Source organism: Klebsiella sp. GG_Kp173 (genome assembly GCF_040062415.1).
Classification (GTDB): domain Bacteria; phylum Pseudomonadota; class Gammaproteobacteria; order Enterobacterales; family Enterobacteriaceae; genus Klebsiella; species Klebsiella quasipneumoniae.
Genome location: NZ_JBEAFZ010000002.1, coordinates 1 through 56,248 on the forward strand (window position 1 = coordinate 1; position 56,248 = coordinate 56,248).

Genomic DNA, 56,248 nt, shown 5'->3' on the forward strand with positions numbered 1-56,248 from the left:
GAGCAGTTGACTTTTAATCAATTGGTCGCAGGTTCGAATCCTGCACGACCCACCAATGTAAAAAGGCGCCCTAAAGGCGCCTTTTTGCTATGCGTTGAACTCAACGATTCGAACCTGCGGCAGGTTCGGGTCTCACGTAGTGAGACAACGGAGCCGCTTGCGGCGACGGCCCGAAGGGCGAGGCGAAGCCGAGTCATCCTGCACGACCCACCAATGTAAAAAGGCGCCCTAAAGGCGCCTTTTTGCTATGCGTTGAACTCAACGATTCGAACCTGCGGCAGGTTCGGGTCTCACGTAGTGAGACAACGGAGCCGCTTGCGGCGACGGCCCGAAGGGCGAGGCGAAGCCGAGTCATCCTGCACGACCCACCAATGTAAAAAGGCGCCCTAAAGGCGCCTTTTTGCTATGCGTCATTCTCCACAATCCTACTTCAGCATGACCCCCTGCCGCCGCTTACCGTGACGCCATAAGGCACGAACCGGTAGCCCGGGAAGATGCGTAGCATCGTCCCCGGGGAATAGGTGCTCATGTACAAAATTCATCACGACTTTTTGCTCGTAATCCGCTATCTTGTTTAGCATATAAAACACCATGACCGTGTTAAGGCGCAGACAGGCCATAGTGACGGTCTTAGAGTTAAGCCAGTAAAACGAGATTGCATGATGAGCGTAATGTTTGATCCTGAAACGGCGATTTATCCCTTCCCACCGAAACCGCAGCCGCTGACCGTCGACGAAAAGCAGTTTTATCGCGAAAAAATCAAGCGCCTGCTGCGCGAGCGCGACGCCGTGATGGTGGCGCATTACTACACCGATCCTGAAATTCAACAACTGGCGGAAGAAACCGGCGGCTGTATCGCCGACTCGCTGGAGATGGCGCGCTTTGGCGCCCGCCATTCGGCCTCCACGCTGCTGGTCGCCGGGGTGCGTTTTATGGGGGAAACCGCCAAAATCCTTAGCCCGGAAAAGACCATTCTGATGCCGACCCTGAACGCCGAGTGTTCGCTGGATCTGGGCTGTCCGATTGAGGAATTCAACGCCTTTTGCGACGCCCATCCTGACCGCACGGTGGTGGTCTATGCCAATACGTCCGCCGCGGTGAAGGCTCGCGCCGACTGGGTGGTGACCTCCAGCATCGCCGTAGAACTCATTGACCATCTGGATAGTCTTGGTCAAAAGATCCTCTGGGCGCCGGACCGCCATCTTGGCCGCTACGTTCAGCGTCAGACCGGCGCAGACGTGCTTTGCTGGCAGGGGGCGTGCATCGTGCACGACGAGTTTAAAACTCAGGCGTTGATGCGGATGAAGGCCCTCTATCCTGAAGCTGCTGTACTGGTCCATCCCGAGTCGCCGCAGGCAATCGTCGAGATGGCCGATGCCGTAGGTTCCACCAGCCAGCTGATTGCGGCGGCGAAAAGCCTGCCCCAGCGCCAGCTGATCGTGGCGACCGATCGCGGTATCTTTTATAAAATGCAGCAGGCGGTGCCGGAGAAAACGCTGCTGGAAGCGCCCACCGCTGGTGAAGGGGCGACCTGCCGCAGCTGCGCGCACTGCCCGTGGATGGCGATGAACGGCCTGAAAGCCATTGCCGAGGGGCTCGAGCAGGGCGGCGCTGAGCATGAAATCCACGTCGACGAAGCGCTGCGGACCGGCGCATTAATTCCCCTTAACCGGATGCTGGATTTTGCGGCTACACTACGGGGATAACCTATTGCCGCGTCATCTGGCGCTGAGAGGATAAAATGGATTTTTTTAGCACGCAGAATATTTTAGTACATATACCCATCGGCGCCGGGGGGTACGATCTCTCCTGGATAGAGGCCGTGGGGACCATCGCCGGGCTGCTGTGTATCTGGCTGGCGAGCCTGGAGAAGATCAGCAACTATGCATTCGGTCTGGTCAACGTCACGCTGTTCGCCATCATCTTCTTTCAGATCCAGCTGTACGCCAGCCTGTTGCTGCAGCTGTTCTTCTTTGCCGCTAACGTTTACGGCTGGTATGCCTGGTCGCGGCAAAGCAGCAATCATGAGGCCGAGCTGCAGATCCGCTGGCTACCACGCAGTAAAGCCCTGGGCTGGCTGGCGGCCTGCGTGGTGGCAATTGGCTTGCTGACCCTGTTTATCAATCCGTTTTTTGCCTTCCTGACGCGAATCGCGGTCAGCCTGATGCAAGCGCTTGGTTTGCAGGTCACGATGCCGGAACTGCAGCCGGATGCCTTCCCGTTCTGGGACTCCTGTATGACGGTGCTGTCGGTAGTGGCGATGATCTTAATGACCCGCAAATACGTTGAGAACTGGCTGCTGTGGGTCATCGTCAACGTCATAAGCGTGGTGATTTTTGCCCGTCAGGGCGTCTATGCTATGTCGCTGGAATATCTCTTGCTGACGTTCATTGCGCTGAACGGCAGCCGAATGTGGATAAACAGCGCGCGTGAGCGAGGTTCTCACGCGTTTTCTGGCTAATGATGGTGGTGATGATCGTGCCCGGCGTGCATCGTGTTGAGATGGCACTCCGGGCCGCTGCAGGGCTGGTATTCCATCTGCACCGTGGCATGCTCAATTTCATATTTATGTTCAAGGAAATGCAGGATACGGTTGAGTAACGCATCATGATCGTGCGGCGGGACAACCTGAACATGGAGCGTCATCACCGGTTTTTCCCCCACCAGCCAGACGTGGACGTGGTGAACATCGCGCACCTCCGGGATAGAGCGGCGGATATCCCGCTGCAGGGCCGCCACATCCAGCGAACGCGGTGCGCCTTCCAGCAGCTCATTCAGACTCTCCTTCAGCAGCCGCCATGCGCTACGTAGCACCAGGCAGGAAACCAGCACGGAAAGGATCGGGTCGACAGGCGTCCAGCCGGTGGTGAGGATCACCACGGCGGCCACAATCGCGCCAACCGAACCCAGCAGATCGCCGAGCACGTGTAGCGCCGCGGCGCGCACGTTGAGATTCCGCTCTTCGCTGCCACGATGCAGGATCCAGAAAGCCAGCACGTTGGCCAGCAGGCCAGCGACCGCAATCACCATCATCGTCACCCCGGCGACCGGCTGCGGATGCTGGAAGCGCTGAATGGCCTCCCAGACAATCAGCATGGTGATCACCACCAGAGCAATGGCATTGAGAAACGCCGCCAGGGTGGTCAAACGCAGCCAGCCAAAAGTATGGCGGGCGTTCGGGGGACGGCTGGCGAAGCGAACCGCCAGCAGCGCAAACAGCAGGGCGGCGGAGTCGGTGAGCATATGGCCGGCATCCGCCAGCAGGGCCAGCGAGCCGGAGATCGCGCCGCCGATGGCTTCTATCAGCATAAAACCGGCGGTGACGATGAACGCCCAAAGCAGCCGGCGGGCGTTGCCGTTATCCGGAGCCTGGGCAGGGGAGTGCGAATGCGAGTGCGCCATGGTGTCGTCCCTTGATAGTTATCATTATCACGCTATGACAGCATAAACAGAGAACGATAACAAACAGAGAAAAGGCGAGCCCAGCTCGCCTTTTCTCTGTTTGCACTCACCGCATCAATTACTGGGTTGTACCGTCGGTTTTGCTGTTGTCATGGTTCATGCTGTCGCCGTTGTCCAGTTTCTTACCGGTATCCGGACAGCGGCCGTCTTTACACATCGAGTTTTTATGTACCTCATCGCTCGACATATTGTCCTGGCTCATCGTCGAGCCGTCAGGATGAAGCATGGTGCCGCCAGAGCCAGAGTTAATTTGGCTATTATCCACGTTATTCGGCGCCACGTTTTCACGGGCATCCGGCGCCACCTGGCCGGCATCAGCGGAAGAGTTGGCCTGGCCATTGTTGGACTGGGCGCCGGTGTCTGCCGCCAGGGCCGCGCCGCTGGCAAGACTTAAGGTGGCGGTGAGCAAAAGGGTCGTCAGTTTTTTCATATTCATCGGATACTCCTGTTGGGTCGGGAAGCGGTAAAAAACGCCTCCAGCGGTAAGTGTGCCAGGGATCTGACTCGCTATGGTTTAAGACTCCGCAGACGATCGCAGTGTCACTATATAATCCTGAAACGTAAGACTTAATTAGCTTTAACAGTTAAATATTGTAGTTCATGAGCCTGCTTTCGCTACTTTATGGCGTATTTTTGCCTATTTCCAGGATTATTCCATCACTACTGTAAAATCACGTTTACACTATTTCAGCGAAGAGATAGATTGGAGGGATTGCATTTCATTGAATAAGTATGGCAACGCTGGAAAGAAGATGAATTATCAGAACGACGATTTACGCATTAAAGAGATCAACGAATTATTACCTCCCGTTGCGCTCCTGGAAAAATTCCCTGCTACCGAAAATGCTGCAAACACCGTTGCACATGCTCGCAAAGCGATCCACCAGATCCTCAAAGGCGATGATGACCGCCTGCTGGTGGTGATTGGGCCTTGTTCTATTCACGACCCGGCGGCGGCGAAAGAGTACGCTTCCCGTCTGCTGACCCTGCGCGAGGCGTTGAAGGGCGAGCTCGAGATCGTCATGCGCGTCTATTTTGAGAAACCGCGCACCACCGTCGGCTGGAAAGGGCTTATCAACGATCCCCATATGGATAACAGCTTCCGCATCAACGACGGGTTGCGCATTGCGCGCAAACTGCTGCTGGACATTAACGACAGCGGTCTGCCGGCGGCGGGGGAATTCCTCGATATGATCACCCCGCAGTATGTCGCCGATCTGATGAGCTGGGGCGCCATTGGGGCGCGTACCACCGAATCTCAGGTTCACCGCGAGCTCGCCTCGGGGCTCTCCTGCCCGGTGGGCTTTAAGAATGGTACCGATGGCACCATCAAGGTGGCTATCGACGCGATTAACGCCGCCGGCGCGCCGCACTGTTTCCTGTCGGTCACCAAGTGGGGCCACTCCGCCATCGTGAATACCAGCGGCAACGGGGACTGCCATATTATTCTGCGCGGCGGCAAAGAGCCGAACTACAGCGCGAAGCACGTGGCGGAAGTGAAAATCGGCCTGGCGAAAGCGGGTCTTCCGGCCCAGGTGATGATCGACTTCAGCCATGCCAACTCCAGCAAGCAGTTCAAGAAGCAGATGGAAGTGGGCGCCGACGTATGCCAGCAGATTGCCGGCGGCGAGCGCGCCATTATGGGCGTGATGATTGAAAGCCATCTGGTGGAAGGCAACCAGAGCCTCGAGAGCGGTGAACCGCTGACCTACGGCAAGAGCGTCACCGACGCCTGCATCGGCTGGGAGGATACCGACACGATCCTGCGTCAGCTGGCGGAAGCAGTGAAAACCCGCCGCGGCTAAGCTACTCTGCGTTAGCGCAGGTCATAAAAAAAGCGTGGAGATTTCCACGCTTTTTTGTTTTGACCGGGGAAATTACTTCGCTTTACCCTGGTTGGCGACGGCAGCCGCTTTCGCCGCGATCTCTTCCGCATTGCCCAGATAGTAATGTTTGATCGGCTTGAAGTTTTCATCGAACTCATACACCAGCGGTACGCCGGTCGGGATGTTCAGTTCGAGGATCTCGTCTTCGCCCATGTTGTCGAGGTATTTCACCAGCGCGCGCAGGGAGTTACCGTGAGCGGCGATGATCACGCGCTCACCGCTTTTCAGGCGCGGCAGAATGGTTTCGTTCCAGTAAGGCACGACGCGGTCGATGGTCAGCGCCAGGCTTTCAGTGGTCGGCAGTTCGGCGTCGGTCAGTTTTGCATAGCGCGGATCGTGGCCCGGGTAGCGCTCGTCGTCTTTGGTCAGCTCCGGCGGAGTGACAGCGAAGCCGCGACGCCACTGTTTAACCTGCTCGTCACCGTATTTCTCAGCGGTTTCCGCTTTGTTCAGGCCCTGCAGCGCGCCGTAATGACGCTCGTTCAGCTTCCAGGATTTCTCAACCGGCAGCCAGGCCTGATCCAGTTCGTCCAGCACGTTCCACAGGGTGTGGATGGCACGTTTCAGCACGGAGGTATAAGCAAAATCAAAGCTGAAGCCTTCAGCCTTCAGCAGTTTACCTGCCGCTTTCGCTTCGCTAACGCCTTTCTCGGACAGATCAACGTCGTACCAACCGGTGAAGCGGTTTTCGTTGTTCCACTGGCTTTCGCCATGACGAACCAGTACCAGCTTAGTTACAGCCATTCTCTTACTCCTCTCTACACGCCATCCCTCGCGCCGCGAACGGTGCGCTGAATATGTTGGTGTATGTGTTATTGATTGATAACTATTCTCATTATATTGCCGTGATTTGGCTCACGGCAATGCTTATCCCTAACCATAGCGAAAATAGTGGCTCAGTGTAAGGTGCTTGTAAAACACAGGTTATTTTTTTGCCCTTTGGTGACGGAAAATAGAGCAGGTTGCTGAAAAAAGAGGCGCCAGAGAGGAGGGCGGGGACGAAAAGCAGCGCCCCCGGCGGAGGGCGCTGGCGATTATCGGGCGATAAACTGATATTCCGTCAGGCTGACGTACTCCTGGCCCGGACGTAACACACAGTCCGGCTGCGGCCATTCCGGATGATTCGGCGAATCCGGGAGGAATTCGCTTTCCAGCGCCAGCCCCTGCCAGTCGGCGTAGGGCTCTGTCGTCTGCGACGGGGTGCCGCCGAGATAGTTGCCGGAGTAAAACTGCAGCGCCGGAGCGGAGGTATAGACCGTCATCTGCAGCTTACCGTCCTGCGACCAGACCTGCGCCGCAGGCTGGCTGGCGTCGCCTCCGGCGTCCAGCAGGAAGGCATGATCGTATCCCTTCACCTTTTGCTGATCGGCGTCGGCGAGGAAGTCGGCGGCGATGGTTTTCGGCTGGCGGAAATCAAAGCTGGTGTTAGCAACATCTTTGAGTTCACCACCCGGGATACCGTCGCTTTCCACCGGCAGATACCTCTGGGCGAGGATCTGCAGCTGGTGCTGGCGCACGTCGCGCTGTTCACCGTCGAGGTTGAAATAGACGTGATTGGTCATGTTCACCGGGCAGGGTTTATCCACGGTGGCGCGATAGGTAATCGCGATGCGGTTATCGTCGGTCAGACGATAGTGCGCGGTAGCCTGCAGCGTGCCGGGAAAGCCTTGATCGCCATCTGGCGAGGTCAGGGCGAAGAGCACTTCCTGCTCGTCGGCGCGGACGATGCGCCAGCGACGTTTATCAAACCCTTCGGGGCCGCCGTGGAGCTGGTGGCCCGCGTCGTTTGAAGGCGTAACGTTGACGAGCTGGCCGTCAAGCGGGAAGCGGCTATTGCCGATGCGGTTGGCGTAGCGGCCTACCGAGGCGCCAAGAAACGCGGCCTGGCGGGTATAGTCTTCCAGCCTGGCGCAGCCCAGCAGCGGGCGGCGCAGGTTGCCATCGGCCAGCGGCACCTCGGCGCTGAGCAGCGTCGCGCCCCAGTCCGCCACGGTGACGGTCATCCCCGCCTTATTGCGCAGGGTTACCTGCTGCCATGGCTGGCCGTCCGGCGCCAGCGCGGTGGTTTGCGTTACCATTGGCCAGCCCCCTGTGACGGTTTGCAGACATAGAATGTCTCTTTAATACCGGTTTTCGCTTCATACGTTTTAGCAACGGCCTGCTGAACGGTATCGACCAGATCTTCCGGGACCAGCGCTACCACGCAGCCGCCAAAGCCGCCGCCGGTCATGCGTACGCCGCCTTTATCACCGATCGCGGCCTTAACGATCTCCACCAGAGTGTCGATCTGCGGGACGGTAATCTCGAAATCATCGCGCATCGAGGCATGGGATTCGGCCATCAGCTCACCCATCCGCTTCAGGTCGCCTTTTTCGAGGGCGCTGGCGGCTTCCACGGTGCGGGCATTCTCCGTCAGCACATGGCGTACCCGCTTCGCGACCACCGGATCCAGCTCATGGGCGACGGCGTTGAATTGCTCAAGGGTGACATCGCGCAGAGCGGGCTGCTGGAAGAAGCGCGCGCCGGTCTCGCACTGTTCACGACGGGTGTTGTACTCGCTGCCGACGAGGGTGCGCTTAAAGTTGCTGTTGATGATCACCACCGCCACGCCTTTCGGCATCGAGACGGCTTTGGTGCCCAGAGAACGGCAGTCGATCAGCAGCGCATGGTCTTTTTTGCCCAGCGCCGAAATCAGCTGATCCATGATGCCGCAGTTGCAGCCGACGAACTGGTTTTCCGCTTCCTGGCCGTTGAGGGCGATTTGCGCGCCATCCAGCGGCAGATGATAGAGCTGCTGGAACACAGTGCCGACGGCGACTTCCAGCGAGGCTGAGGAGCTTAACCCCGCGCCCTGCGGCACATTGCCGCTGATCACCAGATCCGCGCCGCCGAAGTGGCTGTTCCGCTGCTGCAGATGCTTCACCACGCCGCGGACATAGTTCGACCACTGCTGGGTGTCGTGGCTGATAATCGGCGCGTCGAGAGAGAATTCATCGCTCTGATTGTCGTAATCGGCGGCAATCACCCGCACGGTACGATCGTCGCGCGGCGCACAGCTGATCACCGTCTGGTAGTCGATAGCGCAGGGCAGCACAAAGCCGTCGTTGTAATCGGTATGCTCGCCGATCAGGTTGACGCGGCCTGGCGCCTGAATGACATGGCTGGCCGGGTAACCGAAGGCCTCAGCAAACAGGGTTTGGGTTTTCTCTTTCAGACTCATCATTACACTCCGGATTCACGAAAATGGACGTCGCTGACGGCGCGCAGTCGTTCGGCAGCTTGCTCGGCGGTCAGATCGCGCTGGGTTTCGGCCAGCATTTCGTAGCCAACCATAAACTTGCGGACCGTCGCGGATCGCAGCAGCGGCGGATAAAAGTGGGCGTGGAGCTGCCAGTGGTTATGGTTTTCATCGTTAAACGGCGCGCCGTGCCAGCCCATGGAGTAGGGGAATGAGCACTGGAACAGGTTGTCGTAACGGCTGGTCAGCTTTTTCAACGCCAGCGCCAGATCGCTGCGCTGGGCGTCGGTTAAATCGGTAATACGCTGCACGGGCGCTTTCGGCAGCAGCAGCGTTTCAAACGGCCACGCGGCCCAGTAGGGCACGACCGCCAGCCAGTGCTCGGTGTCGACCACGGTGCGGCTGCCGTCGGCCAGTTCGCGCCGGGCATAGTCCAGCAGCATTGGCTGGCCCTGGCTGGCGTAATATTCTTTCTGCAGACGGTCTTCCCGTTCCGCTTCATTGGGCAGGAAGCTGTTGGCCCACACCTGACCGTGCGGGTGCGGGTTGGAGCAGCCCATCGCTGCCCCTTTATTTTCAAAGACCTGTACCCACGGATAGCTTTTTCCAAGGTCCGCGGTCTGTTCCTGCCACGCTTTAACCACGCCTTCCAGCGCTTCAAGGCTCAGCTCCGGCAGCGTTTTGCTGTGGTCTGGCGAGAAGCAGATCACCCGACTGGTGCCGCGCGCGCTCTGGCAGCGCATCAGCGGATCGTCACTCTCCGGGGCGTCCGGGGTGTCGGTCATCAGGGCCGCAAAGTCGTTGGTAAACACGTAGGTACCGGTGTAATTCGGGTTGGTGTCGCCAGTGACCCGGGTGTTGCCCGGGCACAGGAAACAGTCCGGATCGTGGGCCGGCAAGGTCTGTTTTGCCGGCGTTTCCTGCGCCCCCTGCCAGGGGCGCTTGGCGCGATGCGGAGAAACCAGAATCCACTGCCCGGTTAACGGGTTATAACGACGATGCGGATGGTCAACGGGGTTAAATACGCTCATGAAGGTTCCTTAGTCTGGATAACCCTGCGGATGGCGGGACTGCCAGTGCCAGGTGTCCTGCGCCATTTCGTCCAGGTTGCGCGTCACGCGCCAGTTCAGCTCGCGGTCGGCCTTGGCGGCATCCGCCCAGTAGGCCGGGAGGTCGCCATCGCGGCGCGGCGCGAAATGGTAGTTAATCGGTTTGCCGCAGGCCTTGCTGAAAGCATTGACCACGTCGAGCACGCTGCTGCCGACGCCGGCGCCAAGGTTGTAGATATGGACCCCGGCTTTGTCAGCCAGTTTTTCCATGGCCGCGACGTGACCGTCAGCGAGGTCCATCACGTGGATATAATCGCGCACGCCGGTGCCATCTTCGGTCGGGTAGTCGTTACCAAACACGGCCAGCGATTCACGACGGCCAACGGCGACCTGGGCGATGTAGGGCATCAGGTTATTCGGGATCCCCTGCGGGTCTTCACCCATGTCGCCCGACGGGTGGGCGCCGACCGGGTTGAAGTAGCGCAGCAGGGCAATGCTCCACTCCGGCTGGGCTTTCTGCAGGTCGGTCAGGATCTGCTCCACCATCAGTTTGCTTTTGCCGTAAGGGCTTTGCGGGGTGCCGGTCGGGAAGCTTTCGACATACGGGATTTTCGGCTGGTCGCCGTAGACGGTGGCGGAGGAGCTAAAGATGAAGTTCTTCACGCCCGCGGCGCGCATGGCGGAGACTAATTTCAGTGTGCCGGTGACGTTATTGTCGTAATATTCCAGCGGTTTGGCGACGGACTCCCCGACGGCCTTCAGCCCGGCGAAGTGGATCACCGCTTCAATGGCGTGGTCGTGGAGGATCTCGGTCATCAGCGCTTCATTACGAATATCGCCTTCAATAAAGGTGGCTTTTTTGCCGCCGAGACGCTCAATCACCGGCAGTACGCTGCGCTTGCTGTTGCAGAGATTGTCGAGGATCACCACCTCATGCCCCTGCAGCAGCAGTTGAACGCAGGTATGACTTCCAATGTAACCGCTACCACCTGTAACCAGAACTTTCATGATTCGCTCCATTCGGCTTATCGTGTATGAGGAAGATAGCATATCAAAGAAGTGAAAAGTGTGACACAGAACAAGTTAGTGGAATCGTTTACACTTGAGGGTGAAACGACATCATTTAATTTATTTTGTTTTATATACAATTGGTTATATGAGGTTGGCGCTATTTTTCTGAAAAATACCAGGGATCTTTCGATCCCCGGCAGGAGGCGTCAGGCCACGGGGCCGAGCTGATAAGTGTAACCGTCTCCACTGGGAACGAATGCCAGGCGATGGGTAATACAGTCCGGGGCATCTTCCGCATGGTGCGAGACAAACAGCAGCTGCGTGGCGCCTTCGCCAATCAGGACGTCGACAAAGCGGCGTACCAGCTGGCGATTGAGGGGATCCAGCCCCTGCAGAGGTTCATCGAGGATCAGCAGGGTTGGATGCTTGACCAGCGCGCGAACGATAAGCGCCAGCCGCTGCTGGCCCCACGACAGGCTGTGAAACGGCGCGTCGGCGGTGCGCTTATCGATGCCGAGAATATCCAGCCATTGCTGCACCAGCTTATGCTGTTTATCGGACACCGCCTGATAAATGCCGATCGAGTCAAAATAGCCCGACAGAATAACGTTGCGGACGTTGGTGCTGACCCGGTAGTCCAGATGCAGGCTGCTGCTGACGTAGCCGATATGCTTTTTAATATCCCAGATGGTCTCGCCGCTGCCGCGGCGGCGGCCAAAGATGGTGAGATTGTTGCTGTAGCCCTGCGGATGATCGCCGGTGATAAGGCTCAGCAGCGTGGATTTACCGGCGCCGTTGGGGCCGACGATCTGCCAGTGTTCGCCCGGGCTCACGGTCCATGAGAGATGGTTGATGACCGGACGATCGTTGTAGGAGACCACGCCGTCATTGAGCACGATACGCGGCGCCGAGTCTGCCAGCGCATGACGGGCTGGTGGTACATCTGGCTCAGGCAAGGTGATGCCGTCCAGTTTTTCACTGTGCGCCAGCTGAGCGACCAGCGCCTGCTGCAGAAGAGCGCGCTTCTCGCCGGTCTCGCTGAGGAGGCAATCAGCCAGCACGCCGGCGTATTGCACAAACTCCGGGATCTCATCGAAGCGGTTGAGCACCAGCACCAGGGTGAGGCCGGCGCGATGCAGGTCGGCCAGCAGCGCGGCCAACTGCTGGCGGGAGTTGACGTCGAGGCCGTCGAAAGGCTCGTCGAGGATCAGCAGTTGCGGATCGCTCATCAGGGCCTGGCACAGCAGGGTCTTACGCGTTTCGCCAGTGGACAGATACTTAAAGCGGCGGTCCAACAGGGCGCTGATGGCAAACTGTTCGGCAAGCTGCGCGCAGCGGGCAGGATCTTTCACCTCGTCCTGAATAATCTCCGCAGTGGTGCGGCCGGTATCTTCTTCTCCGGGGCTGAGCAGGTCGGTGTTATTGCGCTGCCACTCGTCGCTGACCAGCTTCTGCAGCTGTTCGAAGGAGAGGCGTGTTACTCGGGAGAAGTGGCTTTCGCGCTGACCGCTGAGCAGGGTCAGGTCGCCGGCCAGGGCTCGCGCGAGGGCGGATTTGCCGCTGCCGTTGCTGCCGACGAACGCCCAGCTTTCACCCGCCGCCACGCTCAGGTGGTCTATTTTTAAGGTTTTTGTATCGCTCAGGCGAAACGTGCCTTGCGAAATTTGCAATGATGACATGATGTATCCCATTTTTTGCAGCGATGTGCATCAGGGATACGACTTCAGGCGCGCAATGTCAATGGGGTCAGCATAACGTAGCGAGAATGATGCGATCGGCGTTGAAGTAAGCGATCGCCTCCGTCCCTTCCGTCAGGCCAGACGTCTGCGCCTGTGGCAGAGTGGCGCACAGGGTCTGACCGTCGGCCAGCGTCATCAGCACTTCGCACTGCCCGGAGCCGCATTCGATATGGCTGATACGACCCGACAGCTGGTTTTCGGCCTGGCGGGCCACCGCCGGGTCGAGGGTGATGCCGACCCAGGGCGCTTTCAACAGAACCAGCACCTCCTGGCCCTCATCGAGCCCCAGCTTTTCAGCGCTCTGGGCGGTAATGGCGACGTTCAGGCGGGTCTGACCGTCGGCCAGCAGCACCTCAACGTGCTGCTGCACCTGCTGGCGATCGCGGCCGGTAATGGTGCCGAACCACTGGTTGCGGGCGCTGGTCTGCAGGGAAAAGCGCGAGATGGCCGCCAACAGGCTGTCCAGTGGCAGGGCGTCGTCATCGCTGAGGACATCAAACGCTTTCTGCTGGATCTGCGCCAGCAGATCGTACAGTTGGATCAGACGCTGCCCGTAGCGGGTCAGCACCGCGCCGCCGCCGCCTTTGCCGCCGGTGGCGCGATCCACCAGCGGCTGTTCGCTGAGCTGGTTCATCTCGTTGATGGCATCCCACGCGCTTTTATAGCTGATGCCCGCGTGCTTCGCCCCCTGGCTTATCGAGCCGGTCTGGTCAATCTGTTTGAGCAGGGCGATCCGCCGGGGGTCGGCAAACAGGCGCTGCTGTAGCTTAAGGGTGAGAAGAATTTCAGCCTGCATAATCGTTTCCTGACAAAAAAGCGTATTGTGACCGATAGTCACCCAGTTGCAAAACCTCTGTGCGCGGTTTTGTCATTACCCACCGCACAAATGGGGCGTGTTTTTTCGGCTGAAACCGTTACAATCAGCAAATCATACTATCTGGAGTGAACCATGTTAGAGCTTTTGAAAAGTCTGGTTTTTGCGGTCATCATGGTACCGGTGGTGATGGCGGTCATCCTGGGATTGATTTACGGTCTTGGCGAAGTGTTCAACCTCTTCTCCGCTGTCGGCCACAAAGATCGCAGCCAGCAAAATCATTGATTTCCCGGCGCCCGGTTTAACCGGGCGCTGTGCTATTTCCCTCCTGTATCATTTCCCTTCGTTTTATTGTCCTGTGTCACTATAAAAATGCTCTGCATATCGTTATATTGTCGAATACATAACGCATTGACAGGAGATTCAGATGACAGGTTCTTGGTTACGCGGGGTTGTCGGGGTATCACTCACGCTGTGCGTCGCGGGTCAGGCGCTGGCGGCCGAGGGGAAAGTGACCGTTTTCGCCGCCGCATCGTTAACCAACGCGATGCAGGATATCGCCCAGGCGTATAAGAAAGAGAAAAACGTCGAGGTCGTCTCGTCGTTTGCCTCGTCGTCGACGCTGGCGCGGCAGATTGAAGCAGGTGCCCCGGCGGATCTGTTTATCTCCGCCGATCAAAAGTGGATGGACTACGCGGCTGACAAAAAGGCCATCGATCCGGCGACCCGCGCCACCCTGCTTGGCAACAGCCTGATGGTGGTGGCGCCGAAAGCCAGCGCGCAGGGTGCGATTACCATTGATGAGAAAACCGACTGGACCAGCCTGCTGAAAGGGGGCCGTCTGGCGGTGGGCGATCCGCAGCACGTTCCGGCAGGGATCTACGCCAAAGAAGCGCTGCAGAAACTGGGCGCCTGGGAGACCCTGTCGCCGAAGCTTGCGCCGGCGGAAGACGTGCGCGGCGCGCTGGCGCTGGTGGAGCGTAGCGAAGCGCCGTTGGGCATCGTCTACGGATCGGATGCCGTGGCCAGCAAAGGGGTGAAAGTGGTGGGCACCTTCCCGGAGGCGTCGCATCAGAAAGTCGAATACCCGCTGGCGATTGTCGATGGCCACCGCAATGCGGCCGTGAGCGCTTTCTATGACTACCTGAAAGGGCCTGAAGCGTCCGCGATTTTCCAACGTTACGGATTTACCACCCGCTGATGTTTCTGAGCGAACCCGAATGGCAGGCGGTGCTGCTGAGCCTGAAAGTCTCCTCCCTGGCGGTGGCCTTGAGCCTGCCCTTTGGCATCTTTTTTTCCTGGCTGCTGGTCAGGCGCACCTTCCCCGGCAAGGCGCTGCTCGACAGCCTTCTCCATCTGCCGCTGGTGCTGCCGCCGGTGGTGGTGGGATATCTGCTGCTGGTGGCCATGGGGCGGCGCGGGTTTATTGGCAGCTGGCTGTATGACTGGTTCGGCATCAGCTTTGCCTTCAGCTGGCGCGGGGCGGTGCTGGCGGCGGCGGTGATGTCTTTCCCGCTGATGGTGCGCGCCATCCGCCTGGCGCTGGAGGGGGTGGACATCAAACTGGAGCAGGCGGCGAGAACCCTCGGGGCCAGCCGCTGGCGGGTATTTTTCACCATTACGCTGCCGCTGACTCTGCCGGGAATTATTGTTGGCACGGTGCTGGCCTTCGCCCGCTCGTTAGGGGAATTTGGCGCGACCATCACCTTCGTCTCCAATATTCCCGGCGAAACGCGTACCCTGCCTTCGGCGATGTACACCCTGATCCAGACTCCGGGCGGGGAGGGGGCGGCGGCTCGTCTGTGCCTCATCGCTATCGGCCTGGCGCTGGTCTCGCTCTTGATATCAGAATGGCTGGCCCGCGTGAGCCGCCAGCGCATAGGAGGATAATGATGCTGGAGCTGGACTTTACCCAGACCCTCGGCAGCCACTGTCTGCAGATCCGTGAAACGCTGCCCAGCAGCGGGATCACCGCCATCTTTGGCGTCTCCGGCGCCGGGAAAACGTCGTTGATCAACGCTATCAGCGGCCTGACCCGGCCGCAGGCGGGGCGGATCGTGCTCAACGGCAGGGTGCTGAACGACACCGCGCAGCGTATCTGCTTGGCGCCGGAGCAGCGGCGGATCGGCTATGTCTTTCAGGATGCGCGCCTGTTTCCCCACTATAAAGTGCGCGGCAATCTACAGTACGGCATGGCGAAATCCATGGTCAGCCAGTTCGATAAGCTGGTGGAGCTGCTGGGGATCGCTCCCTTGCTGGATCGCCTGCCTGGCCGGTTATCCGGCGGCGAAAAGCAGCGTGTAGCCATCGGCCGCGCTTTGCTGACCGCGCCGGAGCTGCTGCTGCTGGACGAGCCGCTGGCCTCGCTGGATATTCCGCGCAAACGCGAACTGTTGCCCTATTTGCAGCGACTGGCGCAGGAGATCCATATTCCGATGCTTTACGTCAGCCACTCGCTGGACGAGATCCAGCATCTGGCCGATCGCGTGCTGGTGCTGGAGGCCGGTAAGGTGAAGGCTTTCGGTCCGCTGGAGGAGGTCTGGAGCAGCAGCGTGATGCACCCCTGGCTGCCGGCGGAACAGCAGAGTACGATCCTCAGCGCCACCATCGCCGCGCAGCATCCGCAGTACGCGATGACCGCGCTGACGCTGGGGGATCAAATGCTGTGGGTCAACCGGCTCGAACGTCCCGCAGGTGATACCGCGCGGATCCGCATTCAGGCGTCGGATGTTTCGCTGGTGCTGGCCCAGCCGTCCGCCACCAGCATCCGCAACATCTTGCGCGCCGAGGTGGTTCAGTGTCTGGAGGTCAACGGACAGATCGAGGTTCAGCTCAGGGTGAGCGGCCATCCTCTGTGGGCTCGAATCAGCCCGTGGGCGCGGGATGACCTGGCGATAGCGCCAGGCCAGCAGGTGTTTGCCCAGATCAAAAGCGTGTCGATCGCCGCCTGATCACAGCAGCTGACGGTAGATAAACTCGGCGATGCTGGCGGACTCATTGTCCCCGATGACCACGTTGGCGCGGGCTTTGACCTCGTCCACCGCATTGCCCATCGCCACCCCGGTGCCTGCTGCTTCCAGCATACTCAGATCGTTGTAGTTATCGCCGAAGGCCACCACATTCTGCATCGACAGCCCCTGGTCTGCGACCCACTGCGCCAGGCGTTTGCCTTTGCTGTTGCCGGCGCGGGCAATATCCACCTGGTCGTGCCACGACCATTCGCACGCCAGGCCCAGCGTCTCGCCGACCTCCTGCGCAAAGCGCTGCAGACGGGGAATGTCATCGTCGGTGAGGGCGAATTTCCATACCGCCTTGACCTCGCGGACCGCCTGCGCCAGCGAGTCGACCTGGCTGAAGACCGGGCGCTGATCCTCCGGTAGCGCCTGCGCCCAGTTGCGGGTGCGGATCACATGCCCGGTGGGCTGTTCGTAAAGCATCGCGTCATCCACATAGGCCAGACCGTGGATCTGCTGTTCGGCGAGCATGGCGGTGAGGCTTACCGCGTGTTCCACCGACATAGGATCGGCCGCCAAAACCTTTTTTGCGTGATAATCATACAAATAAGTGCCATTACAACAAATTGCAGGTGTATCGAGAGCCAGTGCCTGATAAAAAGGATGAATAGCGACGTGATGACGTCCGGTAACGACGATCACCTGGTAGCCCGCCTCTCTGGCGCGAGCCAGCGCTTCCAGCGAAGCGGGCAGGATGGTTTTTTTGCTGGTAAGCAGGGTGCCGTCTAAATCCAGGGCAATCACGCGTGTTGTCATGTGTTATTTCCGGTTGATGTTGAAAAGTACCTGGCCATGATGGTACACCGCCGTGGCGTCAGGACCAATTTTTCCACATCTGCCGTGAATGTCTGTATGCCCTTTGTGCCGCCTTCCGTCGGTAATTCGGTCGGCGATGCGAGTATCATGGGCGGATGTCTTATAATTTTCAGGGTGCTGTTATCCTGAAAATGAAAAATCCACGTGCAGTGAGGGAAGGAGTAGTCATGAAACAAACCGTTTATACCGCCAGCCCGGAAAGCCAACAAATCCACGTCTGGAGTCTTGAAGCGGACGGCAAACTGACGCTGGTGCAGGTGGTTGATGCCCCGGGTCAGGTCCAGCCGATGGTGGTCAGTCCCAATAAGGAGTATCTGTACGTTGGCGTTCGTCCGGAGTTTCGCGTGTTAGCTTATCGCATCACGCCGGATAACGGGGCGTTGACCTTTGCGGGGGAAGCGGCGCTGCCGGGCAGCCCGACCCACATTTCTACCGATCATCATGGCCGCTTTGTCTTCAGCGCCTCCTACAATCAGGGCTGCGTCAGCGTGACCCCGCTGCAGGATGGCCTGCCGGGTGAAACTATCACCGTGGTGGAAGGGCTGGAAGGCTGCCACTCGGCCAATATCTCCCCGGACAACCGTACCCTGTGGGTGCCGGCGCTGAAGCAGGATCGCATCTGCCTGTTTACCCTCAGCGAAGATGGTTTCCTCTCCGCCCAGGAGCCAGCGGAAGTCACCACCGTCGAGGGGGCGGGTCCGCGCCACATGGTGTTCCATCCGAATCAGCAGTATGGTTACTGCGTCAATGAGCTGAACAGCTCAATTGACGTTTGGGAGCTGAAAGACCCGAATGGCAACATCGAATGTGTACAAACTCTGGATATGATGCCGCCTGATTTCACCGGCGTGCGCTGGGCGGCGGATATTCATATCACTCCGGACGGGCGTCATTTGTACGCCTGCGATCGTACCGCCAGCATCATCACGGTGTTCAGCGTGTCGGAAGATGGTAGCGTGCTGGCGGTGGAAGGCTATCAGCCGACCGAGACCCAGCCGCGCGGCTTTAATCTCGATCACAGCGGTAAGTATCTGATTGCCGCCGGGCAGAAGTCGCACCATATCGCGGTGTACGAAATTACCGGCGAGCAGGGGCTGCTGCAGGAGAAAGGCCGCTATGCGGTCGGGCAGGGACCGATGTGGGTGGTGGTCAACGCTCACTGATCCGTCAGGCGGTAAAAGAAAAAACCTCGCGTGAGCGAGGTTTTTTTGATCAGAGCGGACAGGCTCTGTAGGGAAGGTGTTGCCCTGGCGGGCCTGAAGCGTGAAAACCTTAGATATCGTCCATGGTGTAGCCGACGACAATCTCCAGCGTTTTACGGATCACGTCAGCGGTCACCACGTCATCGGTGTTTTCCAGCGCCTGAATCAGCCATAAAATAATGGCCTTATTGTTCAGGTGACCCTCGGACTGGAGAATACTGTTGATGGCCAGCGACATCACGGCGGACTCATCAACCAGCTTATCACCGGCGTTACGGAAATAGTCGGAGAGCGCGGTGTCCTGCAGTCCTGCGTAAATATCGGGTTGCTGATGCATAGTCTGTCTCATCACATTCTCACTCTGTGTTATTCACCATGGTTGGGAGACTCAGTGGATCTTTTTACCTTCCAGCGCCATGGCGCTTTGTGTCGGCGAACCTCGGGTTTCCCAACGGCCATTGATTTTCTTTACCTGCAAAGGCGCTTGCTTGCGCTGACGGGCAAGCTTCGCGCAAATTTCTTCGATCACAGCAGCGATGACCTTTCTTCGCTGTCGGTCTGACTCTGTCGCCTGCATCAACCGAAGTCGAACCAGCAGGGTCGGGGTGGTAATCGGGCGATTCGTTTTCAGAAGCGCGAGCACCGCCTCGCCGATGATCTCATCGGTGATTTCCTCAGTTTCACTGCTATTCATAACCGTCTCTCTGCATGCCACTCTCTCCCTGAACCTGCGAACGGGCATTCAGGTCAGCAGCAGGTTTGTGGATGCGATCGCCCCTCATCTGCTACTGCGGTGCAACAGGCGACGATCGATGACGTTATTCCTGACCGGCAAACAGCAGACCAATTAAGGTCTGATAGTGACTCTCTTCCTCGGGGGCACGGGCGCGGTCGAGGCGGCTCAACAGTTTGGTGCACAGCGCTTTGCGGTTGAGATGACGCCCTTCGTTGAGAATATCCATCACAATCTGACCCAGCGTTTCCTGCTGGGAAGGTAACGATGCTTTGTTGAAATACTGGGCAATTGCGTTCGCTGTATCTGGAATGTAACCATTCTGCTGCATATGTGCTCCTTTCATTTCATTCATCTGTTAACTGTCATTAAACTTATACAATAATTATTAACCTGTACACACAAAGTTGCACAGAAATGATTCAAAAAATGTTAAGATTTTGATTTATAATAAGTTAATTTTTTTTGTGTTTGGCGAGATTCTGGTTTGTAAAGGTAGGGGTTAGCGTTGCATGTTGTACAAGAAAAGAAAAATGCAAAAGCCTTGCACAAAACATGGATTTTTAGTGTATCTTTTTTGTTAAGACAAAACCTAGTTTTACAAGACGATTAGCCTGATAACTGCTACTGTGAATGCTTATCCCTCCCATCTGGAATCACTATGCTAACCACCATCATTTATCGCAGCCATATTTGCGACAATGTCTCATTCAAATCGATCGAGGCCATGGTTGCCAGGGCAAACGAGAGAAATGGGCAGGCGGATGTCACCGGTATTTTACTTTTTAACGGGACGCATTTTTTTCAACTCATTGAGGGGCCTGAAGAAAAGGTTCGGGATATTTATCAGCATATTTGCCGCGATCCCCGCCACTATAACCTGGTGGAGCTTCTGTGCGACTATGCGCCGTCCCGCCGTTTCGGTAATGTCGGCATGGAACTGTTTGATTTACGCGAACATGATCGCGAGGAAGTGCTGCAGACGGTGATGGACCGCGGGACCTCAAAATATCAGCTCACCTATGACGACCGGGCACTGCAATTTTTCCGTACCTTCGTCGAATCAACGGAAAAAGCGAACTATTTTGAGATTCCTTCCGCTGACAGCTGGGTATTTATCCCCGATCAGAATACTTTCTATCCTGATACCCCGATAAGTGATAATAATGAAAGCTGGTCCTTTGCCTTCCAGCCGATCGTCGACCCTTTCGCCTGCGAAATTATTTCGTGGGAAGCGCTGTTACGCGCACCGGACGGCCAGTCGCCTGGCGCCTATTTTGCCGGGCTTTCCGGTGACGACATTTATCTCGCCGATCTGCACAGTAAACGGGTGGCGCTGTCGCTGGCGGGGAAATTAGGGTTACGTAATAAGGCGTTAAGTATTAATCTACTGCCGATGACGCTGGTTAAAGCGCCGAACGCGGTAGGTTTCCTGCTCGATCAAATTCAGCGTAATGATCTTATTCCTGAGCAGATTATTGTCGAGTTTACCGAGCGGGAAGTGATTTCGCGGATGGATGATTTTACCGATGCGGTGCGAAAGCTAAAGGGGGCGGGCATCAGTCTCGCCATTGATCACTTCGGCGCCGGATTTGCCGGGCTGTCACTGCTGGCGCAATACCAGCCCGACAGAATTAAAATCGACCATGAGCTGATCCGCAATATCCACCAGGATGGGCCGCGCCAGTCGATTGTACAGGCGATTATCAAATGCTGTTTTTCACTGGAGATTGCGGTCTCAGCCGTCGGCGTTGAGCGCGCTGAAGAGTGGATGTGGCTGGAATCAGCCGGTATTTCGCAGTTTCAGGGGAATTTGTTCGCCAGCGCGCGTCTGGGAGGCTTGCCTGCCGTCGCCTGGCCAGAGAAAAAATGATCCATCTCGAAATCAGCTAATTATTTTTTCATCTTTTTCCCAAGCGCTGTGAGCCACAACCTGATATCTTTATCTGTACAAGAAAATAGAGTTGTACAGGATGCCTGAATTCGTTAGTTTAGGTATTAAAGTATCAGATTGATGTGAGGCTGCTATGGCGTTTTACAGTATCGGTGAGGTAGCCGAACGTTGCGGAATCAATCCGGTCACACTGCGCGCCTGGCAGCGTCGTTACGGTCTACTGAAACCGCAGCGTAGCGAAGGTGGGCATCGACAATTTGATGAAGAAGATATCCTGCGCATTGAAGAGATCAAGCGCTGGATAGAGCGCGGTGTATCAGTAGGGAAAGTTAAAGCGCTGCTGGAGGATAACCTGCCGGCGGCGCGCGACGAATCCGCGCATCTTCAGGAAGAGATGATGTCCATTCTGCGTTATATGCAGCCTGCCAGAATCCGTGCCAAATTACTGGCACTAAGCCATCAACACCCCGTCGACACGCTCATCGACAGCCTGTTAGTGCCGGTACGTCAGCGTCTGAAGCTCGATCAGAATACCTCGCTGGTGATTAGCAGTATGCTGGATGGTCTGTTGATTGACTGCGTGGCGCTGTTTCTTGCCGAAGCGCGTAAGAAGAACGGCAGGGAGACGCTGCTGGTGGGCTGGAGCAATGAGGACAGGACCCGTCTGTGGCTGGAGGCATGGCGTCTTTCCCAGCGTGGCTGGCACGTCAACGTCCTCGCTGAACCGCTGGAGTCGCCGCGGCCCGAGCTGTTTCCCGGCCAGCATATCTTCGTCTGGACCGGACGCGCTGCCACCCCTCTGCAGGAAGAGCTGCTCAGCCACTGGCAAGAGCAGGGCTTCAGCATCCATTTTCACGGTAATAATTAATCGCCCCGATCCGCAAAGCAGACCGGGGCTAACGCGCCGGGTTACAGGTGGATCTGGCTCCAGGATTTAAAGGTTTCGCTGCGGCTGATATTAAAAAAATCGGTCCTACCGCTACAGCCGAGCTTTTTAATCAGATTCAGCCGGATCTGATAAATGGTTTTAATATGCAGATTCAGCGACCGGCCAATGCTGGCGACCGCTTCGCCATTGCTGATAAGTTGAATAACTTTCTTTTCCCGCTCGGTAAACTGCACCGAGGCGCCCGGCGCCGGGTGGGTTTTATAGTAGCGGGTGGGCTGGTGCAGAAATATCTTTAACTCTTCCGGCGTTGAATCGGCCGGTAAGCGCAGCATAGGCAGTTCACTCAGAAAATTAAGATCGTTGCCTTCGGTTAAAAGAATAAATAACGTATTCCGACGGTTATAGTTGTGCTGCAGTACTGCGAAATAATTGTCGCTGGTAAAGAAAACATGTTTTTTGCGAAAGTAAGATGCCGGCAGACTATTCAGGATCAGCGACATCCCGTAAAGAAGAAAACGATTATCAGACCACAGATCGTAATGTTCAGTACGATAGCAGGTATTATGGTGTGACATTTTATTTGCCTCAGTTAGCCGATAGAGACCCAGGCGTGCCGGCACCGCAGGGTTGAGCCTGCTGCCAGCTCCGCGGGGTTAATTAATGATGAGGTTTGCTGGACAGCATATCCAGCGCCTGCAAATAGAGGTCGGAAAGTATTTCATTACTTTCCGTTTGCAGGCGATGCTGGATTTCCGTAATCATCCGCTCATTATTTATCGTTCTGTGCTGCTTAATGAGCGTATTTTCAATATTCTTCATCAGGGCCGAATTGAAGACAAACTCTGCTGGAATGGTATTTTTAATATGCATAGCTCGAACTCTCCCACGTATAACGCAAACTGACAATAAAAGTCGCTACGTACCATTGGTACGCGCTAAGTCACGAACAGGAAATGCAAAACCAGGAACCACCGCCTGACTTGCCGCGCCACCGTTAAACATCCCCGCTTCGTTGCGCAACAAGCAGTTAACACTCCAAAACTATAGACGGTGATTCTGCTATGTACAACTTTTTTCAGGACTATATGTACAACGGAACGACTTATTTTTGTGTTTTGTATTAATCAATTGATTTTAAAGAATTTTGTTGTTTGCATTACTTGTACATAAAATCCGGTTTGTGCAAGATACCTTTGTAAAAGTGGCGGGAAGAGGCTGACGATAATGTGAAGGTGATGTTTTGACCGGCGTGCTGGATGAAATAGCGCCGACGCAGGAAGGGGTACACAGCAACTCTGTCGTCGACAGGTGGCTTTCTTCCGCGTCGGACGCTGATCATAACGAAAAGCAGGTGAGGTTTTGTCTTTTTTTTGCACAATTAGGTAAAGGGAAACACATCGGTCATTTCGTTGTCGGTTTGCTCAGTTTGTTGGTGGATAAGGGGTGTGCTACGCTTTTTAATAACGATGTGGCGGTTCGGCATCGTTATCTTTCCCCCATTTCCCTGTCGGGCTTTTCCCCTTGTCCCGACGGATAAATATGGCAGAAGCTATCTGTCCATGGACAGGCCTTGAAGACTGAGGAGGGAAAATGCGCGGTAGAACCGTGATGCTCCTGGCCGGGTTAGCGACTCTAGCGCAGGCGAAAGAGATTAACCTCTATTCAATGAATACTGGTTCCTATGTTTACCATCTGACCAATAACCATGGACAATATACTGAGAATTTCGAAAACCACTTTTTCTCAGTGGAACGTAAATTCTCTGAAGACTCGAAATACAGCCTGCTGATTGGCACTATGAATAATAGCTTCGACGATCGCTGCCTGGCGCTGGGCGTGAGAAGAGACTGGTACCACAACGGCAGCGGATGGACCTTCAAAGGCGTTTACGGCTATACCGGCGAATTCTTCTTCGACGCCTTCGAGCATTGCGGCGATCATGGCTCCTATAAAGATTTTAAGGATGCCACCGGGATCGGCTTTTCACCCTATATTTACCATGCCATCCAGTACAACTTTACCGACTATTTCGCTCTTGAGAGTGGCATCATTATTCCCAGCGTGTTTGTGATCAGCATTCAGTGGAGCTTCCGTTAAATCGCCGCGTTGTCGGTTACAGGGTTATCACCTTCTTGAGCAGCGTACTGGAGAGCGCGGCGAGGGAAATGAGCACCGACAGGACAAACGTTAGCGCAATCACTCCCAGCTTGGTGGCTAATGAGTGTATAGGGATCAGCATCACCAGCAGGTGAAAAACGGAGTAGTGCAGTATATAGACCCCGGTCATCGCTTTGCTAACCGTCGCCAGTACCGCCTCCTTCAGTTCGCGGTTCTTTTTAAACTGGACAGCGTTAGCGGCGATCACCAGCAGGACGATCAGAATATAAATCTGCGACCCCGTGAGAATGAACGCATTGCGATCGGCTTTAAACAGCGCGAAGAAAAAGTGGCGCTCATAAAACCAGGTAAATAAATAGACAAAGGGCAGAGCGATAATCGACCCTTTAATGATCCGCGGGTCGCGTATCCACTCCGTGACTCGCGGATCGTTAAACAACTGCCCGGTTAAATAAAAAAGTAGCCATGTCCACAGACGATACTGCGGCGCCAGGCTGAAAAGATGTCTTTCCGGATAGAGCACTGAGAGCAGGTCGTAACCATAAGAGCAGCACAGCAGCGTCAGGACCACGGTGAAAAACAGGCCGCGCCGCTGACTGAGCCAGGCAATCAGGGGATGGAAGGTATAGATGACGATCAGGGCGAAAATAAACCAGGGCTGGATCAGGTAGCCGCGCTGATAAGGCTCCCAGACATAATAGACCGTCATCCAAAACAGAAAGACGATCACCACGCTTTTAATTTTGCCAATTTGCCAGTTGGCGTCGTGACGCGTCTGCGCGTCAAGATAGCCGGCTACCACAAAAAACAGCGGCGTGGCGATGGTCGAGACGAAGGTCAGCAGCCCGAGGATCCAGTGATAGTCATAATCAAAGCGATCCCAGGTGTTATAGATGGTGAAAAAAGTCACCGCTGTCATACAGCCGAGTGTCTTAATAATGCTCAGACCGGTACTGTTCATCGTTGAGGCGTCATATCCTTATGGTGAAAGCAGGCGTAAATCACCGGCAGAACCAGCAGCGTCAGCACGGTGGCGAAGGCCAGACCGAACATAATCACCACCGCCATACTCTGGAAAAAAACATCGCGCAGCAGCGGGGCAAGGCCAAGCACGGTAGTGAAGGCGGTCAGCAGGATTGGCCGCAAACGGGATGTTGCCGCATCAATGATCGCTTGTCGTTGATCTTTCTCTTGTTTTTGTTGCTCTATCTCTTCCACCAGCACAATGCCGTTGCGGATCAGCATGCCGCTGAGGCTGAGAAGGCCGATTAAGGCCATAAAGCCGAAGGGGATGCCGGTCAGCAAAAAGCCGGGCGTGACGCCGATCAGCGCCAGCGGGACGGTCAGCCAGATGGCGACGGCGTTTTTTAGCGAACTGAACATCAGCACCGTAATGATAAACATCACCAGATAGCCAAGCGGTAGGGTCGTGAACAGCCCTTGCTGCGCCTCACTGGAATTCTCCGCATCGCCGCCCCATTCGATACGGTAGCCATGCGGCAGCGTCAATGCGTCAATGCGCGGTTTCACCCGGGCGAGAATATCACCCGAGGTTTGGCCGCTTTGCGGACTGGGGTCGGTCTGGACCGTCAGCACCCGGGTGCGATCCCGGCGGAGAATCAATGGATCTTCCCACTCCAGTGAGAAGCCATGGATGACGTTACTCAACGGGATATACTGCTGGCGGCTCTGGCTCCAGACCAGCACGTTATTCAGGTGGTTGGCATCCTGTCGCTCCGTTGCCGGCGGCCGGACGATCACCGGCAGCAGATCGGCGCCCTCGCGATATAACCCGGCGCGACTGCCGGAGAAATTCATCTCCAGCGCATGATCAATGTCCTGTTTATCCACCCCCAGCTCGCGCCCCAGCGCCAGGGAGTACTGCGGGCGGATCACCTTGCTGCGGTTCTGCCAGTCGTTACGCACGCTGTCGGTGGCCGGATCTTCGGCGAGAATATCGCTCACCTGACTGGCCAGCGCGCGCAGCGTATCCGGGTCAGGGCCCTTAATGCGCACTTCAATTGCGCTATCCCCGGAGGGGCCGAACATAATGCGTTTAGTGCTGGCGTTCACCTGCGGGTAGTTTCTGGCGATCCAGGCTTCCACGTGGCGGGTGACGGGGGCGATGCCGCGCTGGTCGTCCATCCGCACCATAATTTGCGCGTAGTTGCTGTACTGCCGCTGGCCGCTGTAGGTAAGAATAAAACGCATACTGCCCTGGCCAATGGTGGCGACGGTGGTGACTACCCCCGGCTGGCTGGCGATCGACCGCTCAATATCGCGGGTCATCTGCTCGGTGGCGTTAATATCGGTACCGTAGGGGAGCCACAGGTCGACAAAGAAAATGGGCGTATTCGATGACGGAAAGAAATTCTGCCGAACGAAGGTGAAGCCCCAGATAGCTGCGGCCAGCAGGGCGCCCATCAGCACCAGGGTCACGGTCTTTTGCTGCAGCAGTATTCGCAGCGTCTGCTGATAGCCGCGATAAAAGCGGCCACGGTATGGATCGGCTTTTTCCGCCGGCGCGGCGGCCGATGGGGCGTGCTTAAACAACCACCACTTAATGAGTACCGGCGTGATGGTCAGGGCGGAGAACCAGCTTAGCATCAGCGAGATCAGCAGCACCTGGAACAGGGATTTGCAATACTCCCCGGTGGAGTCCTGCGAGAGGCCAATCGGCGCGAAGGCGAGGATGGCGATGATCGTGGCGCCGAGCAGCGGCAGGGCGGAGCGGCGGATCACATAGTTAATGGCGCCCAGCAGCGGCGAACCTTGCTGGCGGGCGATCAGCACCCCTTCGACAATGACGATGGCATTGTCCACCAGCATACTCAGGGCGATGATCAGCGCCCCGAGGGAGATCCGCTGTAACTCTATCCCCCAGATATACATGATAAGCAGGGTGCCGAGAACGTTGAGTGCCAGCGACAGGGCGATAATGATCCCGCTGCGCACTCCCATGAACACCAGCAGCACGCCGACCACGATCGCCAGGGCCATCAGGAAGTTGGTAATAAAGCCATTGACCGAGTGGGCGACCTCTGCCGCTTGATCGTAAAAAATGGCGATGTCGATCCCCGCCGGTTTGTCGGCGGCCATCTGCTGGAGGCGGGCTTCAAGGGCGTGCCCGACGTCAATGACGTTGACGCCAGGAATAAAAGAGACCCCCATGGTCACCGCCTGGCGGCCGTTGGCATGATAGATACTGGACGGCGAGTCGGTCAGCCCGCGCGACAGTGTGGCAATATCCCGTAGTCGGGTGGTGGCGCTGGCGCCGTGAGGGCTGACCAGCAGATCCCCCAGCTCATCGATGCTCTGAAACTCTCCGGTGGGGTGAAGGCGGATCGATTCGCTGCCAACGCGGATCTCTCCGGCGCTGGACACCACGTTGAGCCGGGTCAGGATAGCGGCGAGCTGGTTGAGCGTGATCCCGCGCGCCGCCATCTTCGCCAGCGAGATATCAACATTGATCTGTTGCGGAATGACGCCGCCGATAGCGACTTTACCGACCCCAGGAACCAGCACCAGCTCCCGACGCAGCTGTTCGGCATAGCGCACCAGTTCGGGGTTGGTAAAACTGTCGCCCGAGATGGCGAAGAAAAAGCCAAACACATCGCCAAAGTCGTCATTGACGAAGGGGGTCACGACGCCAGGCGGGAAAAGTCGGCTGGCGTCACCGACGCGGCGACGTAGCTCATCCCAGATTTGCGGCAGCTCGCTGGAATGGTACTGCGAAGCGATATTCACCGTAATTTGCGATAAGCCATTTGAGGAGATGGAGCTGACGTTATCCAGTGAGGGAAGCTGCTGAATCGCATTTTCCAGCGGCAGGGTCACCTCCTCCTCCACCTGCTGAGCGGACGCGCCAGGGTAGTGGGTGACGATCACCGCCGTTTTAATGGTGAAGGCAGGATCTTCCAGACGGCCGATATTGAGCAGGGCGAACAGACCCCCCACCCCCAGCAGCAGAATGGCTAACCAGACGCGGGTCGGGTTATTAATAAACTGACGGGAAATGTCCATTTATAATCCTCGTTCACGCGTCCAGATCCGCACCGGCTGCCCGGCATGCAGCTCGCTCACGCCCGCCGCGACCACCTGCTCACCCGCGTGGAGACCGTCGGTGATGGTCACTCCCTGCGCGGTCACCTCGCCGACGGTGACTTTGCGCTCTTCAAGAAACCGATGCGCATTGTCGCCTTTCACCACCCAGACGATGGGTTCATTCTTCGGCCGGTTATCCGGGTTAAACACCGCCTCCACTGGCACCACGAGGGTTTCCCTTCCGGCGCTGGCCGGTAAATTGCCGAGGTTGACCGTCACGGTGCCGCTAACCCCGCCGACGGTGGGAAAATCATCCGGCCGCGGCATGGTTAAAATGATCTGCCAGGTGAGGGTGCTGTTATCGCTGCTGCCGGTATGCTCTTTGTATTCCGCCGTAAATTCGCGGCCCGGCAGGGTATTGATCCTGACGACGGGACGGTAGGCGGTATTACGGATATCCAGGGAGGTGAACAGATTTTCGGGAATGCTGAAGACTACATCCAGCAGGTCGGTCCGCGTCAGGGTGATCACCGGCTGGCCGGCGGCGACCACCTGATGGTTGCGGATATGCACGCCGGCGGCAATCCCGCCGAAGGGCGCGGTGAGGCTCATTTGCGCCAGCTCTTCACGGGCGATTTTTAAGGCCGCGTTGGCGGCATCGCGATTGGCGCGCTGCACGTCCATTTCCGCCTGGGAGATGGCCTGACGTCCCGCCAGGGTCTGGAAGCGGTCGAACTGACGCTGGGCGAGGGTGGCCGCCGTTTGTCGCTCATTGACCCGCTGTTGGGCCTCGCGGGCATTCAGACGCGCCAGCGTTTGTCCCTGGGCGATGGTCGCCCCCTGGCGAATATCCAGCGATTCCACCTGGCCCCCCCGCTTAAACGACAGCTCGGTGGAGTCGCCAGACTCGATACGTGCCGGAAACGTTCGCTGCTGGGTATTGCCCACGGCGGTCACCTGCGCCACCTTGACCATGCGCGGGGCGGACTCGACGGACGGCGATTTCTGATCGCAAGCGGTTGTCAATAAAATAACAACCGGGATGAGAGAAAAATAACGGTTCACAGTATTCCCCTCAGATTCAGGATTTATTTTACATTTTTATTACGCGGCGCACGCTTATTCGGCGAGGGCGGCGACAACCAGATAGGTGAATAGTCCCACCAGCGTGCAGGCGACAATGGCCAGCGCGACAAAGAATCCCAGACGTAACAGGCTATAACCAAACATGATTTTCTCCCTTAACACCCACCCGAACCGCGAATGTCATTTAATTCGGCCCTCGCTGTGACCACTGGACATTCGGAGCGGCACTCCTGCTTGTAATCAGCATAGTCGGAGAAAAGGTGAAGTGTTAAAAAAGTGAATACCCCGAGCGTTGGCGGCATCGTTGGGGAAAGGGCAGGAGATTCGCAGGAGATAAGAGCTTTTTATAATATTTTTCAGTCTATTAATCCGTCATTTTCTAATGTTAATTTTCCTGTGCTACGTTTAATAACATCTATTCCGCTCGCCGCTTCTGTTGTTGAGATTTCGTTCCTCCCCAAGTATGGGGTTATTCATCACTACGCATTGTATTGGTAATAAAAGGATTATCTCATGTATAAAAATATCGTTGTTCCCGTTGACGTTTTTGATGCAGGCCTGGCCGACAAAGCGCTCTCTCATGCAAAATTCCTTGCCCAACATTCTGCCGGGCAAATTCATCTTGTCCATGTCATTCCGGCATTCTCTCCGGTGTTAACGCGTGGATTTATCTCTGATGCCCGAAAGATGGAAGACCATTTGATTACTACCGCTAAGGAAAAACTGACCGAGCTGGTCAAAAAAAATGGCCTGGCGGAAGACGCCAGCCATCTTTATGTGCGCAGTGGCAATGTTCGCGATCAAGTGATCGCCCTGGCCGATGAGCTAAAAGCGGACGTAGTGATTGTCGGTTCACGCAATCCGGGGATCCAGACTCACCTGCTGGGCTCGGAAGCGGCCAATATCGTGCGCTATGCCCATGTACCGGTTTTCGTTGTGCGCTGATGACGGCGGGATGTCGTCCTGACTTCCGCTTCATAAATCGAGGGAGAGAGTATGAATACAGATAAACCGGGGGCGCCCTACTATCAGCGCTCCGTCGAGGAGACGCTCGCCAGCGTGCAGAGTTCGCCGGACGGGATTAGCGGAACAGAGGCGGCCACGCGCCTGCAGCAGTATGGCGAAAACGCCCTGCCGCAGAAGCCGGGTAAACCCGCCTGGCTGCGTTTTATTGTGCATTTTAACGATGTGCTGATCTACGTCCTGCTGGCGGCGGCGCTGCTCAAGGCGGTAATGGGCCACTGGATCGACATGTCAGTGATCCTCGCGGTGGCGGTGGTCAATGCGCTGATCGGCTTCATTCAGGAGAGTAATGCGGAAAAATCGCTGCAGAGTATCCGTAATATGCTCTCCAGCGAGGCGGTGGTGATCCGCCAGGGCAACCATGAAACCATCCCCACCACCTCGCTGGTACCCGGCGATATCGTGGTGATCCGCGCCGGCGACCGAATCCCCGCCGATTTACGGGTGATTGAGGCGCACAACCTGCGGGTGGAAGAGGCGATCCTCACCGGCGAGTCGACGGTGGTGGAAAAAACCACCGAGCCGCTAAGCGGTGATTTGCCGCTCGGCGATCGCAGCAACCTGGTGTTTTCCGGGACCACCGTCAGCTCAGGGGCGGGGAAAGGGATCGTGGTGGCCACCGGCGGCGATACCGAGCTGGGCCACATCAACCAGATGATGGCGGGCATTGAGAAACATCGCACGCCGCTGCTGGTGCAGATGGATAAGCTGGGCAAAGCCATTTTTATCCTCATTCTGGTGATGATGGCGGCGCTGTTCGTCTTTAGCCTGCTGTTCCGCGATATGCCGGTCTCCGAACTGATGCTGTCGTTAATTAGCCTCGCGGTGGCGTCGGTCCCGGAAGGGTTGCCGGCGATTATCTCCATTATTCTGTCGCTTGGCGTGCAGGCGATGGCCCGTCAGAAAGCGATTATCCGCAAGCTGCCGACGGTGGAAACCCTCGGTGCGATGACCGTTATCTGCTCTGATAAAACCGGGACCCTGACCATGAACGAAATGACGGTGAAGGCGGTGATCACCGCGGACAGCGTCTATCGGGTGGAAGGGGACAGCTATGAGCCGGTCGGTAAAATCCATGCCATCGACGACCCGACGCCGATCGCCGTGGCGCCAGGATCGCTTCTTGAGCGCTATCTGCGCACCATCGATCTGTGTAACGACAGCCAGCTTATCAAAGAGGAAGGCGGGCTGTGGAAAATTACCGGCGGCCCCACCGAGGGGGCATTGAAGGTGCTGGCGGCGAAGATAACCCTGCCGCCGCAGCCCAGCGAGCTGCGTAGTAAAATTCCTTTTGATTCGCAATATAAATACATGTCGACGCTTTACCGGCTGGGCGAAGAGGAGGTGGTGCTGGTCACCGGCGCGCCTGACGTTCTGTTCCGCCTGTGCCAGTATCAGCAGAGCGACAACGGACTGCAGCCGCTGGATCTCCCGTACTGGGAAAGCAAAATTGAAGAGTACGCCCGGGAGGGGCTGCGCATGGTGGCCGCGGCCTGGAAGCCGGCTGCCGCAGGCCAGACCGAGCTGACCCATCAGGATCTGCAGCAGGGGGTCATTTTATTAGGGGTTGCCGGGATGATGGATCCGCCACGTCCGGAAGCGATCACGGCGATTGCCGACTGCCTGCAGGCCGGGATCCGCGTGAAGATGATCACCGGCGACCATCCGCAAACGGCGATGAGCATCGGCAAAATGTTGGGGATTGGCAATGCGGGTAACGCCATCACCGGGCGCGAGCTGGAGGTGATGGACGACGCGCAGCTGAGCGTCGCCGCGCAGCAGTTCGATATCTTCGCCCGCACCAGCCCGGAAGATAAGTTCCGTCTGGTGCAGGCTCTGCAGAGCAAGAAAGAGATTGTCGGCATGACCGGAGACGGGGTGAACGATGCCCCGGCGCTGAAGCAGGCTGACGTCGGCGTGGCGATGGGGATCAAGGGAACCGAAGTCACCAAGGAAGCCGCCGATATGGTGTTGACCGACGACAACTTCGCCACCATCGCCAGCGCGGTCCGCGAGGGGCGCCGGGTGTATGACAACCTGAAGAAAACCATTCTTTTTGTCATGCCGACCAACCTTGCGCAGGGTTTACTGATCGTGATCGCGCTGCTGGCAGGCAACGTGCTGCCGCTGACGCCGGTGCTGATCCTGTGGATGAACATGGCCACCTCCGCCACGCTGTCGTTTGGTCTGGCGTTTGAAGCCGGTGAGAAAAATATTATGCGGCGGCCGCCGCGCGACCCGAAAATTCACGTCATGGACGGGTTTGCCATCTGGCGCGTGGCGTTTGTGGGGTCGATGATTGCGGTCAGCGCCTTTATTCTCGAAGCCTGGCTGCAGCCGCGCGGCTATTCGCCGGAGTTTATCCGTACCGTGCTGTTGCAGACCCTGGTCACCGCCCAGTGGTTCTATATGCTGAACTGCCGCGTGTCGGATGGTTTCTCGTTAACCAAAGGTTTGCTGGCTAACAAGGGGATCTGGATCGTCAGCGGCGTGCTGCTGGTGCTGCAGCTGCTGATTATCTATGCGCCGTTTATGCAGATGCTGTTTGGCACCACCGGGCTGCCGTTCCGCTACTGGGTGATCACCTTTATCATCGGCTTCGCCATGTTCCTGATCGTGGAACTGGAAAAACCGCTGACCCGCAAATGGCGAACCGCCTGACGGCGTGAAGCGCTGAACGAAAAAGGAAAGAGGGGGCATCGCCCCCTCTTTTATTATGCTTCACGCTTGTTGCGCTTTACTGTTTCGGCTCGGCGACCACGCTGCTTCCCACGCCGCGGTTGTTATATTCCCACATGCGGTTGAAGCTGTTGTCGTTGAGGTTGCGCTGCAGATTGCCTTTGTCATCCGCGCTGCCGGTGTTGCCGCTGAACGGACGGCCGGAGCCTACCGCTGCCGCCCACGGCTGGGCGATGTTAAAGCCTTCATTGATGGCGCTGTCGCGGATCACGACCTGACCGTTGCTGTTGCCGTCAACATCCAGCGCGCGGCCGAGCTGCGCGACGTTATCCCCGGAGGCGGTGAAGCGGCTGTTAGTCGCCAGGAAGCCGTAGGTCACGCTCTTCAGGGTGGCCGGCGCGAAGACATAGGCTTCTTTCTGCGTACGGGAGTTCACCACGCGGAAGTCGGTGTTATCAAACACCACGGCGCCACGGCCAGAAACGATATCCACGTCGCCTTCAATATAGCTGTTGGTCACCAGGGTGCGAGTCTGACGGTTGTCCTGCAGACGGTTCTGCACGCCGCTGTTGGTCACGAAGAAGGTGTTCTGGCGGCCAAGAATGTTCACCTTATCGATCTGCACCTGGTCGCCATCGCTGCGCAGGGCAACGGCCTGGTGGGTACCGGCATCGACGCTGTCGCCAAGGTTGTTGGCGATGGTCAGGTTCTGCAGCTGCAGGCCGTTATTCTGCGACCAGAAGACCGCGGAGCACATCACGCCGACGGTGGCAGTGGATTTGCTCTGGCAGCTGTCGAACATATACCACGCCGGTTTGCCCGGCATGTATTTGCCACCCGGATTGACCAGACGACGCCAGGTATTGCGATCCATTTCAGAATCAATGGCTTCGCTGATTTTTACGTCAATCGGTTTATCGCCGGTACCATACAGAGTCAGGGCGCCCGGCGCCGCCGGAACGTAGACGGTGCCCGGGTATTCGCCCGGCATGATGGCGATAAACAGGCGACGGTTAGAGTGGCGGGCAATTGCCGCATCCACCGCTGCCTGGACGGTGGTATGGGTCACGCCCTGGGTTCCCGCCGGGCCGACGATAAAGTCAGGTTGCGCCGGCAGGCTGATGGCGGACGGCGTCCAGGCCGCGGCATTGGGGTTCAGCGACTGGAAATAGGCCGCCGGGGTAAAGTTTTTCGCTTCATCGGCGTTCAGAATGGGACGCGCGGTGGTGCCCGGTGCAGTCTGCGTTGAGGGCTGTTGATCGGCAGGCGTCGAGCTACAGGCGGACAGCGTCACGCCGAAGGCCAGCGCCAGCGCCAGACGGGAAACGGAATATGTGTTCATGTTGCTCCGGGCAAAATTAAGCGTAGTGAAATACCCCGGCTGAGACGCCAGGGTATAAGTCCTTTAAAACCTGCTGTTTTATACTAACTTGAACGAAACGGGAAGATGCGGGCTGAAAAACTTACCTTCTTTACGCAATGAACGCTTTCCCGGGACGGTCCCTAGTCACAAATAAATAACATTTAGTCGCGCTTTTGTTGACATTCCCGGCGTTATGAAAATAAATGTCTATACAACCCATGACAAGTTAAGCGCTATGACTGAAGCCACTTCCGAACTCGTTATCTGGCGAAACGCCCGTCTCGCCACCTTGAACCCCGACCACGCTCAACCGTACGGTCTGCTGGAGCGCCACGCGCTGCTGGTCCGCGACGGTCGCATTGCGGCGATCGTCGCCGAAGATGACCTTCCCAGCGGGCGCAGGATCGATCTCGAAGGCCGGCTGGTCACGCCAGGATTAATCGACTGCCACACCCATCTCGTCTTCGGCGGCAGCCGGGCCCAGGAGTGGGAGCAGCGTCTGAACGGCGTCTCCTATCAGACCATCAGCGCCAGCGGCGGGGGGATTAATGCCACCGTGCGCGCCACCCGCGACAGCAGCGAAGCCGAGCTGCTGGCGCTGGCCCAGCCGCGGCTGGCCCGCCTGCTGCGTGAAGGGGTGACCACTCTGGAGATCAAATCCGGCTACGGTCTCGATCTGCAAAACGAGCGCAAAATGCTGCGGGTCGCCCGCCAGCTGGCCGACGACAATGGCGTCGAGCTTTCGGCAACGCTGCTCTCTGCCCACGCCACGCCGCCGGAATATCAAGGCGACGCCGACGGCTATATTACGCTGGTCTGCGAAACGATCCTGCCGACGCTGTGGCGGGAGGGACTGTTTGAAAGCGTCGACGTCTTCTGCGAAAACGTCGGTTTCAGCCCGCAGCAAACCGAGCGGGTGTTTCAGGCGGCGCAGGCGCTAGGCATCCCGGTTAAAGGTCACGTTGAGCAGCTCTCTTCGCTGGGCGGCGCGCAGCTGGTGAGCCGTTATCACGGACTGTCCGCCGACCATATCGAATATCTGACGGAAGAGGGGGTGGCGGCGATGCGCGAGAGCGGCACCGTGGCGGCCCTGCTGCCCGGCGCGTTCTACTTCCTCAATGAAACCCGCAAACCGCCGGTGGAACTGTTGCGCAAGTACCAGGTGCCGATGGCGGTGGCGACGGATTTCAACCCCGGCACCAGCCCCTTCGCCAGCCTGCATCTGGCGATGAACATGGCCTGCGTCAAATTTGGCCTGACGCCGGAAGAGGCGTGGGCCGGCGTGACGCGCCATGCCGCGCGGGCGCTGGGGCGGCAGAACAGCCACGGCCAGCTGGCGGCGGGCTTTGTGGCGAACTTTGCCATCTGGGATGCTGAGCATCCGGTCGAGATGGTGTATGAGCCGGGGCGCAGTCCGCTCTGGCAGCGTGTGGTACGAGGAGAACGACAATGATGCTGTGGCAAGCTACCCCCGCTAACCTTTGGCAAGGTCGCGACGACAGCGCGGAAGCGCCGAATGCGCTGCGTCTGTTCCAGACCATTCCCCGCGCCGAACGCTTCGCGCCGCAGGAGATGCCCGGCGATATCGCGCTGCTCGGCTTCGCCTGTGACGAAGGCGTCCGGCGCAACAAAGGGCGTACCGGAGCGGCTGACGGCCCGGCGACCCTACGCCGGGCGCTGGCCAATATGGCCAGCCATCAGGGCCACGACCGCTGCGTGGATATGGGCACGATTAGCGTCGAAGGCGACCAGCTGGAAGCCGCGCATCAGGCGCTGCGCGAGGCGGTGACCGCCTGCCAGCGCGCCGGCAAACGCACGCTGGTACTGGGCGGCGGCCACGAGACCGCCTTCGGTCACGGCGCCGGGATACTGGATGCCTTCCCCGGCGAAAAAGTGGGCATTATTAACCTCGATGCGCATCTGGATCTGCGCTTTGCCGAGTGCGCCAGCTCCGGGACGCCGTTCCGCCAGCTGGCGCTGGAGTGTGACGCGCAGCAGCGCGGTTTTCACTATACCTGCATTGGGGTCAGTCGGGCGGCCAACACCCAGGCGCTCTGGGAGGAAGCGGCGCGGCGCGAGGTGGCTATTGTGGAGGATCTACAGGTATTACAGGCCTTCGAAACCCGGGTGCTGGCCGAGCTTGAGCGCAATATCGCGCAATTCGACCGTCTGTATCTGACTATCGATCTCGACGTGCTGCCGGCGCGCGAAATGCCGGCGGTATCCGCGCCGGCGGCGCTGGGCGTGCCGCTGGCGACCCTGCTGCGTATCGTAGAGCCGTTGTGCCGCAGCGGTAAGCTACAGGCGGTGGATCTGGTGGAGTTCAACCCGCAGTTTGACATTGACGGTCAGGGCGCCCGCGCGGCGGCCCGTCTGGCATGGCAAATCGCCCATTGGTGGCAGTAGCCATTCCGGTATATTCTGGGTGTTTCGCCGCCCATTTTGCAAAAGGAAAGCCAGGCTATGTTTTCACAGCAACCCCGTTCCGCGCCCGCGCCTTTTTATGAGAAGGTGAAGCAGGCTATCGGTGAAAAAATTCACAGCGGCGTCTGGCGACCGCATGACCGTATCCCTTCAGAAGCGGAACTGGTGGCCCAGTTCGGCTTCAGCCGGATGACCATCAACCGCGCGCTGCGCGAGCTAACGGATGAAGGCCTGCTGGTCAGGTTGCAAGGGGTGGGGACCTTTGTCGCCGAGCCGAAAGGGCAGTCGGCGCTGTTTGAGGTGCGCAGCATTGCCGAAGAAATTCTTGCCCGTCACCATCAGCACCGCTGCGAGGTGCTGCTGCTGGAGGAGACCCGGGCGGATCATATTCAGGCGACGGCGCTCAGCGTAGCGGAAGGCACCCGCATCTTTCACTCGCTGATGGTGCATTACGAAAACGAGGTGCCGGTACAAATCGAAGATCGCTGCGTCAATGCGGCGGTGGTGCCGGACTATCTCCAGCAGGATTATACCGCCACCACGCCCCATGATTATCTGTCGCTGATCGCCCCGTTAACCGAAGGTGAACATATTGTTGAAGCGGTGCAGGCCACGGCGGAAGAGTGCGCGCTGCTGCATATTCACGCCCACGATCCCTGCCTGCTGATCCGTCGCCGCACCTGGTCGACAACCCACATCGTTTCCCACGCGCGCCTGCTGTTCCCCGGCAGCCGTTATCGTCTGCAGGGCCGCTTTGGCTCCTGATCCACTCTGGCGTCAGCAAAACGTGATTGCTGACGCAATATAACAAAATTGTATCATTTCTGTTAAATCCTGCCTTGCGCATGCTTGTATAGACAAGTATATGTATCTACGTAAACAACGTTCATTGTCAGGAGAAACCCCGATGTCGCAAAGCAAATATCGCCAGCTGGACGTCCGTGCGCCAAGAGGCACGACGCTGACCGCGAAGAGCTGGTTGACCGAAGCCCCGCTGCGTATGTTAATGAATAACCTCGATCCCGATGTCGCCGAAAACCCGCACGAGCTGGTGGTCTATGGCGGTATTGGTCGCGCAGCGCGCAACTGGGAATGCTATGACGCTATCGTGAAGGCGCTGAAGAACCTGGAAAGCGACGAAACCCTGCTGGTCCAGTCCGGCAAGCCGGTGGGCGTTTTCAAAACCCATGAAAACTCGCCGCGCGTGCTGATCGCTAACTCCAACCTAGTCCCGCACTGGGCGACCTGGGAACACTTCAACGAGCTGGATGCCAAAGGGCTGGCGATGTACGGCCAGATGACCGCTGGCAGCTGGATCTACATTGGCAGCCAGGGCATCGTGCAGGGCACCTACGAAACCTTCGTCGAAGCCGGTCGTCAGCACTATCAGGGCAGCCTGAAAGGCCGCTGGGTGCTAACCGCCGGGCTGGGCGGCATGGGCGGCGCGCAGCCGCTGGCCGCGACGCTGGCCGGGGCCTGCTCGCTGAACATTGAATGCCAGCAGAGCCGCATCGATTTCCGTCTGCGCACCCGCTACGTGGATGAACAGGCCACTTCTCTGGATGACGCCCTGGCGCGCATCAAGAAATACACTGCCGAAGGTCGCGCTATCTCCATCGCCCTGTGCGGCAACGCCGCGGAGATCGTGCCGGAGCTGGTGAAACGCGGCGTGCGCCCGGATATGGTCACCGACCAGACCAGCGCCCACGACCCGCTGCACGGCTATCTGCCGAAAGGCTGGAGCTGGGAAGAGTATCAGCAGAAAGCCGAATCCGATCCGCAGGGCACCATTCTGGCGGCGAAACGCTCGATGGCCGACCACGTGCAGGCGATGCTGGCCTTCCATGAGATGGGGGTCCCGACCTTTGACTACGGTAACAACATTCGCCAGATGGCTCAGGAAGTGGGCGTCAGCAACGCCTTTGATTTCCCGGGCTTCGTGCCGGCCTATATCCGCCCGCTGTTCTGTCGGGGTATCGGACCGTTCCGCTGGGTAGCGCTCTCCGGCGATCCGCAGGATATCTACAAAACCGACGCCAAAGTGAAAGAGATCATTAAGGATGATAAGCATCTGCACCACTGGCTGGATATGGCGCGCGAGCGCATCAGCTTCCAGGGGCTGCCGGCGCGTATCTGCTGGGTCGGTCTGGAATGGCGGCAGAAGCTGGGCCTGGCGTTTAATGAAATGGTGCGCAGCGGCGAAGTCTCCGCGCCGATCGTCATTGGCCGCGATCACCTTGACTCCGGCTCCGTCGCCAGCCCAAACCGCGAAACCGAAGCGATGCGCGACGGCTCTGACGCGGTCTCCGACTGGCCGCTGCTCAACGCCCTGCTCAACACCGCCAGCGGCGCGACCTGGGTGTCGCTGCACCACGGCGGCGGGGTAGGCATGGGCTTCTCGCAACACTCCGGAATGGTTATCGTCTGCGATGGCACCGATGAAGCGGCGGCGCGTATCGCCCGCGTCCTGCACAACGACCCGGCCACCGGTGTGATGCGTCATGCCGACGCGGGGTACGAGATTGCCATTGAATGCGCAGCAGAACAGGGTCTCAATCTTCCGATGGTCGCGGCAACGCAGGGGAACGCGAAATGAAATCTTTAACTCTGATCCCGGGTCAACTCAGCCTGTCGCAGCTCCGCGACATCTACAGCCACCCGGTGAATATTACCCTCGACAGCGGCGCGTTTGCCGCCATCGATGAGAGCGTGGCCTGCGTCAACGCCATCCTTGCCGAAGGGCGGACCGCCTACGGCATTAACACTGGTTTTGGCCTGCTGGCGCAGACCCGGATCTCGACGGAAGATCTGGAGAACCTGCAGCGTTCGCTGGTGCTGTCCCATGCGGCGGGCGTTGGCGAGCCGCTGGACGATGACCTGGCGCGCCTGATTATGGTGCTGAAGATTAACAGCCTGTCCCGCGGTTTCTCCGGGATCCGCCTGAGCGTGATCCAGGCGCTGATTGGCCTGGTGAATGCCGGCGTGACGCCGTGGATCCCGGCGAAAGGTTCCGTCGGCGCCTCCGGCGACCTCGCACCGCTGGCGCATATGTCGCTGACCCTGCTTGGCGAAGGCAAAGCGCGGGTACGCGGCGGCGAATGGCTGCCGGCCACCGAAGCGCTGCGTCAGGTTGGGCTGGAGCCGATTACCCTGGCGGCGAAAGAGGGGCTGGCGCTACTCAACGGCACCCAGGCCTCGACCGCTTTTGCCCTGCGCGGTTTGTTCGAAGCCGAAGATCTGTTCGCCTCCGCGGTCGTTTGCGGGGCGTTAACCACCGAAGCGGCGCTGGGTTCGCGTCGTCCGTTCGATGCGCGTATTCATGAGGTACGCGGCCAGCGCGGGCAGATTGATGCGGCGGCGCTGTATCGCCATCTGCTGACCGACGATAGCGCGATCTCGCAGTCGCACCATAACTGCAGCAAGGTGCAGGACCCGTACTCCCTGCGCTGTCAGCCGCAGGTGATGGGCGCCTGCCTGACCCAGATCCGCCAGGCGGCGGAAGTGCTGCTGGCCGAAGCCAACGCGGTCTCTGATAACCCGCTGGTCTTTGCCGCTGAAAATGACGTCATCTCCGGCGGTAACTTCCACGCCGAACCGGTGGCGATGGCCGCGGATAATATCGCGCTGGCGATCGCCGAAATCGGCTCGCTCTCCGAGCGCCGCATCGCGCTGATGATGGACAGCCATATGTCGCAGCTGCCGCCGTTCCTCGTGAAAAATGGCGGGGTGAACTCCGGGTTTATGATTGCCCAGGTCACGGCGGCGGCGCTGGCCAGTGAAAACAAAGCGCTATCGCACCCGCACAGCGTCGACAGCCTGCCGACCTCCGCCAACCAGGAAGACCACGTCTCGATGGCGCCGGCGGCCGGTCGCCGCCTGTGGGCGATGGCCGAGAACACCCGCGGCGTATTGGCCGTTGAGTGGCTGGCGGCGGTGCAGGGGCTGGATATGCGCGAAGGGCTGACCACCAGCCCACTGCTGGAAGAAGCGCGTCATCTGCTGCGCGAACGTGTCCCTCATTATACGCAGGATCGCTACTTCGCCCCGGATATCGATAATGCCATTGCGCTTCTGGCGGCCCGTCACCTGACGCGTCTGCTGCCTGCCGTACTGCCAGGCCTGCACTAATCACCGTTGTTCTCTGTACCCGCGTCGGGGGAAGTCATTCCCCCGACCGCCCTACATCGCATATTTGTCGTCATATAAAAAAACCAGGACACCTGTATATGCAACAACAACACAAGCCACATCTGCTGCGCGGGCTCAATGCCCGACACATTCGATTTATTGCGCTCGGCTCCGCTATCGGCACCGGGCTGTTCTATGGCTCGGCCTCCGCCATCAAGGCGGCGGGCCCGGCGGTGCTGCTGGCCTATCTGATTGGCGGCGCGGCGGTGTTTATCGTCATGCGCGCGCTGGGCGAGATGGCGGTGCGCAACCCGGTTTCCGGCTCCTTCGGCAGCTACGCCCGCCAGTATCTCGGGCCGCTGGCAGGGTTTATTACCGGCTGGACCTATACTTTTGAAATGGTGATCGTCGCCCTGGCCGACGTCACCGCCTTCGGCATCTATATGGGATTGTGGTATCCCGATGTCCCGCGCTGGATCTGGATCCTCAGCATCATCTTCTTTATCGGCGCCATGAACCTGTGCAACGTGCGAGTGTTCGGCGAGATGGAGTTCTGGCTGTCGCTGGTGAAGGTGGTGGCGATTATCGCCATGATGCTGGCGGGCGCCGGGATCATCTTCTTTGGCTTCGGCCATAGCTTCCCGGCTACCGGGCTGGAAAATCTGTGGAGCCACGGCGGCTTTGCTCCTAACGGCTGGCAGGGCGTTATCGCTTCGCTTGGCATCGTGATGTTCGCTTTCGGCGGGGTGGAGATTATCGGCGTCACCGCCGCGGAAGCGAAAGATCCGAAAAAGGTCATCCCGCAGGCCATCAATACCATTCCGCTGCGTATTATCCTGTTCTACGTCTGCACCCTGGCGGTGCTGATGGCGATTTTCCCGTGGAACAGCTTTGGCGAGCAGGGGAGTCCGTTTGTGCTGATTTTCGACGGTCTGGGGATCCCGGCGGCGGCGACAATCCTTAACATCATCGTGATCAGCGCCAGCATTTCGGCAATTAACAGCGATATCTTCGGCGCCGGGCGCATGATGTACGGCATGTCGAAAGAGGGGCTGGCGCCGAAAAGCTTCCAGCGCATCGCCAGCAACGGCGTACCCTGGATGACGGTGGTGGTCATGGGCGGCGCGCTGCTGGCGGCGGTGGTGCTGAACTATCTGATCCCCGAGCAGGTCTTTGTGCTGATTGCTTCGCTGGCGGCATTCGCCACGGTGTGGGTGTGGTTGATGATCCTGCTGTCCCATTTCGCCATGCGCCGTAGTTTGTCTGCCGAAGAGCGCAGCCAGATTGCCTTCCCCGTCCCGTTCTGGCCGGTTGCGCCGCTGTTGACGCTGCTGTTTATGGGGCTGGTTATCGCGGTGCTGGGGATGTTTGCTGAGACGCGGATGGCGCTGATTGCCGGCCTGGTCTGGCTCGGGCTGCTGACGGTGGTGTGGTACGCGCGGGTGCGTAAAACGGCGCTGCAGGTAGCCACTGAACAGTAAGGCCAATTTCCCCGGTGGCGCTGCGCTTACCGGGGCTACAAATGGCACGGACCGTAGGCCGGGCAAGGCGTCAGCCGCCGCCCGGCATAAAAGCGGCTCCGTGCCCGCGGCAATCGCCCGGCGGCGCTGCGCTTGCGTGGGCCTGGGGGTATTGTAGGTCGGGTAAGCGCAGCGCCACCCGAAAAACAAATGGCGCCACGGGTAGCCCGGATAAGGCGACAGCCGCTATCCGGGGGGGAGATTAACTGAACAGGGCGGTGATGGAGGCGCTGGCGAGGGAATGGAAATGGACGTTAAAGCCGACCATTGCGCCGCTGGCCTCGGCATCCACTTCAATTTTCTCGACGTCCAGGGCGTGGACGGTAAAGATATAGCGGTGGGTTTCGCCCTTCGGCGGCGCTGCGCCGCCGTATCCCGCCTTGCCAAAATCGGTGCGGGTTTGAACGGCCTCTTCCGGCAGCTCCGCCTGACCGGAACCGGCCCCTTGCGGCAGGACGCGGGTATCCGCAGGCAGGTTAGCCACCACCCAGTGCCACCAGCCGGAGCCGGTCGGCGCATCCGGATCGTAGCAGGTCACCACAAAGCTTTTGGTTCCCGCGGGCACATCATCCCACATCAGATGCGGCGAAATATTGTCGCCATCGTAGCCCATGCCGTTGAAGACGTGACGATTAGGCAGCTTACCGCCGTCCTGGAGATCGTGACTGATCAGTTTCATGCTTCATCCTCATTGATAATGCGCTGATTAACCTGGAAGTGTAGCCTGCACCACGACGCAATTCCGCTATTTATTCGCTAAAAAATGTTTCGTCCTGCACCGCCAGGTTAACGGCGCGGGTCAGGCGGGACAGCTGTTCAGGCGCGATGATGTACGGCGGCATCAAATAGATCAGGCGGCCAAACGGGCGGATCCACACCCCCTGCTCGACGAAAAAGCGCTGCAGGGCAGCCATATTGACCGGGCGACGGGTTTCAACCACGCCAATAGCGCCCAGCACGCGGACATCGGCGACCAGGGCGGATCCCCGCGCCGGCGCCAGCTCGGCCAGCAGCTGGGCTTCAATCGCCGCCACCTGCCGCTGCCATTCGCCGCTCTCCAGCAGGTGCAGGCTTTCGCTGGCCACCGCGCAGGCCAGCGGGTTGCCCATAAAGGTCGGGCCGTGCATAAAGCAGCCAGCTTCACCGTTGCTGATGGTTTCCGCCACCTCGCGGGTGGTCAGCGCGGCGGAGAGGGTCATGGTGCCGCCGGTCAGCGCCTTGCCCAGACACAGTATGTCGGCGGTAATCCCGGCGTGTTCACAGGCGAACAGCTTGCCGGTGCGGCCAAAGCCGGTGGCAATCTCATCGGCGATCAGCAGTATCCCTTCCCGGTCGCACATTTTACGCACCCGCTTCAGCCACTCCGGATGGTACATCCGCATCCCGCCCGCGCCCTGTACGATCGGTTCGAGGATCACCGCGGCGATGTCGTGACGGTGCGCGGCCATCAGGCGGGCAAAGGGCACTATATCCATTTCATCCCACTCGCCGTCAAAGCGGCTCTGCGGCGCGGGGGCGAACAGGTTATCCGGCAGATAGCCCTGCCACAGGCTGTGCATCGAGTTCTGCGGATCGCAGACCGACATCGCGCCGAAGGTATCGCCGTGATAGCCATTGCGGAAGGTCAGGAAACGTCGACGCGGTTGGCCTTTCGCCTGCCAGTACTGCAGGGCCATTTTCATCGCCACCTCAACCGCCACCGAACCGGAATCAGCGAGGAAAACGCACTCCAGCGATTCCGGCGTCATTGCCACCAGCTGGCGGCACAGGGCCACCGCCGAGGGGTGAGTGATCCCGCCGAACATGACGTGCGACATCTGGTCGATTTGCGCTTTCATCGCCGCATTCAGGCGCGGGTGATTGTAGCCGTGGATTGCCGCCCACCAGGAGGACATACCGTCAACCAACTGTTCGCCGCCGGCGAGGGACAGCTCGCAACCGTGGGCGGAAACCACCGGGTAGACCGGCAGGGGGGAAGTCATAGAGGTGTAGGGGTGCCAGATGTGGCGCCGATCGAAGGCGAGATCGTCCAGGGTCATAAGCGACTTGTAAACCATTTTGAAAACATTTAGGTTTACGAGTATAAACCGAACCGTAAATTAACAAAACCCTTTGGAGAAGCCAATGGCTCACCACGTACGTTGGACAATGTCGCAAGTAACTGAATTATTTAATAAACCACTCATCGATCTGTTATTCGAAGCGCAGCAAATCCACCGGCAACACTTTGATCCGCGCCAGGTGCAGGTCAGCACCCTGCTGTCGATCAAAACCGGCGCCTGCCCGGAAGATTGTAAATATTGTCCGCAGAGCGCGCGCTATAAAACCGGGCTCGAAACCGAGCGCCTGATGGAAGTCGAGCAGGTGCTGGAATCAGCGCGTCAGGCGAAAAACGCCGGCTCGACCCGCTTCTGCATGGGCGCGGCGTGGAAAAACCCCAACGATCGTGACATGCCCTATCTGGAGCAGATGGTGAAAGGAGTGAAGGCCCTGGGGCTGGAGTCGTGCATGACGCTTGGCACTCTGACCGACAGCCAGGCGCAGCGCCTGGCCGAGGCGGGCCTCGATTACTACAACCACAACCTCGATACCTCGCCGGAATTTTACGGCAACATCATCACCACCCGCACCTACCAGGAGCGCCTGGATACGCTGGACAAAGTGCGTGACGCCGGGATCAAAGTCTGCTCCGGCGGTATCGTCGGGCTGGGGGAGACCGTGAAAGACCGCGCCGGCCTGCTGCTGCAGTTGGCTAACCTGCCCACGCCGCCGGAAAGCGTACCCATCAACATGTTGGTAAAAGTCAAAGGCACGCCGCTGGCGGATAACGACGATGTCGACGCTTTCGATTTTATTCGCACTATCGCCATCGCGCGCATCATGATGCCCACCTCTTACGTGCGTCTCTCCGCCGGCCGCGAGCAGATGAACGAGCAGACCCAGGCGATGTGCTTTATGGCCGGGGCGAACTCCATTTTCTACGGCTGCAAGCTGCTGACCACGCCGAACCCGGAAGAGGACAAAGATCTGCAGCTGTTCCGCAAGCTGGGAATCAACCCGCAGCAGACGGCGGTGCTGGAAGGCGACAATGAGCAGCAGCAGCGTCTGGAGCAGGCCTTACTCACCCCGGACACTGAGGAATATTACAACGCGGCGGTGCTATGAGCTGGCAGCAGCGAATCGATAGGGCGCTGGACGAGCGACGGGCGGCGGATGCTCTTCGCCGCCGCCTGCCGGTGACGCACGGCGCCGGGCGCTGGCTGGCGCGGGAAGGGGAGCGCTGGCTTAACTTCTCCAGCAATGACTATCTTGGCCTGAGCCAGCATCCGGCGATTATCGCCGCCTGGCAGCAGGGGGCGGAACGTTATGGCGTCGGTTCCGGCGGTTCGGGACACGTAAGCGGCTATAACGAGGCCCACCGCGCGCTGGAAGAGGAACTTGCCGACTGGCTGGGCTATCCGCGCGCATTGCTGTTTATCTCCGGCTTTGCCGCCAATCAGGCGCTGATCGCCGCCCTGGTGGAAAAAGAGGATCGGATCGTGGCCGACCGCCTGAGCCACGCCTCCCTGCTGGAGGCGGCAAGCCTCAGCCCGGCGCAGCTACGCCGTTTCGCCCACAACGATCCGCAGCAGCTCGCGCAACTGCTGGCTAAGCCGCTGGCGGGCGAGCAATTGGCGGTCACTGAAGGCATTTTCAGCATGGATGGCGACAGCGCACCGCTGGCGGCCATTCACGCCGCGGCGCAGGCAGCAGGGGCATTGTTGCTGGTGGATGACGCCCACGGCGTCGGCGTGGTCGGCGACGAAGGACGCGGGAGCTGCGCCGCACAGGCGGTGCGCCCTGAGCTGCTGGTGGTTACCTTCGGCAAGGCCTTCGGCGTCAGCGGCGCGGCGGTGCTGTGCGACGAAGCAATGGCCGATTATCTGCTGCAGTTTGCCCGCCATTTGATCTACAGCACCGCGATGCCGCCCGCCCAGGCGGTGGCGCTGAGCGCCGCCCTGCGGATCATTCGCAGCAATGAAGGACAGCAGCGTCGCGACATCCTGGCCGCCCGCATCCGTCAGTTCCGTGAGGGGATGGGCGAGGTGTCGCTGGGGTTGACCGACTCCGTCAGCGCGATCCAGCCGCTGATCGTCGGCGATAACGGCCGGGCGCTGAGCCTGGCCTCACGTCTGCGCGACGCGGGCTGCTGGACGACGGCGATCCGTCCACCGACGGTGCCGGTCGGCAGCGCTCGTCTGCGCCTGACCCTGACCGCCGCCCATCAGGCTGAGGACATTAACCGTTTACTGGAGGTGCTGCATGGCCACGGTGAATAAGCAGGCGGTGGCCGCGGCGTTTGGCCGGGCGGCCGGCGGCTATTCGCAACATGATGAACTGCAGCGGCGCAGCGCGGAATTGCTGCTGCGCCAGCTGGCGCGTCGCGATTTTCCCCGGGTGCTGGATGCTGGCTGCGGCCCCGGCGGCATGAGCCGCCGCTGGCGTGAGGCGGGCAGCGTGGTGACCGCGCTGGATCTCTCCCCCGGGATGCTGGCAGAGGCGCAGCGTAACGACGCCGCCCAGTATTACCTGCTGGGCGACATTGAGGCGCTGCCGCTGCCGGACGCCTGCGTCGATCTGGCGTGGAGCAATCTGGCGGTGCAGTGGTGCGACGATCTGCGCGCCGCCCTTGGCGAGCTGTACCGGGTGGTGCGCCCCGGCGGCAGGGTGGCGTTTAGCACGCTGCTGGCCGACTCGCTGCCGGAGCTCAATCAGGCGTGGCAGGCCATCGACGACCGGCCGCATGCCAACCGTTTTCTCAGCGAAGCGGCGGTGCGCGCGGCGCTGAGCGGCCTGCGGGCGTCCGGCGAGGTGCATCAGATTAGCCTGCCGTTCGCCGACGCGCTGAGCGCCATGCGATCGCTGAAGGGCATCGGCGCCACCCATTTGCACCAGGGGCGGGCATCGGCCCCGCTTGGCCGCGGCAAACTGCGCGAGCTACAGCTGGCCTGGCCGCAGCGGCAGGGCGTCTGCCCGCTGACGTATTCTCTTTTTACAGGAGTCATTGAGCGTGACTAAACGTTTTTTTGTCACCGGGACCGATACTGAAGTCGGGAAAACCATCGCCAGCAGCGCCCTGCTGCAGGCGGCGAATCAGCTGGGTTTTCACACCGCTGGCTACAAGCCGGTGGCTTCCGGCAGCGAGCTTACCGCCGCAGGGCTGCGTAATGAAGACGCGCTGGCGCTGCAGCGTCATAGCCGGGTCGCGCTGCGCTATGAACAGGTTAACCCGTATACCTTCGCCGAGCCGACCTCACCGCACATCATCAGCGCCGACGAAGGGCGGCCGATCGCCGCGGCGAGGCTCTCCAGCGGGCTGCGCGAGTTAGAACGCCTCGCCGACTGGGTGCTGGTGGAAGGGGCCGGCGGCTGGTTTACGCCGCTGTCGGAAACCCTGACCTTTGCCGACTGGGCGCAGGCGGAGCAGCTGCCGGTGATTCTGGTGGTGGGCGTCAAGCTCGGCTGCATCAATCACGCGATGCTTACCGCCCAGGCGGTACGCCAGGCAGGGCTGCCGCTCGCGGGGTGGATCGCCAATGACGTGCAGCCGCCGGGCAAGCGCCACGCCGAGTATCTGGCGACGCTGAAAAACCGGCTGGCCGCGCCGTTCCTCGGCGAAATACCGTGGCTTGCCGATATCGCGCAGCGCGACGATCTCGGCCAGTATCTGGATCTCAGGGCGCTGGATCCGGCGTCATCCACTGCGCCAGCAGCGGTTCATCCAGCGCCATAATATCGCCTTCGGCGACGTTACGGCCCCGGTGCAAAACACAGAAACGATCCGCTACCCGGCGGATAAAGGGCAGGTGCTGCTCGGCGAGCAGCACCGTCAGGCCGATATCGCGATTCAACCGCAGCAGCAGATCCGCCAGCTTTTGCAGACAGCGCGGTCCTCTGCCGCGCGAGGGTTCATCAAGGATCAGCAGCCGTGGCTGGACAATCAGCGCCCTGGCCAGCGCCAGTTGGTACTGATCGTCGTCGCTCAGCGAGGCGCCTTTGCGCTGCCGTAGGGCATAGAGTTCGGGAAAATGTTCATAGATCTCGCCGCCGCTGGCGTTAGCCCCGGGTTTCCCGGCCGCGAGGGCTATATGCAGATTCTCTTCCACGCTGAGCTGCGAAAAGATGCGTTTATCCTGCGGCACATAGCCGATACCGATGGCGCTGCGCGACTGGGCCGACAGGGGCGTGAGATCCTGCGGCGGGGCGCCAATGTCATGCCAGGTCATCCGGCCGCTGGCCACCGGCAGGTGCCCGGCAATGCAGTTAACCAGGGTGGTTTTTCCCATGCCCTCGCGTCCCAGTACGCCAATGCACTCCCCCGGGCGTAGTTCAAGATCGACATTCCACAGTGAATGCTGGTTGCCGTAAAAGTGATTTACTGCCTGTAAATTCAACATGGACGTTTTCTCCTTATCCTGGCGTCAGGGCGACAGAAAGATGCTGCAAAACTCTTGCCAGGAAAAAGAACGCTCGGAAAAAAACGCTAAATGCCGATACCATCAGGCACAGCCAGCGCCGGGGCTGCACTTTTCCGGTGCCCGACGCTAAAGGGTGGTGCAAAAAGCAGCAAAAATCGAGCGGCTTTAAGCGGATAGTTATCAAAAATAGTTCGATAAAAATTTTTCGCCACGTGATTTAGGCCGCCAGACGATTTGCGCCGGGCGGCGGCGGTCTTGGGCTGCAGACAGTTATCCACTATTCCTGTGGATAACCTTGTGTATTAGAGTTAGAAAACCTGCGGTAAGCTAGAGCGTACGCGGCTTGCGGCTGAATTGGCGCGAAAGGCGTCTTTTCTTTAAAAACATTAAATATCAGCTTGTTAGATAAAATCAATGGGTGTAAGAAAAGCGTCATCTGTTGCCATAAAACTTTCACCCGTCCGCTTGACAAATGTTAAAAGGTAAAAATTTCTGGGGATAACCCTGACGGCCGGAGGATTATTCCGCCCGGCGCGCGTTTTATACCCTGCTTACCGGCAAAAAAGGCCATATTGTGGCGCTATCATAAGCATGCACTGTTTAAATATCCAGTATAATTTATTGGCAAAAAACGGCCCGGGGGGTAGAATTAAACACCGGCCGCTAAATCTTTTTCAGGTTCTGATTGATGAGTAAATCGTTTGTTCTGCATTCCGCCTTTCGCCCCTCCGGAGACCAACCGGAAGCCATCCGCCGCCTGGAAGAGGGACTGGAGGATGGGCTCGCGCATCAAACGCTGCTGGGGGTCACCGGCTCCGGTAAGACCTTTACCATCGCCAACGTGATTGCCGATCTGCAGCGGCCGACGATGGTGCTGGCGCCAAACAAAACGCTGGCGGCCCAGCTCTACGGCGAGATGAAAGAGTTTTTCCCGGAGAATGCCGTCGAGTATTTCGTCTCCTACTACGATTACTATCAGCCGGAAGCCTATGTCCCCAGCTCAGATACCTTCATTGAGAAAGATGCCTCGGTAAACGAACATATCGAGCAGATGCGCCTGTCGGCCACTAAAGCGCTGCTTGAGCGGCGCGATGTGGTGGTGGTGGCCTCGGTCTCGGCTATTTACGGCCTCGGCGACCCGGACCTGTATCTGAAAATGATGTTGCATCTGACGGTGGGGATGCTGATTGACCAGCGGGCGATCCTGCGCCGCCTGGCGGAACTGCAGTATACCCGCAACGATCAGGCCTTCCAGCGCGGCACCTTCCGGGTGCGCGGCGAGGTGATCGACGTCTTCCCGGCGGAATCGGACGATATCGCCCTGCGCATTGAGCTGTTTGACGAAGAAGTTGAGCGCCTGTCGCTGTTCGACCCGCTCACAGGCCATGTGGAATCGACGGTGCCGCGCTACACCATTTATCCCAAGACCCACTACGTGACGCCGCGGGAGCGCATTGTCCAGGCGATGGAAGAGATCAAGCTGGAGCTGGCGGAGCGGCGTAAGGTGCTGCTGGCTAACAACAAATTGCTGGAAGAGCAGCGCTTAACCCAGCGCACCCAGTTCGACCTCGAAATGATGAACGAGCTGGGCTACTGCTCGGGCATTGAAAACTACTCGCGCTTCCTCTCCGGGCGCGGGCCCGGCGAGCCGCCGCCCACCCTGTTCGACTACCTGCCGGCAGACGGCCTGCTGGTGATTGACGAATCCCACGTCACGGTGCCGCAGATCGGCGGTATGTACCGCGGCGACCGGGCGCGCAAAGAGACGCTGGTGGAGTACGGCTTCCGCCTGCCGTCGGCGTTGGATAACCGGCCGATGAAGTTTGAAGAATTCGAAGCGCTGGCGCCGCAAACCATCTACGTGTCGGCGACCCCCGGCGCCTACGAGCTGGATAAATCCGGCGGCGAGGTGGTGGATCAGGTGGTGCGGCCGACCGGTCTGCTGGATCCGATCATCGAAGTGCGGCCGGTGGCCACCCAGGTCGACGATCTGCTGTCGGAGATCCGCCTGCGCACGGCCATCAACGAGCGCGTGCTGGTCACCACCCTCACCAAGCGGATGGCGGAAGACTTAACCGAGTACCTTGAGGAGCACGGCGAGCGGGTGCGCTATCTGCACTCGGATATCGACACCGTCGAACGTATGGAGATTATCCGCGACCTGCGTCTTGGCGAGTTTGACGTGCTGGTGGGGATCAACCTGCTGCGTGAGGGGCTGGATATGCCGGAGGTGTCGCTGGTGGCGATCCTGGATGCAGACAAAGAGGGCTTCCTGCGCTCCGAACGCTCGCTGATCCAGACCATCGGCCGCGCGGCGCGCAACGTCAACGGCAAGGCTATCCTGTACGGCGATAAGATCACCCCCTCGATGGCGAAAGCCATCGGCGAGACGGAGCGTCGACGTGAGAAACAGCAGCGCTATAACGAAGAGCACGGCATTGTGCCGCAGGGGCTCAACAAGAAAGTGGTGGATATCCTGCAGCTGGGCCAGAGCCTGGCGAAAACCAAAGCCAAAGGGCGCGGTAAAGCGAAGGCCGTCGAGCCTGCCGGGCTCAGCGGCGTGGATATGACGCCAAAAGCGCTGCAGCAGAAAATCCACGAGCTGGAAGGGCAGATGATGCAGCACGCGCAGAACCTCGAGTTCGAAGAGGCGGCGCAAATTCGCGACCAGCTGCATCAGCTGCGCGAACTGTTTATCGCCGCCTCCTGAGTGCCGGCGTGTACTGCCGGGAGGTGGACGTGCGGGAAGCAGACAAGGCGTGGCCCTTATCGCCCTGTTCCGCAGCCAGATAACCATTCGCGGTGAAGAAAAAAGGCCGCAAAGCGGCCTTCTTAATGTTTGCTTAATCTCGCCAGGCGACACTATCCTCAACCTGATGAGGATAGTGCCCATGCAAAAAATCAACTTCCGTGAATATCTGGCGGTCGCCACCGCCCTGGTCATTATTGTTGCCTTCTTCCATCAGTGGGTGCTGACGTTCTGACCCGCGCGCCGCGGGAATAACACCCACGCGCGGACCCCTGGCCCCGGCTGGCGGTTATGTAAAAAGAACTGGGCGTCATGCAGCTGAGCGATGCGCGTGACGATGCTCAGTCCTAGCCCTATACCGCCGTAGCGACTGTCCATGCGCACGAAGGCCTTACTGAGTTCGCCGCTTTTCGCCTCATCAATCCCCGGTCCTTCATCTTCCACTGCCATCACCGGCATCAGACCCGCTTTCACCGACACGCGGATCGTCGACCCTTGCGGGCTGTAGCGATGGGCATTCTCCACCAGATTGCGCAGAATGACGCGGATGAGCGTCGCGTCGCCAGAGACGACGGCCTCGCTTTCGACATCCGTCAGCAGCAGCCGTTGCTGGCGCTCGGCCAGCATGGTCTCCAGCTCATCCTGCAGCGGTTTGACCACGTCATCCAGCAGCAGCACCTGCTGATAGCTGCCGGCGGAAAAGGACTGACCGACGCGCGCCAGCTGCAGCAGCTGCGAAATGCTGGTGGTCATCTGGTCGAGCCGCTGGATCAGCGGGTCGACGCCCATGCCGTGCACTTTCGCCAGCAGCTCAAGGTGCAGCCGCAGCCCGGCCAGCGGGGTGCGCAGCTCGTGCGCCACGTCGGCAGTAAATAGCCGTTCGCGATCGAGAGTCAGATTGAGGCGGGAAACCAGCTGATTCAGGGCGGTGGTCACCGCCGTCACCTCGGGCACCGATTCGCTGAGCACGATGGGGGTGAGGTTGTCCGGGGTACGACTCTCCAGCTCGCTTTGCAGACGTGACAGCGGGCGGGTGATTTTGCGTACCGCCAGCATGCTGATATACAGCGCCAGCCCCACGATCAGCAGGCTCGGCACCAGCAGGCTGGCGACCGCTTCCCGAACCTCATGCTCCACATGCTTCTGGTTGTTGTGCCCTTCGATGGCGCTGGCCACCAGCAGCTGGATCTGCTCTTTGCTCTCATGCCATAGCCAGAAGACGCTGATCAGCTGGCAGACCACCAGAATGGCGCCGATGGTCAACAGCAGCCGGTGACGCATGGTCCAGTTTTCGGTTGCAAACAGAGCCATGGTCTATTCCGTATCGATGTGGTTAGCCAGCATATAGCCGAAGCCCCTGACGGTGCGGATCCGCGATTTGCCAATCTTATCGCGCAGGTTATGGATATGCACTTCCAGGGTATTGGTCGCTGGCTCATTGTCCCAGCTGTAGATATCGTTGTAGAGGATCTCACGATGTACCGGGCTGCCGGCTTTCATCATCAGCCGCGACAGCAGGGCATACTCCTTCGGCGTCAGATCCAGCGCCGTCTCACCGAGCCACACCTGGCGGCGGGTGACGTTGAGGCGCAGATCGCCGACGCTGATTTCGTTATCGCCCTGATTATTATGCCGACGGAGCAGGGCGCGAATGCGCGCGTTTAGCTCTTCCAGGGCAAAGGGTTTCACCAGATAGTCATCCGCGCCGGTGTCGAGACCGCTAATGCGATCCTCAAGGGTATCGCGGGCGGTGAGGATCAGCACCGGCTGGGTCATTTTCTCCCGCCGCATACGGGCGAGAAAATGCAGGCCGTCTTCGTCCGGCAGGCCGAGGTCGAGTACGATCAGGCTGTAGTGATTGCTGGCCAGCGACAGCGCCGCTTCGTGCGCCGTGGAGACGCCGTCGCACACGTATCCTTCACTTTGCATTGCCAGAATCAACCCCTGCAACAGCAGCGCATCGTCTTCAATGACTAAGATTTTCATCAACCAGCCTCTCTACATGGCGTTAAAATATCATCTGCCGCCTGGTACTCGTGGGTGCTGACGCCGAGCAGGCCGAGCAGGGTGGAGAACAGATTATCTTGTGAATAATCCTTCGTCTTAGCCTGTTGTTGCAAACACTGGCTGGAAACACCGTAACGTTGCTGGTAATCCGGCGACAGCCACAGCAGCATGGGCACGTGCTTTTGCGTATCCGGCGCAATGGAGTACGGCAGACCATGCAAATAGACGCCATTTTCGCCCAGCGATTCGCCGTGGTCGGACAAATAAACCAGGCTAGTGGTGAATTTGTCCTGTTTAGATTGCAGTAGTTTTATCGCTTTATCAACGACATAGTCGACATACAGAATGGTGTTATCGTAGGTATTGGTCAACTGTTGTTGCGTACAACTTTGGATTTCATTGGTATCGCAGGTTGGGGTGAATTTTTTGAACTCAGCCGGATAGCGATTGTAATAGGTTGGGCCGTGGCTGCCGATGGTATGCAGTACGATAATGCCATCCTGTTGCAGGTTATCGATATAGCTGTCGAGATTATGGAACAGCACGTCGTCGTAGCACTCGCCGTCGATGCATTGTCCGGTTAGCTTCAGATCGGTCACGTTCTGATGCGGTACCCGATCGCATGCCCCCTTGCAGCCGCCATCGTTGTCGTTCCACAGCACCTGGATGCCGGCGCGCTGCAGAATATCCAGGACGCCTTCCTGGTGATGGGCCAGCTCTTCGTCATAGCGCGCGCGCGGCATATTGGAGAACATGCAGGGCACGGAAACCGCAGTTGCTGTGCCGCAGGAGGTGGTTTTCGGGAAGTACACCACGTTGTCCTGTTGCAGGCGCGGGTTAGTCTCCCGATCGTAGCCGCCCAGTGAGAAGTTATCCGCTCGCGAAGTCTCGCCGAGCACCACAATCGTCAGGTTCTTACGGGGAGCGTTATGCATCACCGGTTTCTGTTTGGCATCTTCCCCAATCTTCACCAGCGGCAGGTTGTCCATGCGATGGTGCGCATACCAGGAGTTCAGCGCCACAATGCTGTTGGAGGGGCTCAGGGATTTCACCAGCTCTTTGTTGTTACGAAACAGCGAGGCATAGTCTTTATAAAAGAGGGCGGCAATCAGGACGATTAGCAGCGCGGACGCCACCATATTCACCAGACGCCAGGCCACACCGCGCCATAGGGTGGCCGGTTTACGAATTTTAACCCACCAGGCGACCAGCACCGCCAGCACCCCGGAGAGTCCAAGGACAACGATCATTTCGCCGGAGAGCAGGGCAAAGCTCTCCGCCGGGGTGGTGTCGAGGATGTTGGTGATCATGCTGCGGTCAATCACCACGCCGAAGGACCAGATAAAGTACTGCGCCGAAGCGCTGAGCAGAATAAAAAGGCTAATCACCAGCCGGTCAAGTTTGAGGAACGAGGCGAGGGTGGTGAGGATATTCATCACGCTGAAGGCCACCAGCGGCATACTCAAAAACACCAGCGCCGTGCGCAGGTTGTCCACCGGCAGCAGCGTATACGCCTGGCGGTAGAAGGCGAGATTAAGAAAAAGCCCGATATAGACCGCGAAAAGAATCAGATAAGTCGTGCGGCTGACAACCGGCCGACGCAGAGGCAATAACGACATAGTGCATACCCACAGGAAGAGATATGGGTATAATGCCAGCTCTGTTTTAAGACAACCTTAAGATTTTAAGGTGCGCCGAAAGCCGATCCTCCGGCGCGCAGGATCAGCCCGGCAGCTGGAGCGCTTTCTCCAGCGCCCCGCGAAGCAGCGCCCGGTCATGGCGATAGGGAACGTCGCTGGCCTCCAGCGGCGTCTGAATCACCAGCCTGTTGTCGATGCCGCTGATATCGGCTTTTGGGCCGGCGATAACCGCATCCACCACCCGCTTGCCCACATAGCGCTCCATAATTGCGATGCGCTCCGCCAGCGACAGCCTCGCGGCCGGGCTGTGCTCTTTGCCGAGGTTATCGATAAACACCATTGGCGCCGGAGTGCGACGCAGCGCCTGGGCCATCTCGTCAAGCAGCAGGATTGGCAGCAGGCTGGTATAGAAACTGCCCGGGCCGATAAGGATCAGATCGGCTTCGGCGATGGCCTCCACCGCCTCACGGGTGGCCGGTACCGGCGGGGTGAGCATCAGCTCCTGCGGCACGCTATCGAGCTGATCGATATTGACTTCACCGTAAACTTCATGGCCTTCATGATCGAGCGCCATCAAATCCACCGGTTGTTCCGACATCGGGATAAGAAAAGCGTCCACTTTGAGCAGGTTTCTGATCAAATTGATCGCTTCCAACGGCCGCACGCTGAGGTGATCCAGCGCCTTTAACATCAGATTTCCCAGGTTATGGCCGGAAAGCTCGCCATTGCCGCTAAAACGGTACTCAAACATCGCCGACGCCACGCTCGGCTCGGCGATTAACTGATTGATGCAGTTGCGCATATCGCCCCAGGCAATGCCGCCTTCCGAGCGGCGGATCCGCCCGGTGGATCCCCCGTTGTCGGTGGTGGTCACAATGCCAGTCAGCCGTGAGCCCAGCGAGGATAGGGAGGACATTACCCGACCCAGACCATGCCCGCCGCCGAGCGCCACCACCCGATCCAGGTCAGCGAATGTACGATTGCGCATAGAAATTCCTTATTTCACATAAACGGCCACACACTACCCGATCTACCCCTAAAAGACGATGGGAGGAGCCCGACAAACTGACCGATATCAAGGCAAAAAGATGATTTATGGCTATTCTGTAGCGAAAATGCACGAAGGTAGCGATATATACAAGAATATATAGCGAAATCGCAAATGGCGAAACCGCCTGGAACGCGCTACTATCGGCATAACCTGTTAACACTCTAGCCTCTTCGCCTGTGTCAAAAGATATGGCGGTTTGGCCGCGACGCCG

Annotated in this window: 52 protein-coding genes, 2 other RNA genes, 1 pseudogene and 1 riboswitch (1 of these 56 cut by a window edge); of the genes and pseudogenes, 27 read left to right on the plus strand and 28 right to left on the minus strand. The window is 58.6% G+C overall.

The window, feature by feature from the left end; genetic code table 11:
* Window positions 1-91: 91 nt before the first annotated feature.
* Together ABLU50_RS01915 and ABLU50_RS01920 are read left to right on the plus strand one after the other, a co-directional pair.
* Window positions 92-213: non-coding RNA, RtT sRNA (locus ABLU50_RS01915), on the plus strand.
* 36 nt (window positions 214-249) lie between these two features.
* A non-coding RNA gene (locus ABLU50_RS01920) (RtT sRNA) lies at window positions 250-371 on the plus strand.
* Window positions 372-430: 59 nt separating this feature from the next.
* Here ABLU50_RS01920 and ABLU50_RS01925 read toward each other — a convergent pair.
* A pseudogene (locus ABLU50_RS01925) lies at window positions 431-593 on the minus strand (hypothetical protein).
* A gap of 69 nt (window positions 594-662) precedes the next feature.
* Here ABLU50_RS01925 and nadA point away from each other — a divergent pair.
* Together nadA and pnuC are read left to right on the plus strand one after the other, a co-directional pair.
* Window positions 663-1,706: a quinolinate synthase NadA gene (gene nadA / locus ABLU50_RS01930; protein ID WP_004886008.1), complete on the plus strand. Its 1,044-nt coding sequence runs from the start codon at window positions 663-665 to the stop codon at window positions 1,704-1,706.
* 35 nt (window positions 1,707-1,741) lie between these two features.
* On the plus strand, window positions 1,742-2,461 hold the full coding sequence (gene pnuC, locus ABLU50_RS01935; RefSeq protein WP_004151689.1) for a nicotinamide riboside transporter PnuC: 720 nt from the start codon (window positions 1,742-1,744) through the stop codon (window positions 2,459-2,461).
* Here the strand turns inward: pnuC and zitB are convergent.
* Window positions 2,458-3,402 carry a CDF family zinc transporter ZitB gene (zitB, locus tag ABLU50_RS01940; protein WP_004886012.1) on the minus strand — a complete coding sequence of 315 codons (945 nt, stop codon included), beginning with the start codon at window positions 3,400-3,402 and terminating at the stop codon, window positions 2,458-2,460. The two genes, pnuC and zitB, sit on opposite strands and share 4 nt — an antisense overlap.
* Window positions 3,403-3,520: 118 nt before the next feature.
* Entirely contained in the window at window positions 3,521-3,898 is a 378-nt protein-coding gene (locus ABLU50_RS01945) for a YbgS-like family protein (RefSeq protein WP_017899606.1), read from the minus strand.
* A 316-nt stretch (window positions 3,899-4,214) separates the two neighbouring features.
* On the opposite strand from ABLU50_RS01945, the gene aroG reads away from it, so the two are divergent.
* Window positions 4,215-5,267 (plus strand): 3-deoxy-7-phosphoheptulonate synthase AroG, encoded by a 1,053-nt coding sequence (aroG, locus tag ABLU50_RS01950; RefSeq protein WP_057214035.1) that lies wholly within the window; start codon window positions 4,215-4,217, stop codon window positions 5,265-5,267.
* A gap of 72 nt (window positions 5,268-5,339) precedes the next feature.
* Here aroG and gpmA read toward each other — a convergent pair whose 3' ends face one another.
* The 7 genes from gpmA to modE form a co-directional block, all read right to left on the minus strand.
* Complete coding sequence (gene gpmA, locus ABLU50_RS01955) at window positions 5,340-6,092, minus strand: 2,3-diphosphoglycerate-dependent phosphoglycerate mutase (RefSeq protein WP_002895089.1); 753 nt, start codon at window positions 6,090-6,092, stop codon at window positions 5,340-5,342.
* Window positions 6,093-6,382: 290 nt separating this feature from the next.
* A complete protein-coding gene (gene galM / locus ABLU50_RS01960; protein ID WP_049114953.1) occupies window positions 6,383-7,426 on the minus strand; it encodes a galactose-1-epimerase in 1,044 nt (347 codons plus the stop codon).
* The gene (gene galK / locus ABLU50_RS01965) at window positions 7,420-8,568 is read right to left on the minus strand and encodes a galactokinase (protein ID WP_087832404.1); all 1,149 of its coding nucleotides are present in this window, start codon (window positions 8,566-8,568) and stop codon (window positions 7,420-7,422) included. Before galK ends, galM begins: the two co-directional genes overlap by 7 nt.
* Before the next feature lie 2 nt (window positions 8,569-8,570).
* Window positions 8,571-9,617 (minus strand): galactose-1-phosphate uridylyltransferase, encoded by a 1,047-nt coding sequence (gene galT / locus ABLU50_RS01970; protein ID WP_004886023.1) that lies wholly within the window; start codon window positions 9,615-9,617, stop codon window positions 8,571-8,573.
* A 9-nt stretch (window positions 9,618-9,626) separates the two neighbouring features.
* Window positions 9,627-10,643 carry a UDP-glucose 4-epimerase GalE gene (galE, locus tag ABLU50_RS01975; RefSeq protein WP_017899610.1) on the minus strand — a complete coding sequence of 339 codons (1,017 nt, stop codon included), beginning with the start codon at window positions 10,641-10,643 and terminating at the stop codon, window positions 9,627-9,629.
* Window positions 10,644-10,852: 209 nt separating this feature from the next.
* Window positions 10,853-12,325, minus strand: a complete 1,473-nt coding sequence (gene modF, locus ABLU50_RS01980; RefSeq protein ID WP_087832403.1) for a molybdate ABC transporter ATP-binding protein ModF — start codon at window positions 12,323-12,325, stop codon at window positions 10,853-10,855.
* 67 nt (window positions 12,326-12,392) lie between these two features.
* Window positions 12,393-13,181: a molybdenum-dependent transcriptional regulator gene (gene modE, locus ABLU50_RS01985; protein ID WP_004886029.1), complete on the minus strand. Its 789-nt coding sequence runs from the start codon at window positions 13,179-13,181 to the stop codon at window positions 12,393-12,395.
* Between the two features lie 153 nt (window positions 13,182-13,334).
* On the opposite strand from modE, the gene ABLU50_RS01990 reads away from it, so the two are divergent.
* From ABLU50_RS01990 to modC, 4 genes are all read left to right on the plus strand, one after another.
* Entirely contained in the window at window positions 13,335-13,484 is a 150-nt protein-coding gene (locus ABLU50_RS01990) for an AcrZ family multidrug efflux pump-associated protein (protein WP_048294400.1), read from the plus strand.
* A gap of 142 nt (window positions 13,485-13,626) precedes the next feature.
* Complete coding sequence (gene modA, locus ABLU50_RS01995; protein WP_087832402.1) at window positions 13,627-14,400, plus strand: molybdate ABC transporter substrate-binding protein; 774 nt, start codon at window positions 13,627-13,629, stop codon at window positions 14,398-14,400.
* A complete protein-coding gene (modB, locus tag ABLU50_RS02000; protein ID WP_004886033.1) occupies window positions 14,400-15,089 on the plus strand; it encodes a molybdate ABC transporter permease subunit in 690 nt (229 codons plus the stop codon). The genes modA and modB overlap by 1 nt, the downstream gene beginning before the upstream one ends.
* 2 nt (window positions 15,090-15,091) lie before the next feature.
* Window positions 15,092-16,150 (plus strand): molybdenum ABC transporter ATP-binding protein ModC, encoded by a 1,059-nt coding sequence (gene modC, locus ABLU50_RS02005; RefSeq protein WP_004886036.1) that lies wholly within the window; start codon window positions 15,092-15,094, stop codon window positions 16,148-16,150.
* Here the strand turns inward: modC and ABLU50_RS02010 are convergent, their stop codons facing one another.
* Window positions 16,151-16,969 carry a pyridoxal phosphatase gene (locus ABLU50_RS02010; protein WP_004886041.1) on the minus strand — a complete coding sequence of 273 codons (819 nt, stop codon included), beginning with the start codon at window positions 16,967-16,969 and terminating at the stop codon, window positions 16,151-16,153. It lies immediately after the preceding gene.
* Window positions 16,970-17,196: 227 nt separating this feature from the next.
* On the opposite strand from ABLU50_RS02010, the gene pgl reads away from it, so the two are divergent.
* Window positions 17,197-18,192, plus strand: coding sequence for a 6-phosphogluconolactonase (pgl, locus tag ABLU50_RS02015; protein ID WP_004886043.1), 996 nt, complete (start codon window positions 17,197-17,199; stop codon window positions 18,190-18,192).
* Between the two features lie 109 nt (window positions 18,193-18,301).
* On the opposite strand, the gene ABLU50_RS02020 is transcribed toward pgl, so the two are convergent.
* From ABLU50_RS02020 to ycgZ, 3 genes are all read right to left on the minus strand, one after another.
* A complete protein-coding gene (locus ABLU50_RS02020) occupies window positions 18,302-18,568 on the minus strand; it encodes a biofilm development regulator YmgB/AriR family protein (RefSeq protein WP_087832401.1) in 267 nt (88 codons plus the stop codon).
* 51 nt (window positions 18,569-18,619) lie between these two features.
* Complete coding sequence (locus tag ABLU50_RS02025) at window positions 18,620-18,925, minus strand: hypothetical protein (RefSeq protein ID WP_023320000.1); 306 nt, start codon at window positions 18,923-18,925, stop codon at window positions 18,620-18,622.
* Window positions 18,926-19,049: 124 nt separating this feature from the next.
* Window positions 19,050-19,295 carry a regulatory protein YcgZ gene (gene ycgZ, locus ABLU50_RS02030; protein ID WP_004151693.1) on the minus strand — a complete coding sequence of 82 codons (246 nt, stop codon included), beginning with the start codon at window positions 19,293-19,295 and terminating at the stop codon, window positions 19,050-19,052.
* Between the two features lie 330 nt (window positions 19,296-19,625).
* Between ycgZ and ABLU50_RS02035 the strand changes: the two genes are divergently transcribed.
* Together ABLU50_RS02035 and ABLU50_RS02040 are read left to right on the plus strand one after the other, a co-directional pair.
* The gene (locus tag ABLU50_RS02035) at window positions 19,626-20,837 is read left to right on the plus strand and encodes a diguanylate phosphodiesterase (protein WP_060656350.1); all 1,212 of its coding nucleotides are present in this window, start codon (window positions 19,626-19,628) and stop codon (window positions 20,835-20,837) included.
* 154 nt (window positions 20,838-20,991) lie between these two features.
* Window positions 20,992-21,726, plus strand: coding sequence for a MerR family transcriptional regulator (locus ABLU50_RS02040; protein WP_004886056.1), 735 nt, complete (start codon window positions 20,992-20,994; stop codon window positions 21,724-21,726).
* A gap of 41 nt (window positions 21,727-21,767) precedes the next feature.
* On the opposite strand, the gene ABLU50_RS02045 is transcribed toward ABLU50_RS02040, so the two are convergent.
* Together ABLU50_RS02045 and ABLU50_RS02050 are read right to left on the minus strand one after the other, a co-directional pair.
* Entirely contained in the window at window positions 21,768-22,322 is a 555-nt protein-coding gene (locus tag ABLU50_RS02045) for a helix-turn-helix transcriptional regulator (protein ID WP_087832400.1), read from the minus strand.
* A gap of 82 nt (window positions 22,323-22,404) precedes the next feature.
* Window positions 22,405-22,617 carry a biofilm development regulator YmgB/AriR family protein gene (locus ABLU50_RS02050; protein ID WP_004886058.1) on the minus strand — a complete coding sequence of 71 codons (213 nt, stop codon included), beginning with the start codon at window positions 22,615-22,617 and terminating at the stop codon, window positions 22,405-22,407.
* A 370-nt stretch (window positions 22,618-22,987) separates the two neighbouring features.
* Here ABLU50_RS02050 and ABLU50_RS02055 point away from each other — a divergent pair, with 370 nt between their 5' ends.
* Both ABLU50_RS02055 and ABLU50_RS02060 read left to right on the plus strand, forming a co-directional pair.
* Entirely contained in the window at window positions 22,988-23,284 is a 297-nt protein-coding gene (locus ABLU50_RS02055) for a hypothetical protein (RefSeq protein ID WP_176391523.1), read from the plus strand.
* Between the two features lie 53 nt (window positions 23,285-23,337).
* On the plus strand, window positions 23,338-23,844 hold the full coding sequence (locus ABLU50_RS02060; RefSeq protein WP_004886059.1) for a hypothetical protein: 507 nt from the start codon (window positions 23,338-23,340) through the stop codon (window positions 23,842-23,844).
* Between the two features lie 16 nt (window positions 23,845-23,860).
* Here ABLU50_RS02060 and ABLU50_RS02065 read toward each other — a convergent pair whose 3' ends face one another.
* Genes ABLU50_RS02065 through ABLU50_RS02075 form a run of 3 tightly spaced genes read right to left on the minus strand, consistent with a single transcriptional unit; the run spans window position 23,861 to window position 28,974 of the window.
* Window positions 23,861-24,784 (minus strand): acyltransferase family protein, encoded by a 924-nt coding sequence (locus tag ABLU50_RS02065; protein WP_176391525.1) that lies wholly within the window; start codon window positions 24,782-24,784, stop codon window positions 23,861-23,863.
* Between the two features lie 38 nt (window positions 24,785-24,822).
* Complete coding sequence (locus ABLU50_RS02070) at window positions 24,823-27,888, minus strand: efflux RND transporter permease subunit (protein ID WP_087832398.1); 3,066 nt, start codon at window positions 27,886-27,888, stop codon at window positions 24,823-24,825.
* Entirely contained in the window at window positions 27,889-28,974 is a 1,086-nt protein-coding gene (locus tag ABLU50_RS02075; RefSeq protein ID WP_004886070.1) for an efflux RND transporter periplasmic adaptor subunit, read from the minus strand.
* A gap of 534 nt (window positions 28,975-29,508) precedes the next feature.
* On the opposite strand from ABLU50_RS02075, the gene ABLU50_RS02080 reads away from it, so the two are divergent.
* Window positions 29,509-29,940 carry a universal stress protein gene (locus ABLU50_RS02080; protein ID WP_004886076.1) on the plus strand — a complete coding sequence of 144 codons (432 nt, stop codon included), beginning with the start codon at window positions 29,509-29,511 and terminating at the stop codon, window positions 29,938-29,940.
* A 51-nt stretch (window positions 29,941-29,991) separates the two neighbouring features.
* Window positions 29,992-32,679, plus strand: coding sequence for a cation-transporting P-type ATPase (locus ABLU50_RS02085; protein ID WP_049116087.1), 2,688 nt, complete (start codon window positions 29,992-29,994; stop codon window positions 32,677-32,679).
* Between the two features lie 76 nt (window positions 32,680-32,755).
* Here ABLU50_RS02085 and ABLU50_RS02090 read toward each other — a convergent pair whose 3' ends face one another.
* Window positions 32,756-34,039: a putative acyl-CoA thioester hydrolase gene (locus ABLU50_RS02090; protein WP_004886081.1), complete on the minus strand. Its 1,284-nt coding sequence runs from the start codon at window positions 34,037-34,039 to the stop codon at window positions 32,756-32,758.
* Window positions 34,040-34,253: 214 nt separating this feature from the next.
* On the opposite strand from ABLU50_RS02090, the gene hutI reads away from it, so the two are divergent.
* From hutI to ABLU50_RS02120, 6 genes are all read left to right on the plus strand, one after another.
* Entirely contained in the window at window positions 34,254-35,513 is a 1,260-nt protein-coding gene (hutI, locus tag ABLU50_RS02095; RefSeq protein WP_176391524.1) for an imidazolonepropionase, read from the plus strand.
* Window positions 35,510-36,466: a formimidoylglutamase gene (gene hutG, locus ABLU50_RS02100; protein WP_069602598.1), complete on the plus strand. Its 957-nt coding sequence runs from the start codon at window positions 35,510-35,512 to the stop codon at window positions 36,464-36,466. Before hutI ends, hutG begins: the two co-directional genes overlap by 4 nt.
* A 57-nt stretch (window positions 36,467-36,523) precedes the next feature.
* A complete protein-coding gene (locus ABLU50_RS02105) occupies window positions 36,524-37,249 on the plus strand; it encodes a histidine utilization repressor (protein ID WP_043521795.1) in 726 nt (241 codons plus the stop codon).
* A gap of 142 nt (window positions 37,250-37,391) precedes the next feature.
* Window positions 37,392-39,080, plus strand: a complete 1,689-nt coding sequence (gene hutU / locus ABLU50_RS02110) for a urocanate hydratase (RefSeq protein ID WP_004886099.1) — start codon at window positions 37,392-37,394, stop codon at window positions 39,078-39,080.
* Window positions 39,077-40,612 (plus strand): histidine ammonia-lyase, encoded by a 1,536-nt coding sequence (gene hutH / locus ABLU50_RS02115; protein WP_032455741.1) that lies wholly within the window; start codon window positions 39,077-39,079, stop codon window positions 40,610-40,612. The genes hutU and hutH overlap by 4 nt, the downstream gene beginning before the upstream one ends.
* 98 nt (window positions 40,613-40,710) lie before the next feature.
* On the plus strand, window positions 40,711-42,093 hold the full coding sequence (locus ABLU50_RS02120) for an amino acid permease (protein ID WP_004886104.1): 1,383 nt from the start codon (window positions 40,711-40,713) through the stop codon (window positions 42,091-42,093).
* Between the two features lie 241 nt (window positions 42,094-42,334).
* Here the strand turns inward: ABLU50_RS02120 and ABLU50_RS02125 are convergent, their stop codons facing one another.
* Both ABLU50_RS02125 and bioA read right to left on the minus strand, forming a co-directional pair.
* Window positions 42,335-42,811 carry a kinase inhibitor gene (locus tag ABLU50_RS02125; protein ID WP_002895575.1) on the minus strand — a complete coding sequence of 159 codons (477 nt, stop codon included), beginning with the start codon at window positions 42,809-42,811 and terminating at the stop codon, window positions 42,335-42,337.
* A 70-nt stretch (window positions 42,812-42,881) separates the two neighbouring features.
* A complete protein-coding gene (gene bioA, locus ABLU50_RS02130) occupies window positions 42,882-44,171 on the minus strand; it encodes an adenosylmethionine--8-amino-7-oxononanoate transaminase (RefSeq protein ID WP_087832405.1) in 1,290 nt (429 codons plus the stop codon).
* Between the two features lie 85 nt (window positions 44,172-44,256).
* Between bioA and bioB the strand changes: the two genes are divergently transcribed.
* From bioB to bioD, 4 genes are read left to right on the plus strand one after another with little or no spacing between them, the layout of a single operon-like run.
* Complete coding sequence (gene bioB, locus ABLU50_RS02135) at window positions 44,257-45,297, plus strand: biotin synthase BioB (protein ID WP_004886109.1); 1,041 nt, start codon at window positions 44,257-44,259, stop codon at window positions 45,295-45,297.
* A complete protein-coding gene (gene bioF / locus ABLU50_RS02140) occupies window positions 45,294-46,451 on the plus strand; it encodes an 8-amino-7-oxononanoate synthase (RefSeq protein WP_087832396.1) in 1,158 nt (385 codons plus the stop codon). Before bioB ends, bioF begins: the two co-directional genes overlap by 4 nt.
* Window positions 46,435-47,190: a malonyl-ACP O-methyltransferase BioC gene (bioC, locus tag ABLU50_RS02145; protein ID WP_004886115.1), complete on the plus strand. Its 756-nt coding sequence runs from the start codon at window positions 46,435-46,437 to the stop codon at window positions 47,188-47,190. Before bioF ends, bioC begins: the two co-directional genes overlap by 17 nt.
* Window positions 47,183-47,905: a dethiobiotin synthase gene (gene bioD, locus ABLU50_RS02150; RefSeq protein WP_023320010.1), complete on the plus strand. Its 723-nt coding sequence runs from the start codon at window positions 47,183-47,185 to the stop codon at window positions 47,903-47,905. The genes bioC and bioD overlap by 8 nt, the downstream gene beginning before the upstream one ends.
* Here bioD and ABLU50_RS02155 read toward each other — a convergent pair.
* Together ABLU50_RS02155 and ABLU50_RS02160 are read right to left on the minus strand one after the other, a co-directional pair.
* Window positions 47,847-48,569 carry an ATP-binding cassette domain-containing protein gene (locus ABLU50_RS02155; RefSeq protein ID WP_017900923.1) on the minus strand — a complete coding sequence of 241 codons (723 nt, stop codon included), beginning with the start codon at window positions 48,567-48,569 and terminating at the stop codon, window positions 47,847-47,849. The genes bioD and ABLU50_RS02155 overlap by 59 nt on opposite strands.
* An 86-nt stretch (window positions 48,570-48,655) precedes the next feature.
* A complete protein-coding gene (locus tag ABLU50_RS02160) occupies window positions 48,656-48,868 on the minus strand; it encodes a hypothetical protein (RefSeq protein WP_032431208.1) in 213 nt (70 codons plus the stop codon).
* A 410-nt stretch (window positions 48,869-49,278) separates the two neighbouring features.
* Between ABLU50_RS02160 and uvrB the strand changes: the two genes are divergently transcribed.
* Window positions 49,279-51,300, plus strand: a complete 2,022-nt coding sequence (gene uvrB, locus ABLU50_RS02165) for an excinuclease ABC subunit UvrB (protein ID WP_004886127.1) — start codon at window positions 49,279-49,281, stop codon at window positions 51,298-51,300.
* Window positions 51,301-51,552: 252 nt separating this feature from the next.
* Here uvrB and pmrB read toward each other — a convergent pair whose 3' ends face one another.
* The 4 genes from pmrB to yvcK form a co-directional block, all read right to left on the minus strand.
* On the minus strand, window positions 51,553-52,650 hold the full coding sequence (pmrB, locus tag ABLU50_RS02170) for a two-component system sensor histidine kinase PmrB (protein ID WP_023288917.1): 1,098 nt from the start codon (window positions 52,648-52,650) through the stop codon (window positions 51,553-51,555).
* Window positions 52,651-52,653: 3 nt separating this feature from the next.
* Window positions 52,654-53,325 (minus strand): two-component system response regulator PmrA, encoded by a 672-nt coding sequence (gene pmrA / locus ABLU50_RS02175; protein WP_004886130.1) that lies wholly within the window; start codon window positions 53,323-53,325, stop codon window positions 52,654-52,656.
* Complete coding sequence (gene eptA / locus ABLU50_RS02180; RefSeq protein ID WP_087832395.1) at window positions 53,325-54,965, minus strand: phosphoethanolamine transferase EptA; 1,641 nt, start codon at window positions 54,963-54,965, stop codon at window positions 53,325-53,327. Before eptA ends, pmrA begins: the two co-directional genes overlap by 1 nt.
* Before the next feature lie 103 nt (window positions 54,966-55,068).
* The gene (yvcK, locus tag ABLU50_RS02185; protein ID WP_004886135.1) at window positions 55,069-55,974 is read right to left on the minus strand and encodes a uridine diphosphate-N-acetylglucosamine-binding protein YvcK; all 906 of its coding nucleotides are present in this window, start codon (window positions 55,972-55,974) and stop codon (window positions 55,069-55,071) included.
* A gap of 208 nt (window positions 55,975-56,182) precedes the next feature.
* Window positions 56,183-56,248, plus strand: a riboswitch (molybdenum cofactor riboswitch) (it continues 73 nt past the right edge of the window).

What these genes read in the sequence shown, in the direction of transcription:
- nadA (WP_004886008.1), top strand. Translation starts at nt 663, where the DNA reads ATGAGCGTAATGTTTGATCCTGAAACGGCGATTTATCCCTTCCCACCG.
- pnuC (WP_004151689.1), top strand. Translation starts at nt 1,742, where the DNA reads ATGGATTTTTTTAGCACGCAGAATATTTTAGTACATATACCCATCGGC.
- zitB (WP_004886012.1), bottom strand. Translation starts at nt 3,402, where the DNA reads ATGGCGCACTCGCATTCGCACTCCCCTGCCCAGGCTCCGGATAACGGC.
- ABLU50_RS01945 (WP_017899606.1), bottom strand. Translation starts at nt 3,898, where the DNA reads ATGAATATGAAAAAACTGACGACCCTTTTGCTCACCGCCACCTTAAGT.
- aroG (WP_057214035.1), top strand. Translation starts at nt 4,215, where the DNA reads ATGAATTATCAGAACGACGATTTACGCATTAAAGAGATCAACGAATTA.
- gpmA (WP_002895089.1), bottom strand. Translation starts at nt 6,092, where the DNA reads ATGGCTGTAACTAAGCTGGTACTGGTTCGTCATGGCGAAAGCCAGTGG.
- galM (WP_049114953.1), bottom strand. Translation starts at nt 7,426, where the DNA reads ATGGTAACGCAAACCACCGCGCTGGCGCCGGACGGCCAGCCATGGCAG.
- galK (WP_087832404.1), bottom strand. Translation starts at nt 8,568, where the DNA reads ATGAGTCTGAAAGAGAAAACCCAAACCCTGTTTGCTGAGGCCTTCGGT.
- galT (WP_004886023.1), bottom strand. Translation starts at nt 9,617, where the DNA reads ATGAGCGTATTTAACCCCGTTGACCATCCGCATCGTCGTTATAACCCG.
- galE (WP_017899610.1), bottom strand. Translation starts at nt 10,643, where the DNA reads ATGAAAGTTCTGGTTACAGGTGGTAGCGGTTACATTGGAAGTCATACC.
- modF (WP_087832403.1), bottom strand. Translation starts at nt 12,325, where the DNA reads ATGTCATCATTGCAAATTTCGCAAGGCACGTTTCGCCTGAGCGATACA.
- modE (WP_004886029.1), bottom strand. Translation starts at nt 13,181, where the DNA reads ATGCAGGCTGAAATTCTTCTCACCCTTAAGCTACAGCAGCGCCTGTTT.
- ABLU50_RS01990 (WP_048294400.1), top strand. Translation starts at nt 13,335, where the DNA reads ATGTTAGAGCTTTTGAAAAGTCTGGTTTTTGCGGTCATCATGGTACCG.
- modA (WP_087832402.1), top strand. Translation starts at nt 13,627, where the DNA reads ATGACAGGTTCTTGGTTACGCGGGGTTGTCGGGGTATCACTCACGCTG.
- modB (WP_004886033.1), top strand. Translation starts at nt 14,400, where the DNA reads ATGTTTCTGAGCGAACCCGAATGGCAGGCGGTGCTGCTGAGCCTGAAA.
- modC (WP_004886036.1), top strand. Translation starts at nt 15,092, where the DNA reads ATGCTGGAGCTGGACTTTACCCAGACCCTCGGCAGCCACTGTCTGCAG.
- ABLU50_RS02010 (WP_004886041.1), bottom strand. Translation starts at nt 16,969, where the DNA reads ATGACAACACGCGTGATTGCCCTGGATTTAGACGGCACCCTGCTTACC.
- pgl (WP_004886043.1), top strand. Translation starts at nt 17,197, where the DNA reads ATGAAACAAACCGTTTATACCGCCAGCCCGGAAAGCCAACAAATCCAC.
- ABLU50_RS02020 (WP_087832401.1), bottom strand. Translation starts at nt 18,568, where the DNA reads ATGCATCAGCAACCCGATATTTACGCAGGACTGCAGGACACCGCGCTC.
- ABLU50_RS02025 (WP_023320000.1), bottom strand. Translation starts at nt 18,925, where the DNA reads ATGAATAGCAGTGAAACTGAGGAAATCACCGATGAGATCATCGGCGAG.
- ycgZ (WP_004151693.1), bottom strand. Translation starts at nt 19,295, where the DNA reads ATGCAGCAGAATGGTTACATTCCAGATACAGCGAACGCAATTGCCCAG.
- ABLU50_RS02035 (WP_060656350.1), top strand. Translation starts at nt 19,626, where the DNA reads ATGCTAACCACCATCATTTATCGCAGCCATATTTGCGACAATGTCTCA.
- ABLU50_RS02040 (WP_004886056.1), top strand. Translation starts at nt 20,992, where the DNA reads ATGGCGTTTTACAGTATCGGTGAGGTAGCCGAACGTTGCGGAATCAAT.
- ABLU50_RS02045 (WP_087832400.1), bottom strand. Translation starts at nt 22,322, where the DNA reads ATGTCACACCATAATACCTGCTATCGTACTGAACATTACGATCTGTGG.
- ABLU50_RS02050 (WP_004886058.1), bottom strand. Translation starts at nt 22,617, where the DNA reads ATGCATATTAAAAATACCATTCCAGCAGAGTTTGTCTTCAATTCGGCC.
- ABLU50_RS02060 (WP_004886059.1), top strand. Translation starts at nt 23,338, where the DNA reads ATGCGCGGTAGAACCGTGATGCTCCTGGCCGGGTTAGCGACTCTAGCG.
- ABLU50_RS02065 (WP_176391525.1), bottom strand. Translation starts at nt 24,784, where the DNA reads ATGACAGCGGTGACTTTTTTCACCATCTATAACACCTGGGATCGCTTT.
- ABLU50_RS02070 (WP_087832398.1), bottom strand. Translation starts at nt 27,888, where the DNA reads ATGGACATTTCCCGTCAGTTTATTAATAACCCGACCCGCGTCTGGTTA.
- ABLU50_RS02080 (WP_004886076.1), top strand. Translation starts at nt 29,509, where the DNA reads ATGTATAAAAATATCGTTGTTCCCGTTGACGTTTTTGATGCAGGCCTG.
- ABLU50_RS02085 (WP_049116087.1), top strand. Translation starts at nt 29,992, where the DNA reads ATGAATACAGATAAACCGGGGGCGCCCTACTATCAGCGCTCCGTCGAG.
- ABLU50_RS02090 (WP_004886081.1), bottom strand. Translation starts at nt 34,039, where the DNA reads ATGAACACATATTCCGTTTCCCGTCTGGCGCTGGCGCTGGCCTTCGGC.
- hutI (WP_176391524.1), top strand. Translation starts at nt 34,254, where the DNA reads ATGAAAATAAATGTCTATACAACCCATGACAAGTTAAGCGCTATGACT.
- hutG (WP_069602598.1), top strand. Translation starts at nt 35,510, where the DNA reads ATGATGCTGTGGCAAGCTACCCCCGCTAACCTTTGGCAAGGTCGCGAC.
- ABLU50_RS02105 (WP_043521795.1), top strand. Translation starts at nt 36,524, where the DNA reads ATGTTTTCACAGCAACCCCGTTCCGCGCCCGCGCCTTTTTATGAGAAG.
- hutU (WP_004886099.1), top strand. Translation starts at nt 37,392, where the DNA reads ATGTCGCAAAGCAAATATCGCCAGCTGGACGTCCGTGCGCCAAGAGGC.
- hutH (WP_032455741.1), top strand. Translation starts at nt 39,077, where the DNA reads ATGAAATCTTTAACTCTGATCCCGGGTCAACTCAGCCTGTCGCAGCTC.
- ABLU50_RS02120 (WP_004886104.1), top strand. Translation starts at nt 40,711, where the DNA reads ATGCAACAACAACACAAGCCACATCTGCTGCGCGGGCTCAATGCCCGA.
- ABLU50_RS02125 (WP_002895575.1), bottom strand. Translation starts at nt 42,811, where the DNA reads ATGAAACTGATCAGTCACGATCTCCAGGACGGCGGTAAGCTGCCTAAT.
- bioA (WP_087832405.1), bottom strand. Translation starts at nt 44,171, where the DNA reads ATGACCCTGGACGATCTCGCCTTCGATCGGCGCCACATCTGGCACCCC.
- bioB (WP_004886109.1), top strand. Translation starts at nt 44,257, where the DNA reads ATGGCTCACCACGTACGTTGGACAATGTCGCAAGTAACTGAATTATTT.
- bioF (WP_087832396.1), top strand. Translation starts at nt 45,294, where the DNA reads ATGAGCTGGCAGCAGCGAATCGATAGGGCGCTGGACGAGCGACGGGCG.
- bioC (WP_004886115.1), top strand. Translation starts at nt 46,435, where the DNA reads ATGGCCACGGTGAATAAGCAGGCGGTGGCCGCGGCGTTTGGCCGGGCG.
- ABLU50_RS02155 (WP_017900923.1), bottom strand. Translation starts at nt 48,569, where the DNA reads ATGTTGAATTTACAGGCAGTAAATCACTTTTACGGCAACCAGCATTCA.
- uvrB (WP_004886127.1), top strand. Translation starts at nt 49,279, where the DNA reads ATGAGTAAATCGTTTGTTCTGCATTCCGCCTTTCGCCCCTCCGGAGAC.
- pmrB (WP_023288917.1), bottom strand. Translation starts at nt 52,650, where the DNA reads ATGGCTCTGTTTGCAACCGAAAACTGGACCATGCGTCACCGGCTGCTG.
- pmrA (WP_004886130.1), bottom strand. Translation starts at nt 53,325, where the DNA reads ATGAAAATCTTAGTCATTGAAGACGATGCGCTGCTGTTGCAGGGGTTG.
- eptA (WP_087832395.1), bottom strand. Translation starts at nt 54,965, where the DNA reads ATGTCGTTATTGCCTCTGCGTCGGCCGGTTGTCAGCCGCACGACTTAT.
- yvcK (WP_004886135.1), bottom strand. Translation starts at nt 55,974, where the DNA reads ATGCGCAATCGTACATTCGCTGACCTGGATCGGGTGGTGGCGCTCGGC.